The organism is Hydrogenophaga sp. T66 (genome assembly GCF_057219855.1).
The window spans coordinates 54,528-109,625 of record NZ_JBXVVX010000004.1 but is presented as its reverse complement, the minus strand read 5'-3'; the positions used below and the strand labels follow the sequence as shown (position 1 = coordinate 109,625).

Sequence of the window (55,098 nt, the reverse complement as noted above, 5' to 3'; positions counted from 1 at the left end):
CTGCCTGCATGCGACGCGACCTGCTGCCCTTGCTGGGTCCGGTGGACCCCGATGAGGCCGACCCCGACGCCGCGCTGGAGCCCCAGGGGCGCTGGCGTGTGCGCACGGTGTGGATCTCTGACCTGCACCTGGGCACACCCGGCTGCCAGGCTGCGGCCCTGCTCGATTTCCTGCGGCAGGTCGAATGCGAGACGCTCTACCTCGTGGGCGACATCATCGACGGCTGGCAGCTGCGCCGGCAGTGGTACTGGCCACAGGCGCACAACGACGTGGTGCAGAAGCTCCTGCGCAAGGCCCGCAAGGGCACGCGCGTGGTGTTCGTGCCGGGCAACCACGACGAGTTCGCCCGCAAGTACCTCGACCACAACTTCGGCGGCGTGGATGTGGTGGAGGACGCGGTGCACCGCACCGCCGATGGCCGTCTGCTCTGGGTCACGCACGGCGACCATTTCGACGGCGTGATCCAGTGTGCCAAGTGGCTCGCCCACGTCGGCGACTGGGCCTACGAACTCACGCTGCGCGTCAACCGCCACCTCAACTCCTGGCGCGCGCGGCTCGGCCTGCCGTACTGGAGCCTGTCGCGCTACCTCAAGCTCAAGGTCAAACGGGCCGTGAGCTACGTGAGCGACTTTGAGGAAGCGGTGGCGCGCGAAGCGCGCGAGCGGGGCCTGCACGGCGTGGTGTGCGGCCACATCCACCACGCCGAGATGCGCACGATCGGCGGCATCCTGTACTGCAACGACGGCGACTGGGTGGAGAGTCTCACCGCACTCGTCGAACACCCCGACGGTCGCCTGGAGATCCTGGACTGGTCGCAGCGCCGCGGCGGCGGGACAGCGGGCGCCGACACCGGGCTGAGCGCCACGGTTCCAGCGGCGTCTGCTGCCGTGTGACGTCGCTGGGGGTCGGTCAGGCGCCGGCCTTCGCCAGCACGCCGTGCGCCTGCTGGTCGGCGTGGTAGCTGCTGCGCACCATGGCGCCCACCGCGGCGTGGGTGAAGCCCATCTCGTAGGCCTTTGCCTCGAACATCTTGAAGGTGTCCGGGTGCACATAGCGGCGCACCGGCAGGTGATGCCCGCTGGGCGCGAGGTACTGCCCGATGGTCAGCATGTCGATGTCGTGCGCGCGCATGTCCTGCATCACCTGCAGGATCTCCTCGTCGGTCTCGCCCAGGCCGACCATCAGGCCACTCTTGGTGGGCACGTGCGGAAACAGCGCCTTGAATTTCTTCAGCAGGTTCAGGCTGAACGCGTAATCGGAGCCCGGGCGCGCTTCCTTGTACAGCCGCGGCACGGTTTCCAGGTTGTGGTTCATCACATCCGGCGGCGCGGCCTTGAGGATTTCCAGCGCCCGGTCGTCGCGCCCGCGGAAGTCCGGCACCAGCACCTCGATGGTCGTGTCCGGCGACAGCGCGCGCGTCTGGCGAATGCATTCGACGAAATGGCCCGCGCCGCCGTCACGCAGGTCGTCGCGGTCCACGCTGGTGATCACCACGTACTTGAGCTGGAGCTGCGCGATCGTCTTGGCCAGGTTCAGCGGTTCGTCCCCATCGAGCGGGTCGGGCCGGCCATGGCCCACGTCGCAGAACGGGCAGCGGCGCGTGCACTTGTCGCCCATGATCATGAAGGTGGCGGTGCCCTTGCCGAAGCACTCGCCGATGTTCGGACACGAGGCTTCCTCGCAGACCGTGACGAGCTTGTTCGTGCGCAGGATGTCCTTGATCTCGTAAAAGCGCGTCGTCGGGCTGCCGGCCTTCACCCGGATCCAGTCCGGCTTTTTCAGCACCTCGCCGGGCACCACCTTGATGGGGATGCGCGCGGTCTTGGCCTGGCTCTTCTGTTTGACGGTGGGGTCGTAGGCGGGGGCGCCGGGCGGAGGGGTGCTCATGGGCAGGTGGCGGCTCGTGGCCGCGGATCGCAGCGGGTGGGTGCCGGGTCAGGGTGACAGCGCGGCAGCGAGCTTCTGACTCAGCAGGCGCGCAGCGTCGTCCCACGCCACGGACACACCGATTGTAGAAAGGTCCACCGTGCGCAAGCCCTCGTAACCGCAAGGGTTGATGCGCCGGAAGGGCTCCAGGTCCATGGCCACGTTGAGCGCCACGCCGTGGTACGTGCAGTGCCGGCTCACCTTGAGGCCCAGCGCGGCGATCTTGCCCACGCCGGTGAAGTCCGGTGCCGGTGCCGGACTGCCCGGCTCCCGCCGCGCCGGCGCCTGCGGCAACCGCGCGTGGCCAAACGGATCGTCCACCCGCACATAAATCCCCGGCGCGCCGGCCACGCGGTGCCCGGTCACGCCCAGGGCTTCGAGCGTGCGGATCACCGCGCCTTCGATGCGGAACACGTATTCCTTCACGTAGTAGCCCGCGCGCTGAAGGTCCACCAGGGCGTACACCACCACCTGGCCCGGCCCGTGATACGTGACCTGCCCGCCGCGGTTGGTCGGCAACACGGGGATGTCGCCTGGCGCCAGCAGGTGGTCGGCCCGTCCGGCCTGCCCGAGGGTGAAGACCGGCGGGTGTTCGCAGACCCAGAGTTCGTCCGGCGTCGTTGCGTCGCGCGCCGCGGTGAAGGCCTGCATGGCTTCGATCGTGGGTGCGCAATCCACGCGCCCCAGCCAGCGGATGTTCATGGCGTGAAGCGCTTCAGAGCACCACCTTGACCATCGGATGGGTGGTCAGCGTGCGGTACACCTCGTCCAGCTGCTCCCGACTGGTCACGTAGACGTGGACAGTCAAGCCAAGGTAGTTGCCCGCCTTGCTCGGCCGCGACTCCACCGTCGCCGCGTCGAAGCTGGGGTCGAACGCGCGCACCACGTGCACGATGGCCTCGGTGAATCCGTCCGCGTTGACGCCCATCACCTTGATGGGAAAACGGCAGGGGTATTCGATCAGCGACTGGTCGGGCGCGGTGGAGGTCATGTCGAGATTATCCCGGCGGGTGCCATGCATCGGCTCGCGCGCGGTGGGGATACCCTTGACGGTGCCATCGGGTTTCTACGTATAATCAATGGCTTTGCGACTCGGACAACTTCGTAACCCGCTTGTAACCGGAGCCGTCGAACATGCAGACGCCGATGGAACCGCCGCTGCAATCGCCGCAGCGGTTGCCGCAGCGGTTGCCGCAGCGGTTGCCGCAGCGGTTGCCGGCGACACAACCGACGGTCCGCCCGAGCTGGGATGACGAGGGAGATGGGGCGCAAGAACCCGAATTCAAGCCGCTGACGCGCGAACAAGCGCATCAATGGCGCGCCAGCCAGCCGGTGTTATCGCCCTGGCGGCTGGTGGGAATGCAGTGTCTGGTGGGGCTGTTGGCATCTGGCGCGGCTTGGGCTTTGGGCTCGGTGTCGTTGGGTGTTTCGGTCCTGTACGGCGCGGCAGCCGCAGCGGTCCCGACGGCCTTGATGGCCTACGGACTGACCGGCAGCGCGCTGACCCGACTGCTGGCGGGTGCGGCTCAACCCGCATTCGCCGGATTTCTGTTCTGGGAAGGCGTCAAAGTCCTGCTGACGGTGGTCATGTTGGCCGCGGCGGTGTGGGTGGTGCCCAACCTCAATTGGCCCGGTCTGCTGATCGGGCTGGTGCTGGTTCTCAAGGTCTACTGGTTTGGGTGGTTCATCCAGGCCCGCAGGCCCAACGCAAACGATTGACCTCCGATCCATCGGAACCGAACATGGCTGCTGAAGGCACTTTGACCCCGGGCGAGTACATCCGCCACCACCTGGTCCACCTGACCAACAAGAAGCAGACCTCGATCGTTGATTTCTCGGTGATCAACATCGACTCGGTGATCGTCAGCAGCCTGTTGGGTCTGTTGACGGTGTTCGTGTTGTGGCTCGCCGCCCGCAAAGCGACCGCCGGCGTGCCGGGGCGCTTCCAGGCGGCGGTCGAGCTGTTGGTGGAGATGGTCGACAGCCAGGCCAAGTCGGTGATCCACAACGCCCAAAGCCGCAAGCTGGTGGCGCCGATGGCGCTGACCGTGTTTGTGTGGATCTTCATGATGAACTTCATGGACATGCTGCCGGTGGACCTTCTGCCGCACATCTGGCACACCGTGGGCCCGGCCCTGGGCTATCCCGACTATCTGCGCGTTGTCCCCACCGCCGACCTGTCCACGACGCTGGGCCTGTCCTTCTCGGTGCTGATGCTCTGCCTGTTCTACAACATCAAGATCAAAGGCCTGGGCGGCTGGGCGCACGAGCTTGTCACCGCGCCGTTCGGCACCAGCAAGAATCCCGTGTGGGCGCTGCTGCTGGGTGTGGTGAACTTCCTGATGCAGATGATCGAATTCGTGGCGAAAACGGTGTCCCACGGCATGCGGTTGTTTGGCAACATGTTCGCGGGTGAGCTGGTGTTCATGCTGATTGCGCTGCTGGGTGCGTACGCTGCCCTCTCGCTCGGCGGTGGACTCTTCTTCGTCGGACACCTGATCGCCGGCACGATCTGGACGCTGTTCCACATTCTGGTCATCGTCCTGCAGGCGTTCATCTTCATGATGCTGGCTCTGATTTACCTCGGGCAGGCGCATGACGCTCACTGACGCGGCCTGATTCGGACGCGCTCGGGTTCTTTCCTTTCCTTCTCAACAAACTTCCATCTCAATAGGAGTCATCATGGAAAACGTTCTGGGTCTTGTCGCACTGGCTTGCGGTCTCATCGTCGGTCTGGGCGCCATCGGCGCTTCCATCGGCATCGCGCTGATGGGCGGCAAATTCCTCGAATCGTCGGCCCGTCAGCCCGAGCTGATGAACGACCTGCAGACCAAGATGTTCATTCTGGCCGGTCTGATCGACGCCGCCTTCCTGATCGGCGTGGCCATTGCCCTGCTGTTCGCCTTCGCCAACCCCTTCACGCTGTAAGCGGGGTCGCTGCCCCGCGCGGGCCCGGCGGTGACGGCCGATGAATCCCGTCACCGCGGCGAGCGGCCGGCGCCGGCAGCCGGTGCGTCAACTCTTTTGTCAACACACAGAAAGGCGTTGCGATGAACATCAATGCAACCCTCTTTGCGCAGGCCATCGTCTTTGCGATCCTGGTGTGGTTCACGATGAAGTTCGTGTGGCCCCCGATCGCCAAGGCCCTGGATGAGCGGGCGCTGAAGATCTCCGAAGGCTTGGCTGCGGCCGACAAGGCCAAGACCGATCTCGCCGCCGCCAACCAGCGCGTCGAGGCCGAGCTGAACAAGTCGCGCAACGAAGCCGCTACCCGCCTGGCCGACGCCGAGCGGCGCGCCCAGACCGTCATCGAGGAGGCGAAAGCCCGCGCCACGGAGGAAGCCGCCAAGATCGTGGCCGCTGCTCGTCAGGAAGCCGACGCCCAGATCGTGAAGGCGCGTGAAGCGCTGCGCGACGAGGTGGCTGCGCTGGCCGTCAAGGGTGCCGAGCAGATCCTGCGTCGCGAAGTCAACGCCGGCGTGCACGCCGACCTGCTCAACCGCCTGAAGACCGAACTCTGATTCCGCGCCTCGCGGCGCCCAAAGGTATCCCATGGCCGAAATCGCCACCATTGCCCGCCCTTACGCGGAAGCGCTGTTCAAGGCCGCCGGCCACGGTGCCGCCGGTGCTGTCGCCTGGCTGGACGAGCTGGCTGCCGTGGCCGCCGACCCGCAGCTGCGTCAGTTCGCCGACAACCCCAAGGCCACGGCCGAGCAGGTGTTTGCGGTGATCACTGGCGTGCTGAAGTCGCCGCTGGACACCGCCGGGCAGAACTTCCTGCGCACCGTCATCGACAACGGTCGCCTCGCTGCGCTGCCCGAGATCGCGGCGCAGTTCCGCGCGCTGCGCAACGCGCAGCAAGGCGCGTTTGACGCCACGGTCTTCAGCGCGTACCCCATCGACGCTGCCGCGCTGGCGGACCTGTCGGTGGTGCTGGAGAAGCGCTTCGCCCGCAAGCTGAACCTGCAGGTCGAACTGCAGCCCGAGCTGATTGGCGGTATCCGCGTGGTGGTGGGTGACGAGGTGTTTGACACCTCTGTCAAGGCCCGCCTGGAACAGATGAAGGTCGCCCTGACGGCGTGAAGCCGTCCCGCGCGCCCGCCCGCCTACCCTTTAACGTTTGAAGGAAAGAGTCATGCAACTCAATCCCGCCGAAATTTCTGAACTGATCAAGTCCCGCATCGAAGGCCTCGCCGCTTCCAGCGACGTGCGCAACCAGGGCACCGTGGTGTCCGTGACCGACGGCATCGTCCGCGTGCACGGCCTGTCGGACGTGATGCAGGGCGAAATGCTCGAATTCCCGGCCAACAAGGACGGCGTGCCGTCGTTCGGCCTGGCGCTGAACCTCGAGCGCGACTCGGTGGGCGCGGTGATTCTGGGTGAATACGAGCACATCTCCGAGGGCGACACCGTGAAGTGCACGGGCCGCATTCTGGAAGTGCCGGTGGGCCCCGAGCTGATCGGCCGCGTGGTGAACGCCCTGGGTCAGCCCATTGACGGCAAGGGCCCGGTCAACGCCAAGCTGACCGACGTGATCGAAAAAGTGGCGCCGGGCGTGATTGCCCGCCAGTCGGTGGATCAGCCGGTGCAGACCGGCCTGAAGTCGATCGACTCGATGGTGCCCGTCGGCCGTGGTCAGCGCGAGCTGATCATCGGCGACCGCCAGACCGGCAAGACCGCGGTGGCGATCGACGCGATCATCAACCAGAAGGGTCAGAACATGACCTGCATCTACGTCGCCATCGGCCAGAAGGCGTCGTCGATCAAGAACGTGGTGCGCGCCCTGGAGCAGGCCGGCGCCATGGAATACACCATCGTCGTTGCCGCCTCGGCGTCCGAGTCCGCCGCGATGCAGTACCTGTCGGCCTACGCGGGCTGCACCATGGGCGAGTACTTCCGCGACCGTGGCCAGGACGCGCTGATCGTGTACGACGACCTGTCCAAGCAGGCCGTGGCCTACCGCCAGGTGTCGCTGCTGCTGCGCCGCCCGCCGGGCCGCGAAGCCTATCCCGGCGACGTGTTCTACCTGCACAGCCGCCTGCTGGAGCGTGCCGCGCGCGTGAACGCCGACTACGTGGAAGCCTTCACCAAGGGTGAAGTCAAGGGCAAGACCGGCTCGCTGACCGCACTGCCGATCATTGAGACCCAGGCCGGTGACGTGTCTGCCTTCGTGCCGACCAACGTGATCTCGATCACCGACGGCCAGATCTTCCTGGAAACCAGCCTGTTCAACGCCGGTATCCGCCCCGCCATCAACGCCGGTATCTCGGTGTCCCGCGTCGGTGGTGCCGCCCAGACGAAGCTGATCAAGTCGCTGTCCGGTGGTATCCGTACCGACCTCGCCCAGTACCGTGAACTGGCTGCGTTCGCGCAGTTTGCCTCGGACCTCGACGAAGCCACCCGCAAGCAGCTGGACCGCGGCGCCCGCGTGACCGAACTGCTCAAGCAAGCGCAGTACTCGCCGCTGTCGATCAGCCTGATGGCCGCCACCCTGTTTGCGGTGAACAAGGGCTTCCTCGACGATGTGGACGTGAAGAAAGTGCTCGCCTTCGAAGGTGGCCTGCACGCTTTCCTGAAGGACAAGCACGCCACGCTGCTCGCCAAGCTCGAGAAAGACAAGGCCATGGACAAGGACGCCGAAGCCCAGCTCAGCGCCGCCATCGCCGACTTCAAGAAGACCGGCACGTACTGAGCCGTCCATTGACGCGAACAAGGAGCAGCAATGGCAGCAGGCAAGGAAATCCGCGGCAAGATCAAATCGGTGGAAAACACCAAGAAGATCACCAAAGCCATGGAGATGGTGGCCGCTTCCAAGATGCGCAAGGCGCAGGACCGCATGCGCGCGGCCCGGCCGTATGCGGAGAAGGTGCGCGCGATCGCCGGCAACCTGAGCAAGGCGAACCCGGAGTATGTGCACCCCTTCATGAAGGCCAACGACGCCAAGACCGCGGGCTACGTGGTGGTGACGACGGACAAGGGCTTGTGCGGTGGTCTCAACACCAACGTGCTTCGTGCCGTGACCAACGCGCTGAAAGCGCGGCAGGCCGACGGTCAGGACGCGCAGGTGGTGGCCATCGGCAACAAGGGCCTGGGATTCATGAACCGCATTGGCGCCAAGGTTGTCTCGAGCGTCACGGGCCTGGGTGACACGCCGCACCTGGAGAAGCTGATTGGGCCGGTCAAGGTGCTGCTCGACGCCTACACCGAAGGCCGCATCAACAGCGTCTACGTGTGCTACACGCGCTTTATCAACACGATGAAGCAGGAAGCCGTCGTGGAGCAGCTGCTGCCGCTGTCGGCCGCCGATCTGCAAGAGAACACCGCCGGCCACGACTGGGACTACGTCTACGAACCCGACGCGATCTCCGTCATCGACGACCTGCTGTTGCGCTACATCGAGGCGCAGGTCTATCAGGCCGTGGCGGAAAACATGGCGTCCGAGCAATCGGCCCGCATGGTGGCCATGAAGGCCGCCACCGACAACGCCGGCAACGTCATCAGCGAGCTCAAGCTGGTCTACAACAAGACCCGCCAAGCCGGCATCACCAAAGAACTGTCGGAAATCGTCGCCGGCGCCGCCGCGGTCTGATTCCAGCGCCGTTCAACCGAATCCAGAGATCACAGAAGGTATCCATCATGTCTCAAGCACAAGGCAAGATCGTCCAATGCATCGGCGCCGTCGTGGACGTGGAATTCCCCCGCGACCAGATGCCGCGCGTTTATGACGCCCTGAAAATGGAGGGCACGGCCCTCACGCTGGAAGTCCAGCAGCAGCTCGGCGACGGCGTGGTGCGGACCATCGCCCTCGGTTCGTCGGACGGCCTGCGCCGTGGCATGACGGTGACCAACACCAACGCGCCCATCACCGTGCCGGTCGGCAAGGCCACGCTGGGCCGCATCATGGACGTGCTCGGCAGCCCGATCGACGAGCGCGGCCCGATCGATCAGAACCTGACCGCCTCCATCCACCAGAAAGCCCCGAAGTACGACGAGCTGTCCCCGTCGACCGAGCTGCTGGAGACCGGCATCAAGGTGATCGACCTCGTTTGCCCGTTCGCCAAGGGCGGCAAGGTGGGTCTGTTCGGTGGCGCCGGCGTGGGCAAGACCGTGAACATGATGGAGCTCATCAACAACATCGCCAAGGCGCACTCGGGTCTGTCCGTGTTCGCTGGCGTGGGTGAGCGCACCCGCGAGGGCAACGACTTCTATCACGAGATGGCCGATTCCGGCGTCGTGAAGCTGGACAACCTCGCCGAGTCGAAAGTGGCGATGGTGTACGGCCAGATGAACGAGCCGCCGGGCAACCGTCTGCGCGTGGCCCTGACCGGTCTGACCATCGCCGAGTCGTTCCGCGACGAAGGCCGTGACGTGCTGTTCTTCGTGGACAACATCTACCGCTACACGCTGGCCGGTACCGAAGTGTCCGCGCTGCTGGGCCGCATGCCCTCCGCCGTGGGCTACCAGCCGACGCTGGCCGAAGAAATGGGCCGCCTGCAGGAGCGGATCACCTCCACCAAGGTCGGCTCGATCACCTCGATCCAGGCCGTGTACGTGCCCGCCGACGACCTGACCGACCCGTCGCCCGCCACCACCTTCGCCCACCTGGACTCCACCGTGGTGCTGTCGCGTGACATCGCCGCGCTGGGTATCTACCCCGCGGTGGATCCGCTGGACTCCACCAGCCGCCAGCTGGACCCGCTCGTGGTGGGCCAGGAGCATTACGAAACCGCCCGCGCTGTGCAGGGCACGCTGCAGCGCTACAAGGAACTGCGCGACATCATCGCCATTCTGGGCATGGACGAACTCGCGCCCGAGGACAAGCTGGCCGTGGCCCGCGCCCGCAAGATGCAGCGTTTCCTGTCGCAGCCGTTCCACGTCGCCGAGGTGTTTACCGGCTCGCCGGGCAAGTACGTGCCGCTGGCCGAGACCATTCGCGGCTTCAAGATGATCGTCAACGGCGAATGCGACCACCTGCCTGAGCAGGCCTTCTACATGGTTGGCACGATCGACGAGGCGTTCGAGAAGGCCAAGAAGCTGGCTGGTTGATGCGCCTTGGGTTCGCGGCCACCCCGGTGGCCTGCGGACCTGAACGTGAAAACCGCCCCCAACGCACAACGGACGAAGACCCATGAGCACCATTCATGTCGACGTGGTCAGCGCCGAGCAATCCATCTTCTCGGGTGAGGCCAAATTTGTGGCCCTGCCGGGCGAAGCGGGTGAACTCGGCATCCTGCCCGGCCACATTCCGCTGATCACCCGCATCAAGCCGGGCGCCGTGCGCATCGAAAAGGCCGACGGCGGCGAGGAGTTCGTCTTCGTGGCCGGTGGCATTCTGGAAGTGCAGCCGCGCGCGATCACCGTGTTGTCCGACACCGCCATCCGCGGTCAGGACCTCGACGAAGCCAAGGCCTCTGAAGCCCGCAAGCAGGCGGAGGAAGCCGTGAAGAACGCCAAGAGCGACATCGATCTGGCCAAGGCCACGTCCGAGCTCGCCGTGATGGCCGCCCAGATCGCGGCGCTGCGCAAGTACCGCCAGAAGAAGTGATTCCCACGGAGCCGCGCGCTTGCCGCGTGGTTTCATGACAGAAAGCCGGCCTGAGCCGGCTTTTTTTTCCCCCGTGCCCGTGTGCGGCGCACCGTCGCCCGTTACCATCGTTGCTCGATTGCGTCGCCGTTCATGTCTTCCATTTTTGAAAGCCCCGATCTCGCGCCGGAAGAAGTCGCCGCCCGGCTGCTGGTGACGCCCTCGGCGCTGGCCGACCTAACGCTGGCCGATGCCCTGAAGATCGTGCGGTACATGAAGCCCAAGCTGATCAAGGCCGGGGCCGTGATCATCCAGGAAGGCGAGGTCCGGCAAAACGACTACATGCTGCTCGTCCTGGAGGGCGACATCGCCGTGGAGAACGAGCTGCCCGGTTTGCACGAGTCCATGGTCGTCACCATCATGGGGCCGGGCCACCTGATCGGGGAGATGGGCTTGATCGACGGTGCGCCGCGTTCGGCCACCTGCACCGCCAACACCGACATCGCCGCGGCGGTGCTCACGCGGACCGCCTTGATGCGCTTGCTCAAGGACGATCCCCGCCTCGGCTCGCGGTTGCTGCTGGCGATCACCAAGCGCATGGCCGACCGCCTGCGGGAAACCACCCGCAAGCTCAAAACCTTTGCCCAGATGAACAAGGCCCTGCAGCAGGAGCTGCAGGTCGTGATGAACAACCGCACCGGCCTGCCCAGCCGGGCCGCCGGGACCGACCCCCGCTGACCGGCCACGCGGCGGGTCAGCCGCGGCGGCTCAGACCCGAACGACGGTGTCTGGCAATTCGTTGGCGTCGTGCCGTTCGTCGTCTGGCGGACAGTGGGCCACCAACAGAGCCGACACCTCGCTCAAGGCCTCTGTCAGGCCATCTTCCAGCGCCGACGGTGCGTCTCCAGCCCCGTCGCTCGCGCGCAAGCGCTGGGCGAGGCGCTCGACGATGCCGTGCCACACCGCGCCGTCCACCCGAGAAGACAATCCCCGATCGGCCACCACCTCGATGCGCCGCTCGCTCAAGAGCAGATAAATCAGCACGCCCGTGTTGTTGGCGGTGTCCCAGACGCCGAGCCGGCTGAACCAGTCCAGCGCCCGGGCGCGGCAGATGGCCGTCCACGGCTGGTCCCGCCGCGGCCACCACCACGACAGTGGCATCGCCGCCTCCACGCACACCCGGATCTCCCCGCGATGCCGCGCCTCGCTGGCCGCCACCCGCTGCGCAAGGCGGGCCGCCACCGCATCGGGCACAGCCCGACGGGCGGCCGCGGGGTCGGTCCACAGCGATCGCCACCCGTGTCGCCCCAGCTCGGCCATGGACATCAAGTCACCACCCCCCGGAGGCGCCGCCGCCCCCAAACCCGCCGCCACCGCCGCTGCTGAAGCCGCCCCCGCGGGAACCTCCCCACCCCCCGGAACGCCCGCCGCCGCCCCACCCAACGCCGCCGCCCGGTGCCGGCCCGCGTCCGCCGCCGCCGGCCGGCAGGGCGCGCACCAGCAACGCCACCAGCCAGCCCGCCACGGCCGCCACCGGCACCGCCCACCACCAGCCACTGAGCGCCCACGCCGCCGCGCCACTGGCCACCCCGGTCAACACGACGCCGGCGCGGTGTCCGGCCACCTGGCGAAGAAAGCCCGCCATGATGGGAAGCGTGAAGGCCAGGAACAGCAGCGATTCCCACGCCGACGAGGCGTCGATCGACGCGGTGGCGCCGGGGGACGGCAGCGGCAGGTTCTCGCCGCGAATCGCGGCGAAGAGGGCGTCCAGGCCGGCTTCGATGCCCCCCGGCAGATCGCCCGCGCGCAGCCGCGGCGCGACGGCCTGATCCAGGATGCGTCGGGCCAGCACATCCGGCACCGCCCCTTCCAGCGCGCGCGCTGGCGCGATCCGCAGGCGCCGGTCGTCCAGCGCCACCACGAACAACAGGCCGTCGCCCACGTCACGCCGGCCGAGACGCCACGCGTCACCAAGCCGCTGCGTGTAGTCGACGATGTCCTCGGGCGCCGTGGTCCGCAGCACCACCACCACCAGTTGCGCGCCCCGCTCGGCCTCGAAGGCCGCGAGCTTGTCCTCCAGCCGCTGACGGTCTGCCGGCGCGAGTGCCTCGGCGAGGTCCATCACGCGGGCCTGCAGCGTGGGAACCGGCTGTGGTGTCTGCGCCCAGCCGCGGGGCGCCATCGCGCAGAAGAGCGCCAGCCCCAGCAGCGCGAGCCAGGCCGCCCGCCAACCGTGGCCGGTGGCGAGGCTCATGGCGTCGTCTTGAACTCGACCTTCGGCGGCGCGCTGATGGCCGCCTCGTTGGCGACGGTGAAGCCCGGCTTGGGCTGGTAGCCGAACACCATGGCGGTGAGGTTGGTCGGGAAACTGCGGGCGAGCACGTTGTAGGCCTGCACCGACTCGATGTATCTGTTGCGCGCGACCGCGATGCGGTTTTCGGTGCCTTCCAGCTGCACGCGCAGGTCGCTGAACCCCTGGTTGGCCTTGAGCGACGGGTACTGCTCCACGACCACCATCAGCCGGCTCAGCGCACTGCCCAGCTCGCCCTGCGCAGCCTGAAAGCGCTGCAGCGCCGCGGGGTCGTTGAGCAACTCGGGCGTGGCCTGGATCGCGGTGGCCTTGCTGCGGGCTTCAATCACGCGTGTGAGCGTGTCGCGCTCGAAATTGGCCTCGCCCTGCACCGTGGCCACGATGTTCGGGATCAAGTCGGCGCGCCGCTGGTACTGGTTGAGCACCTCCGCCCAGGCCGAGCGGCTCTGCTCGTCCAGGCGCTGGAAATCGTTGTAGCCGCAGCCGGTGAGGCCCGCGGCCAGCAGCAGGCCAGACACCGTGAGCAGCAAGCGGTGAAACACAGGGCGCATGGAAACCTCCCGATACAGATTGCGCAGCGCGCCATCACGACGCCCGCGGGGACCATCGCAACGACTATACCGCCGCCCCGGCGGCGCCCCGCCGTCGGTGGGCCCGGTCCACGCCGGGCGCCAGCGCGCCAGGGAAGTCCGACGCTTCCCCGGTTCCCCGCCGCTTCGGCACAATCGGCGCATGCGAAAACCGAAACAGCCCCCGGGCACGCCCGACGACACGGAGGCCGCTTTCTACGACGCGCTTCAGCACGCCGACATCGAGCGTCTGATGGCCTGCTGGGCCGATGAAGAGGACATCGTGTGTGTCCATCCCGGCGGGCCTCGGCTGGTGGGGCACCAGGCCATCCGCGGGGCCTTCGAGGTGATGTTCGCCAGCGGTGCGGTGATGGCGCAGCCGGAAAAGGTGCGGCGCGTGGACAGCGGAGCCTGCAGCGTGCACAGCGTGGTCGAGCGAGTAACCGTCCTCACCGACGACGGCTTGCAACAGGCCTGGGTCGTGGCGACCAACGTCTATGCGCGCACGCCCCAGGGCTGGCGGATGCTGGCCCACCACGCCAGTCCCGGCTCACGCACCGAGCCGCCGGAGGTCATCACCGTGGCGCCCGTGCTGCACTGATGGCACCGTCTGCCCGTCTGAGCGCCGTGCCAGGGCCGTCATCGGCCCCCTTCGCCGCCGGCTATCGTGCCCCGCACTGGCTGCCCGGTGGCCACGCCCAAACCATCTGGGCCGCGCTGGCCGCACGGCGCCACCGGGGGACGCCCCCGCGCTGGCGCCGCGAGCGGTGGACCACGCCCGATGGCGACTTCATCGACGTCGACCACGCCGAGCACCCCACCCCGCCCGACGCGCCCCAGCTCGTGCTGTTCCACGGGTTGGAGGGTTCGTCATCCAGCCAGTACGCCCAGGCCTTTGCCGACTGGGCCGCCGCCGCCGGCGTGTGCCTGTCCGTGCCCCACTTCCGCGGCTGTTCCGGCGAACTCAACCTCGCGCCCCGTGCGTACCACTCGGGCGACCACGCCGAAATCGACTGGATTCTGGCGCGCTTCGCCACCACGGCGCCGCACCGGCCGCTGCTGGCCGCCGGCGTGTCCCTCGGCGGCAACGCCTTGCTGCGCTGGGCCGGTGAACACGGCGAGGCGGCCGCCCGCCGCGTGCGCGCGGTGGCCGCGGTGTGTTCGCCGCTCGACCTCGCCGCGGGTGGCGTGGCGCTGGGGCGGGGCTTCTCGCGCGCGGTCTACACGCGCATGTTCCTCAACACGATGGTGCCCAAGGCCCTGCGCAAACTGCAGCAACACCCCGGCTTGTTCGACCGCGAGGCCTTGCTCGCCGCGCGCACGCTCCACGCTTTCGACAACGTCTTCACCGGCCCGCTGCACGGCTTTCGCGACGCCGATCATTACTGGGCCGAGGCCTCGGCCAAGCCCGTGTTGCGCGACGTCCGCGTGCCGGCGCTCGCGCTCAACGCGCGCAACGATCCGTTTGTACCGGCCGTCTCGCTCCCCGGTCCGCGCGACGTGAGCGCTCGTGTCACCTTGTGGCAACCCGCCCAGGGCGGTCACGTCGGCTTCCCGGTGTCACAGGCGCCGCTCGGCCTGCCCGGCCATGTGCGCGCGATGCCGCGGGCCGTGGGCGAGTGGCTGCTGCAACACCGCTGATCCCCAGCCTCGCGCACCACCATGGACGACATCGTCAAAGCCGCCCTCGCCAAGTGGCCCCACGTGCCCCACTGCTTCGGCTGGCTCGGGCTCGACGCACGCGGTGACTGGTACATGCGCGATGACCGCGTGCAGGCCGCGGGCCCCTTTCCCCAGAGCAAAGGCTCGCGGCTGCAGCACGACAAGCTCATCGCCTTCATCCACCGCAACTACCAGCCCGACGAGGCCGGGCGCTGGTACTTCCAGAACGGGCCGCAGCGCGTGTACGTCGATCTCGAAGACACACCGCTGGTGTGGCGCCTGCAGCCCGACGGCCGCGTGCTCGCTCACACCGGCCAGGCTCCTCAGCGGGAAGCTGCGTGCCTCGTGGATGAGGCCGGCCACCTGTACCTGGCCACCGAGCTGGGCCTGGGTCGGGTGCACAGCGCCGACATGGCGCTGGCCGCGGACTGGATCGAGGCGGGGCGCTGGTCGCCCGAGCCGGCCGACCACGCCGGCTTGCCCGCGCGCTGGGGATTCGAGCGGCATCCGCGCTGAACTCCCGCGCCAGCGGCGGGCATAAAAAAAGCCGGTCGGGGACCGGCTGGTTGTGGGAGGGACATCGACCGTGTCCCGACACCCCTCACTTCGCGGCGTTCACCATGTAGGCCACCGCGGCCTTGATCTCGGCGTCCGATGCCGCGCCGGCACCGCCTTTGGGCGGCATTGCACCCTTACCCTTGATCACGCTGGCGGTCAGCGCGTCCACGCCGAGCGCGATGCGCGGGGCCCAGGCGGCCTTGTCGCCAAACTTCGGCGCACCGGCCACACCCGCCACGTGGCAGGCCATGCACGCTTGCTTGTACAGCGCCTCGCCGTTCGCCGCCGCTGCCACCGGGGTGGCTGCGGGCGCCGGTGCCGCAGCGGCCGGGGCCGCCGCCACCACCGCCGCTGCCGGGGCCGGAGCGGGCGCCGCCGCGGGCGCAGCCGCTGCGGCCGGCGCTTCAGCGGCCGCCGGCGGGTTGGGCACCGGGAACTTGCCGCCCGACGCGTTGGTGAGGTGCACCACCGCGCGGCCGATCTCGATGTCGGAGAAGTTGCCGCCGCCCTGGGCGCCCATCGCGCCCTTGCCCTTCAGGGCGGACGTCAGCAGGGCCTCGTAGCCGGTCGCGATGCGTGCCGACCACGCGGCGGCATCGCCGATCTTCGGTGCACCGGCCAGGCCCGCGTCGTGGCAGGCCGCGCACTGCGCCTTGTAGACCGCGTCGCCCGCCTGCAGCGGGCGGTTGGCGTCACGCAGCTCGACGGTGCCGATGCGCTGGATGCGCTCGGCCACGTCGCGCTCGGTGTCGGTGGCCCCAGCGCCGGGCTTGTTGCCCGAGGTCACGAAATAGACCAGGCCGATGATGATGAACACGGGCGCGACAAACGCAAAAAACGAGGTCCACAGCAGTTGGCTGGGCGTCTTGATCGGGCCGGTGTGGGAATCGTGGGCGTGGTCGCTCATGGTGTCCTCAAAGGGCGTCGCGCGGGCGCGGCGGGGGCGGGGGAAAGCGTGCCGGATCGCTCGGCAAACAGCCCATGATTATAGCCAAGCCCCCTGCATCGGCCTGACACCCGAGCGCCCGCTGGTAGAATGCAGCCAACGCGGCTGTAGCTCAGTGGATAGAGTATTGGCCTCCGAAGCCAAGGGTCGTGGGTTCGATCCCCGCCAGCCGCGCCAGTCTCCACACGCCACGCCGGTTTCCGGCCGACACAGCCCTCCGAGCGAGGGCTTTTTTGCGCTTGGCGTGGTGTCTGTGCGGCGGATTCAGCCCTTGCGCGCGGCGGCGCTCTGGCGGTGCGGGCAGTCGGTCTTGGTGCAGGTCGCGTAGAGCGACAGCGCGTGTTCCTGCAGCTGGAAGCCGCGGGATTGCGCAATCATCTGCTGGCGCTTTTCGATCTCGGCGTCGAAGAACTCCTCGACGCGACCGCAGTCGAGGCAGACAAGGTGGTCGTGGTGCTGGCCTTCGTTGAGCTCGTAGACCGCTTTGCCCGACTCAAAGTTGCTGCGCGTGAGCAGTCCGGCCTGTTCGAACTGCATCAGCACGCGGTACACGGTGGCCAGCCCGATATCCGAGCGCTCGTCGAGCAGCACGCGAAACACGTCTTCGGCCGTCATATGCCGCTGCCGGCCTTTCTGGAAGACCTCGAGGATCTTCAGCCGCGGCAGGGTGGCTTTCAGGCCGGTGCTCTTGAGTTCGTCGATGTTGCTCATGGCGTCGGGCGGGAGCCCGCGGACCCCGGGGCTACAATGCCCGGATCATATCGCCAGCGCCTCGCTGGCGCCGGTCCGCCGACCCGGGCGGGCCTGTTCTGAGCAGGGTTTGTGACATGAGCTTCCCCTTGATCCGCTCGCGCCGGGCCGGCGCCGTGGCTGTCCGAACGGTGCTGTGGTTGCCGCTGGTGGGCGCCCTCTCAGCCTGCTCCAGCCTCGGCGAGCGCCTGCCCTCGATCACCAGCGTCGTCACGCCGTACAAGATCGATGTCGTTCAGGGCAACGTGGTGACCCGCGAACAGATGGCGGCCATCCGCACCGGCATGCCGCGCGAGGCGGTGCGCAACGTGTTGGGCTCGCCGCTGCTGACCAGCGTGTTCCACGCCGACCGGTGGGATTACGTGTTCACCTTCCGCCGCCAGGGGCAGCCCGAGCAGCAACGGCGCGTGGCGCTGTTTTTCAAGAACGACGTGCTCGAGCGTTTCGAGGCCGACGAGTTGCCCAGCGAGGTCGAGTTTGTCGCCTCGCTGGACGTGAAAAAGCGCAGCAGCGGCAAGCCGCCGGTGCTGCAGGCCACCGACGAGCAGCTCAAGGCCTTTGACGCGCGCCACAACAGCCGCGCCACGCCGGCCCCCGCCGCGCCGGCCGGCCCCACGCCGACGCCGGCCGCGAGTTACCCGCCGCTGGAAGGCGCGCCCGCCGGGGGGACGCGATGAGCGCGGCCACCCACCGCGTGGCGGTGGCCGGCGCCAGCGGGCGCATGGGCCGCATGCTGATCGATGCCGTGCGCCACAGCGGCGACTGTGTGCTCTCGGGCGCGCTGGACATCGCCGCCAGCCCGGCCATCGGCCAGGACGCTGGCGCCTTTGACGGGCAGCCGCTGGGCGTGGCGATCACGGCCGACCTTGATGCCGGTCTGGCCGGCAGCCATTGCCTGATCGATTTCACCCGCCCGGAAGGCACGCTGGCCCATCTGAAGGCCTGCGCGCGCCATGGCGTGAACCTGGTGATCGGCACGACCGGTTTCACCGACGCCCAGAAGGCCGAGATTGCCGCCGCCGCGCGCGACGTGGCGATCGTCATGGCCCCCAACATGAGCGTGGGCGTGAACGTGACCCTCAAGCTGCTGGAGATGGCCGCCAAAGCGCTGTCCACGGGCTACGACATCGAGGTCATCGAGGCGCACCACCGCCACAAGGTCGACGCGCCCAGCGGCACCGCGCTCAAGATGGGCGAGGTGATCGCCGGGGCGCTCGGTCGCGATCTCAAGGATTGCGCGGTGTACGCCCGCGAAGGCGTGACGGGCGAGCGCGACCCGTCGACGATTGGCTTCGCCACCATCCGGGGCGGTGACATCGTCGGGGACCACACCGTGCTGTTCGCCGGCACCGGCGAGCGCATCGAGATCACGCACAAGTCGAGCAGCCGCGTCACCTACGCGCAGGGCAGCCTGCGGGCGGTGCGCTATCTCGCGGGGCGCCGCGCGGGCTTGTTCGACATGTTCGACGTGTTGAACCTGCGCTGACGCCGCGCCGCACCGCCCATGTGGCAGACCCTTGCGCAGGCCGACGCCCTCGGGCGGGCCGTGGCCTTGCTGCTGCTGGCCATGTCGGTGGCGAGCTGGGTGGTCATCGTCTGGAAAGGCTGGCTGCTCCACCGCGCTGCGCGCAGCCTGCCGCTGGCCACCGCCGCGTTCTGGCAAGCCGCCGACCTGGAGGACGCCGCCCGGCGGCTGGTGACCTTTGACCCGGTGGGACTGATCGCGCCGCTCGTGCGGGCGGTGCAAGCGCTGCAGGGCGCGCCGGCCGGCACGCTGGCCACCGCCGGCGAACCCCGGCTTCACCTCACCCGCGCGCTGCGCGACGCCCTGCATGGCGTGCTGGCCCGGTTGCAGTTTGGCCAGACGCTGCTGGCCAGCGTCGGCGCCACGGCGCCCTTTGTGGGCCTGCTCGGTACGGTCTGGGGCGTTTACCACGCGCTGGCCGCGATCGGCCTGGATGAGCGGTTTCGGATTGAGCAGGTGGCCGCGCCGGTCGGCGAGGCCCTCGTGATGACGGCGGCTGGGCTGGCGGTCGCGATCCCCGCGGTGCTGGCGTACAACGTGCTGGGCCGTCGCATCGCGCAGATCGAGGCCGATCTGGAAGGCTTCGCCCGGGACCTGCGCGACCTGGGCGAAGGGCGGGGCGGGGCTGAACGACCGGCCGGGAGCGGTGCGTGAGTTTCGGTCGGCTGGAGCGCCCGCGCGCCGACACCCCTTTCGCCGACATCAACGTCACGCCGCTGGTCGACGTGATGCTGGTGTTGCTGGTGATCTTCATCGTGGCCGCGCCGCTGATGGCCACGCGCCTGGCGCTGGACCTGCCGCGGGCCCCGGCCGCGCGCGCGGCGGAGGCGCCTGCGACCGTGCTGACCCTCGCGCTGGACGCCCAGGGCCGCCGCGAGCTCGATGGCGCCGCGCTGGACGATGCGGCGCTCGATGCCGCGTTGGCCCGCGCGGCCCAGGCCGATCCGGCCACCGAACTGCAGCTGCGGGTCGACGCGCGCGTGCCGTACGGCCAGGTGGCTGGCCTGATCGGCCGAGCGCAGGCCGCCGGGCTGTCTCGCATCGGCTTCGTGGCCGAGCCCGCGGCGCCCGCGCGCTGAGCGGCCCGGCCTAAAATCCGCGATCCGCCGGGGCGCGCCGCGCCCGCCGATCCCCCCGCCCGCTTCATGCAAGACAAATACGCCCACCACGACGTCGAGCGCGCCGCGCACGCGCACTGGACCGCCATCGACGCCTACCGCGTGACCGAAGACACCAGCAAGGCGAAGTTTTACGCCTGCTCGATGCTGCCCTACCCCAGCGGCAAGCTGCACATGGGCCATGTGCGCAACTACACCATCAACGACATGCTCACGCGCCACCTGCGCATGAAGGGCATGAACGTGCTGATGCCCATGGGCTGGGACGCCTTCGGCCTGCCCGCCGAAAACGCGGCGCTGAAGAACGGCGTGCCGCCGGCGAAGTGGACCTACGACAACATCGCCTACATGAAGCGACAGATGCAGGCCATGGGCCTGGCCATCGACTGGTCGCGCGAAGTCGCCACCTGCTCGCCCGACTACTACCGGTGGAACCAGTGGCTGTTCCTGAAGATGCTGGAAAAGGGCATCGCCTACCGCAAGACCCAGATCGTCAACTGGGACCCGGTGGACCAGACGGTGCTGGCCAACGAGCAGGTGATCGACGGCCGCGGCTGGCGCACCGGCGCGCTGGTGGAAAAGCGCGAGATCCCGGGCTACTACCTGAACATCACGGCCTATGCCGACGAGCTGCTCAACCACGTGCAGATCGGCAACGACAAGGCCACGCTCAATGGCTGGCCCGACAAGGTCCGCCTGATGCAGGAGAACTGGATCGGCAAGAGCGAGGGCGTGCGCTTCGCCTTCACGCACGACATCAAGTCCGCCGACGGAAGCCTGATCGGCGACGGTCGCATGTACGTGTTCACCACGCGCGCCGACACCATCATGGGCGTGACCTTCTGCGCCGTGGCGCCCGAGCACCCGCTGGCCCTGCACGCGGCGGCGAGCAACGGCAAGCTGGCGGCTTTCATCGAAGACTGCAAGAAGGGCGGCACGACCGAAGCCGAACTGGCCACGCAGGAAAAGCTGGGCATGGCCACCGGCCTGTTCGTCACCCACCCGCTCACCGGCGCGCAGGTCGAGGTCTGGGTCGGCAACTATGTGCTGATGAGCTACGGCGACGGCGCCGTGATGGGCGTGCCGGCGCACGACGAGCGCGACTTCGCGTTTGCGCTCAAGTACCAGCTCCCGATCAAGCAGGTGGTGGCGGTCGAAGGCGAGACCTTCTCCACCGACGCCTGGGCCGAGTGGTACGGCGACAAGCAAAAGTGTGTGTGCGTCAACTCGGGCGTGCTCGATGGCCTGAACCAGAAGGCCGCGGTGGACAAGGTCGCATCGCTGCTGGCCGCCAAGGGCCTGGGCGAGAAGAAGACCACCTTCCGCCTGCGCGACTGGGGCATCAGCCGCCAGCGCTACTGGGGCACGCCGATCCCCATCATCCACTGTGAATCCTGCGGCCCGGTGCCGGTGCCCGAGAAGGACCTGCCGGTGCGCCTGCCCGAGGACCTGGTACCGGACGGCAGCGGCAACCCGCTGAACAAGTGCGAGGCCTTCCTGAAGGTCGACTGCCCCTGCTGCGGCCAACCCGCGCGGCGCGAGACCGACACCATGGACACCTTCGTGGATTCGTCCTGGTACTTCATGCGCTATTGCGATCCGAAGAACGGCGAACAGATGGTGGCCGGTGGCGCTGACTACTGGATGCCGATGGACCAGTACATCGGTGGCATCGAGCACGCCATCCTGCACCTGCTGTACGCGCGCTTCTGGACCAAGGTCATGCGCGACCTGGGCCTGGTGAAGGTGGATGAGCCCTTCACCAAGCTGCTGACGCAGGGCATGGTGCTCAACCACATCTACTCGCGCCGCACCGACAAGGGTGGCAAGGAGTACTTCTGGCCGCACGACGTGGAGCATGTGCTCGACGAGGGCGGCAAGATTGTCGGCGCCCAGCTGAAAAACGCGGTCGGCGACCTGCCCGTGGGCACGTCCATCGACTACGAGGGCGTGGGCACCATGTCCAAGTCCAAGAACAACGGCGTCGATCCGCAGGACCTGATCGAAAAGTACGGCGCCGACACCGCGCGCCTGTACACCATGTTCACCGCGCCGCCGGAAGCCACGCTGGAGTGGAACGACGCGGCGGTGGAGGGCAGCTACCGCTTCCTGCGGCGTGTGTGGGCCTTTGGTCACCGCCACGCCGAAGCCCTGCGCGCCGCCACGGCGCAGGACCTCAGCGGCACCGCCCTGCGCCCCGAGGCGCGCAAGCTGCGCCGCGAGATGCACCTTGTGCTCAAGCAGGTGAGCTACGACTACGAGCGCATGCAATACAACACCGTGGTGTCCGGCTGCATGAAGCTGCTCAACGCGCTGGAAGACTTCGCCCACGACGACAGCCCGGGCGACGCGGCCGTGCGCTGCGAAGGCATGTCGCTGCTGGTGCGCATGCTCTACCCGGCCTGCCCGCACATCACCCACGCGCTGTGGAGCGAGCTGGGTTACGCCCGCGCCGTGGGCGACCTGCTGGACGCGCCCTGGCCCGCGGTGGACGAGGCGGCGCTGGTGCAGGACGAGATCGAGCTGGTGCTGCAGGTCAACGGCAAGCTGCGTGGCAGCGTGACCGTGCCGGCCGGGGCCGACAAGGCCGCCATCGAGGCTGCGGCGCTGGCCAGCGAAGCGTTCCAGAAGGCGGCCGCCGGCGCCGCGCCCAAGAAGGTGATCGTGGTGCCCGGGCGCCTGGTCAACGTGGTGGTCTGATGCACACCGCCGTCACACGCCGTCGTGCCGGCCTGGGGCTGCTGGTGGCCGCCGGCACGGCCGCGCTGGCGGGTTGCGGCTTTCAGCTGCGCCAGGCCCCGCGGTTCGCCTTCGACACGCTGCGCCTGGCCGGCAGCGAAGCCACGCCGGTGGCGCTGGAGCTGCGCCGGCAGCTGCGTCTCAACGGCCTCACCGTGATCGGCAGCGACAGCCCGACCAATGCCGCCGGCGATGCCGCGCCGCAGGTGGTGCTCACGGTCCTGCAGGACCAACGCGAACGCCGCGCCGTCGGCCAGACCGCCGCCGGCCAGGTGCGCGAGCTGCAGCTGCGCACGCGCTTTCGCTTCCGCCTGCGCACGCTCGCCGGCCGCGACCTGATCGATGAGACCGAGCTGCTGCTTGAGCGCGACCTGAGCTTCAGCGAGACGGCGGTGCTGTCCAAGGCCAGCGAAGAAGAGCGCCTGTACCTCGACATGGCCGACGACATCGTGCAGCAGGTCATCCGCCGGCTGGCCGCGGTCGGCCCGCGCTGAAGGCGCCGCGATGCAGATCGCCGCGGCGCAGCTCGCCTCCCAGTTGCAGCGCGGCCTGCGCCCGCTCTACACCGTGCACGGCGACGACCCGCTGCTGGTGCAGGAAGCCTGCGACGCCATCCGCGCCGCGGCCCGCGCCGCGGGCCACACCGAGCGCACTGTCCACACCCTCACCGGCGCCCATGCCGACTGGAGCGCCGTGCTCGCCAGCGGCGCCTCGCTGAGCCTGTTTGCCGACAAGCAGCTCGTGGAGGTGCGCGTGCCGTCGGGCAAGCCGGGCAAGGACGGGTCGGTCGCCTTGCAGCGGCTGGCCGAGTCGGCCGCGGGCAACGACGCGGTGCTCAACCTCGTGGTCTTGCCGCGCCTGGACATGGCCACCCAGAAAAGCGCCTGGTTCGCGGCGCTGGAGGCGCACGGCGTGGCGGTCAAGGTGGAGCCGGTGGAGCGCGGCGCGCTGCCGGCCTGGATCGCGCAGCGCCTGCAGGCCCAGGGTCAGCGCGTGGCCGCGGGCGAGGCCGGCCAGCGCACGCTGCAGTTCTTCGCCGACCGCGTGGAGGGCAACCTGCTGGCGGCGCACCAGGAGATCCAGAAGCTCGCGCTGCTGCACCCGGCCGGCGAGCTGTCGTTCGAGCAGGTCGAGGCCGCGGTGCTCAACGTGGCGCGCTACGACGTGTTCAAGCTCGCCGAGGCGGTGCTGGCCGGGCAGGTGCTGCGCGTGCAGCGCATGCTCGACGGCCTGCAGGCCGAAGGCGAGGCCGCCGTGCTGGTGCATTTCGCGCTCAGCGAGGACATTCGCGCGCTGCACCGCGTGCGCCTGGCGCTCGACGCCGGCCGGCCGCTGCCCGTGGCCCTGCGCGAGAACCGCGTGTGGGGCATGAAGGAGCGCCTGATGGAGCGCGCGCTGCCGGGGCTCACCACCGGCCAGGTCGCGCGCTGGCTGGACGACGCCCACACCGTGGATGGCATCGTCAAGGGCCTGAAGGTGCCGGACTGGCCCGCCGACCCCTGGCTGGCCCTGCACCAGCTGGCCATCAAGGTCGCGCGCGCCTGCGCGCCCCGCTGATGCGCCGCGCACTGGCCGCGGTGGCTTTGGTCTGCGCCGGCCTGTCCGCGGCTTTTGCGGTACTGGCCTGGCAGCGCGCCCAACTGCTCCTCACCGACACCGACGCCCACTTCGCCGACGGTGTCGTCGTCCACGGGCAGGCCGCGCTCGTCTGGGCGCTGGCCGCTGGGGTGCTGGCGGTGGTCGCCGCGCTGGCCTGGGTGTGGCGACGCCGGATCGGGCGCGGCGGCCAGCGCGGCGGTTCATGAGACGGCCGAGCCGTCGCGAGATGCGCTGAACCCGCCGGCCGTTGAGCCGCCGCGCCTGCCGCCCGATTGCGGCTCCGCCCACCGGCCCTGACCGGAGCCACCCCAGCGCCCATGGGGGGTATCGCGGCATTCCATGCACTAAGAAGCACCCTTTAACGCAGTCAACCCGCGCGCCGCTTTGCCCGAGTTTCAGACATCGGTTTGTCAGGGGGGCCATTGATGCCAGGAATCGTCTTCAGCGCCCAGAACGGGGCGCGTTCGCAGTGCCCAGCCCTCGCAGCGGTTGCCGACCTCGATGGCCAGACCAGTCAGCAAACCGCGCCCGAGCGTTGTGTGGCCGCCGGCGAAGACCCGCTGGCGGCCGATTTCAGATTCCTTCATCGGGGTGACCAAACGCCTTTGAATCGAAATCCGAGTCTCTCGGCTCCTGCGACCAGCCGAACTCAGCATCTTCGTAAGGCGAACGGCCGCCATGAGGAGATCGCCGCATGAACCCCCGCGTCTCGCTCTCCAAACCCTTCCCCTGGCTGCCCCTGCTCTTGGCCTTGGCCGTCATCGGGGCGATAGCCGCCGTCGCGTGGCACTTCTATCAAAAACGCTACCCCAGCTGGTACGAAGAAGTCCGCCTCTCCGACGGCCGAATCATCACCATCCACCAAAAGCGCCAGTACTTCGACAACTACGGCACCAACCAAAGCTGGGTCACACTGGATTTGCCGGAATTGGGTGGGAAACGGGTGTGGCATTCGTATTTGATGCCAATGCGGGTGGATGTGGTCGATGGGAAGGTGTATGTTTTTGGTGCGCCAAGAGGCGATCGTCAGTATTTGATATATCGGTTCCCAAAGAATTATTTGGTGGGATTTGTCTGGGCGGGAGATGAATTCAAACGGATTCCGTTTCTTTCTTTGCCCGAGCACATTAGGCGACAAGAAAATGTGTTCCCGTGCATTCCACAATCTAGTATTGCAAGCTTGAAATTAGATTTGAAGGAACAAAGATGGTGCGATCCCTTTGGGGATAGAGGGCAGTTTGGTAAGGACATTTCTCTGGTTGACTATCAAGACCTTGCTATCAAGTATTCGCGTAGAAGCGGTGGCTCACCCATAACTGATTAATCAATAACTGTACGGAGGTAGGTAAATGTCAACGAATCTTGAACTTGCTGCGATGGCAGCTTATGTGTACAACGATCAGCGAGGCGGGGGACCACTTGGAGATGAAAACAAGCTTGATTTGCCCCCTGGCTGGGAAACCCTTGAGCGGCTCGGCTTCACCGCCGGCGACAACCTCAACGCCCTCAACCCTTTCAGCTTCACCGGGGGTGCCTACCTCAACGCGGCCACCGGCGAGATCGTCATCGCCTACAAAGGCACCGACTTCCTGCTCGAATTTGCCGGGCGGGCGTGGAACACGGCGGGCGATCTCGCGGCCGACCTCGGCTTGGCCTTCGACCGCTTGTTGCCGCTGGGCATCGGCCAGCAGCTCAGCGCCTCCGCCTACTACCTCGCCGTCAAAGACTGGGCCGTGCAACACGGCCACGACCCCGCCCGCATCAGCTTCACCGGCCACAGCCTGGGCGGCGGTCTCGCCGCCACCATGGCCGTCTGGTACGACCGCCCCGCCACCACCTTCGCCGCCGCCCCCTTCGAGCGCTCCGCCACCAGCGCCGTTGCCATCGGCGCCGCCATCACCGCCGCCACCGTCCAGTCCGCCGGCAGCGCCAGCATCGCCGTCCTGGAAGAGGTCAACCGCCTGCGCGAACTGCTCGTCGGCGAACTTCTGGCGCAGGGCGAAGTCGAGCGGCGCGAGGCCGCCATCACCAACCTCTACAACGAAGGCGAATTCCTCCAGTACGCCCGCGTCTTCCTGCCCACCCTCGTCGGCACCGACACCGGCATCGACCTCGGCGACAGCGCCCAGCCCCTGGAGTACGCCCTCGGCCTGCACGGCATGAACCTGCACGCCGCCTTCCTCTTTGACGACCGCCTGCGCCAGCGCGTCAAAGACATCCCCGAATTCCTGCCCGCCCTGCTCGATACGCGCCTCTACGCCACCGACCCCAACTCCGCCACCCCAGACTTCATCACCCGCCTCGTCAACGACCACATCCGCCAAGGCCTGAGCCAAGGCCCGGGCCAGCCCAGCGCACTGACCCGCTTCACCGACGACCTCACCCTGCTGCGCGGCACCGAAGGTCTGACGGCCCGCCCCGATGTGCGCCAAGCCCTCATCGCCCTGGCGATGGACTTCCACCACCACGCCCCCGCCGACAACACCAGCGGTCTCTTCCGCCTCGAATCGGGCGCGCTGCACGTCAACCTCGACGACATCAACAGCCCCACCCTCAAAGGCCTGCCCCTGCTGCGCGACGCCCTGTCCACCACCGCCATGGGCAGCGACCCCTTTGAAGTGGGTGGCTTCCAAGACGCCAGCCACTGGCACATCCAGACCGGCGGCGGCGCCATGAACTGGCAAGCCAGCATCCTCGCCAACGACGCCGCCATCGGCGGCAGCGGCGCCGACGTGCTGCGCGCCGGCGGCGGCTGGGACGTCCTGGTTGGCGGCGCCGGCGACGACCTGCTCGACGGCGGCAGCGACGCCGACACCCTGCTCGGTGGCGCCGGCGTCGACGACTACCACTTTGATGCTGGGGCGGGCCAGGACATCGTCATCGACGCCGACGGGCTCGGGCGGTTGTGGTTTGGCGGGGCGCAGGCCGGCCAAACCGTGTGGACCGACGAAGCCAGCGGGCTGGTGTACAGCCTCGTGGCGCGCGGCGCATCGCAAGACCTCGTGATCACCTGGTACGAGCCCGGCAGCCCCACGCAGGCCGCCGCGCGAGTGACCGTGCACAGCTTGGGAGGCTATCTGGCCAGTGCTTTCAGCCGCCTATCCCCGGCCAGCACCGCCAGCGCAGTGACGATCAATGCAGCCGGCTACAGCGTATTGGGTCAGACGTTGGGCAACGTCGATCGGGCGAAGACAGCGTGTTCAAGAAGGATGGCCCGCAGGAATGGGGAGCAAACATGCTCGGTTTGATCTATTTGTTGGCGGGGCTAATTTATTTGGCAATCATGTTCTTGGTCATTAGGGGGGCGTGGCGAATTGGACGCGACGGCAATAGATCAGTTTGGCGAGGTATTGGCTTTGCGGTTGGTGGCTTTCTTCTAGTCTATTTGCCAGTGTTCTGGAGCCAAATTCCTACGGCTCTGAGTTTCAGGCAGGCCTGTGAGCGAGACGCTGGCTATGAAGAGTTTATCAGCCCGACGGAGTGGAGGGCGCGCCATCCGGGCATTCACGATCGACTGAAAGGCATTGATCTGACAAAGAGTACTAAGGTGCCGCAGACTATCGAGGGGTTTTCCCGGCGCATTGACTTTGGGGGGCGTAGGGCGTGGGATCAAAAGATCAGCACAACAGAATCTTGGGGGATTGAGATCACCCGTACGGAGACCCGTATAGTCGACTTGATTGATGGTGCGGTCCTAGCTAGGAGTACAGATTACGCGAAGGGAAACCAAGGCGATGCATTGTTTTGGCGAGTGCGTGAGAGCTGCTTTTCTCAATCTGAATCGCCATTGGTAAGGCTTGTTCAATACTCATATGAAATGAAGGGGGTGAAAAAATGATCAACGTGGCAAGCATTTCAGGGCTCGCAGACCTCGCGGAGGCAAGCTACCGAAATTTTGGTGAGATTCCTCAAGGCAGCACCTTGGAAGGTGCTGCGCTGGCGGCGGTCCTTGAGGCGGATTCACCGACTCCTTGGGCGGAAGCTCGGGCGGACGAATTTATCAACCACTGGCGCGTCGTCGCGCACCGCTCCAACACCCCCAGCGGCTTCAGCGCGACCCTGTTCGAGCGCCTCGAACCAGCTCCCGGTGAGCCGCGCTACGTCGTTGCCGTTCGGGGTACCGAGGCCAACGTTCTCTCCCAGGTCTATGCCGATCTGGCCGCCGCCGACCTCGCTGACCTCGTCGTCAACGGCCTGGCTTGGGAGCAAATCCTAGACCTGTACAACTGGTGGCAATCGATTTCCACCCCGACGACTTCGGTCTACGCCGTGGCATCTTCCATCCCGATCCCCGATTTGGTCGCTCAAAGCCGAATCGCCGCCGGGCACCAAGACGTTGTGATCGAATTCGGACAAGCCTATCAAATCGTCATAGGCTCATCCATTCAGCCCGGTCTGGGATTGATCGGCCCCGGTCAGGCCGTGGATGTGACCGGGCACAGCTTGGGCGGCCATCTGGCCAGTGCCTTCAGCCGCCTATTCCCGGCCAGCACCGCCAGCGCAGTGACGATCAATGCAGCCGGCTACAGCGTATTGGGTCAGACGTTGGGCAACGTCGATCGGGTATTTGCAGCCCTGGGTGGCGCCCCCCGATTTGATGCCGACAAAACTCTCAATCTGTACGGCGACCGAGGCATCAACTTGGTCACCCAAAACACCCAACTTGGCCTGTCCCAACCCGGTGATCATTTGCCGGTATTCATCGAAAACAACTCGCTTGCCAACACCGTCGGCCACGGGGCGGGCCAAATGTCCCATTCGCTCGCAGCTTATGAGATGTTTCGGCGATTGGAAGGCCAGGGCGCGCCCTCGCTGCCAGGTGACATGCTGGCCCGATATCGCCCCCTGCTGGACGCCAGCAGCCACGTGGGCAATCTGACCTTTGAACGCACGGTTGATCAACTCCACCGCGTCATCACCGGACGGGAGGACGCACCCCTCCCCGAAGCCAACCTCCAAGCGTTCTACGACAAGCTTCAGCAAATCTCCAACTCAGCGGCGTTTGAGGCGTTGGCGGGTTCAGTCCGCGTGAGCGTCGTGGCCGGTTCGATCAGCACCGAAGCCCGCCTGGACTTCGGCAGCTACCTCGCGCTGCAGACCCTCAGCCCCTTCGTACTCAAAGCCAAAGACCCCGCAGCCCAGAGCGCGCTCAACACCACCTGGCAGCAACTCCACGGCCCGAGCTACCTCGCCTGGGCGGCCGACCGCAATGCCAGCCTCAGCGGCGACGGCGCCCACGCGCACCACATCACCGACGAATGGATCGCCGACCGAGCCGCCATGCTCAGCGAAGTGCTAAGGCGCAACCGGGAAGACATCGCCGGCATCCTGCCCGGCTCCCAGAACCTGCACTACCGCGATGAGGCCAGCGACACCGACATCCTTATCGGCGCTGGCAGCAGCCAGCGCGTGCACGTCCTCTTCGGCGGCGACGCCTCAGACAACCTCAGCGGGCAAGGCTTCGCCGACCGCCTCTACGGCGGTGCCGGCCACGACAGCCTAAGCGGCCTGGGCGGCGCCGACTGGCTCGAAGGCAACGCCGGCAACGACAGCCTGGACGGCGGTGCAGGCCACGACACCCTGCTCGGTGGCGCCGGCGTCGACGACTACCACTTTGCTGCTGGGGCGGGCCAGGACATCGTCATCGACGCCGACGGGCTCGGGCGGCTGTGGTTTGGCGGGGCGCAGGCCGGCCAAACCGTGTGGACCGACGAAGCCAGCGGGCTGGTGTACAGCCTCGTGGCGCGCGGCGCATCGCAAGACCTTGTGATCACCTGGTACGAGCCCGGCAGCCCCACGCAGGCCGCCGCGCGCGTGACCATGCGCGGCTGGAGCGAAGGCCAGCTCGGCATCCAGCTCGGCGCCGGCGCGGGCCACACCCCGCCCGAAGCCCTGCTGGCCGGCGGCTTCATCAAGGCGCTGCAGCCCGATGGCCAGACCTACCAGCAAACCGCGCCCGGGCGTTATGTGGCCGCTGGCGAAGACCCGCTGGCGGCCGACCTGCTGCTCGGCGCCGGCGGGGCCGAGCAACTGCAAGGGGGCGGCGGCAACGACGGGCTGGCCGGCAACGGCGGCGACGACTGGCTCAGTGGCGGCGAGGGCGACGACGTGCTGCTCGGCGGCGCGGGGGCCGACTGGCTGCAGGGCGGCAGCGGCAACGACTTCATCGCCGGCAGCGGCACCCACACCGGCTTCGTGGCGCCCACGCGCACCGATCAGGTCAACCCCGCGGCCCCTGGCGAGGTGATCGCCCGCGGGTTCGGTTGGGTGGCGTCGTGGCTGCCGGCCCAGGCCGATGGCGAACTGCGGCCTTACACCATCAACCTGCTGACCGGGCAGGCGGCCGCCGATGCAGGCAACCTCATCGACGGTGGGGTGGGCAACGACATCATCAGCGCGGGCACCGGCGCGGACATCGTGTGGGGCGGCGACGGCAACGACGTGGTCAGCGGCATGCACGGCGCTGACGTGGTGTGGGGCGATGCGGGCGACGATCAGCTGTGGGGCGACGGCACACTGGACAGCCGCTACCTGGACCACACGCCGGCCGAGCAGCACGGCGCGGATCTGTTGCTGGGCGGCGATGGCCACGACCAGCTGGTGGGCCAGGGCGGCGACGACCAGTTGGAGGGGGGCGCCGGCAACGACCGCCTGAGCGGCGATGCGCCCCAGGAATGGCTGTCGGGTGCATGGCACGGCGCGGACTGGCTGGACGGAGGCGATGGCGACGACCAGGTGGATGGCGACGGCGGCGACGACCGCCTGTGGGGTGGGGCTGGTAACGATGTGTTGTGGGGGGATGCCAAACAGGCCGATCTCGACGGCGTGTTTCACGGCAGCGACTGGCTCGATGGCGGTGCGGGCGATGACCTGCTCAGCGGCTTCGGGGGCGACGACTGGCTCCTGGGCGGAGAGGGCAACGACACCTTGTGGGGCGACGCGATCGCCAGCCAGCTCGACGCCGGTTTCCACGGCAACGACCACCTGGACGGCGGCGCCGGTGACGATGCATTGGAGGGCGGCGGCGGCGCCGATGTGATGCTGGGCGGGGCGGGTGCGGATCAGCTGGTCGGCGGCGACGGCGACGACACGCTCGACGGTGGTCAGGGCATCGACGATTACAGCGGCGGGGCCGGTCATGACACCTACCGCTTCGTGGCTGGAGAGTTCGGCGCGACGACGCTGGGTGCCATGGAAACGCTCACGGACGCTGGCGGCGTCGACGCGGTGCGCTTTGCGGGCCACCGCGTCGACGACCTGTCGGAGGTGGTGGTGGCCGGCGCCGGGTTGATGTTGCGCTTTGCCAATGGCGACCAGCTCTGGGTGGACGACGGCCACCGCGGGTCGGTGGAATCCTTCGTGTTCCAGGCGGAGCAGGCCGCAGGCGATGCGTGGGACGCACCGGGCCTGATCGGCCGCTGGGCCGACACCGCCGTGACCGGGGCCTTGCCCGATGGCACCGCCTTCGCCACGGGTGGCCGGCAGGCCGACACGCTCACCACCACCGCCCACGGCGCGCAGATCGCCGGCGGGCGGGGCGACGACCTGCTGCAAGGTCAGGGCAGTGGCAACACCTACCGGTACCACCGCGGCGACGGACGCGACCGCATCATCGACGGCTCGCTGACCGGCGGCGTGGTCGGGCCCGGCGGGCGCAGCACCATCGCATTTGGACCCGGCATTGGGCCGGACGACCTGTCGCTGGTGGTGGTGGGCGGCCTGTTGGAGCTGCGCGTGCGTGGCGTGGACGGCCTCACCACCGGCAGCGATGCGATCCAGATCGCCGGCTTCAACCCCGCCAACGCCGGCGCCGTGCTGGCGGTGGACACCCTGCGTTTTGCCGACGGGACGGCGTTGTCCCTGGGCAACCTGCTGACGGCGGGTTTCCTGCTCGTGGGCAGCCCGCTGGGCGAAACCCAAAACGGCACCAACCTGAATGACCGTTTTGCCGCCAGCGCGGGCGACGACGTGCTGTCGGGAGGGCTCGGGTCGGACACCTACCTGTGGACTGCCACCGCGGGCCAGGACGTCATCGTTGATGCCGACGCGGGCACCACCGCCCAGGACACGCTGGATGTGTCGGCCAGCTTCCGCCAGGCCGATCTGCAGTGGCTGCGCATGGGCAACGACCTGGTGCTGACCAGCGCCGACGGGTCGGCCGTGGTGGCGGTGCAGGGCCACTTTGCGGGCACCGGCGCGGGGGTGGAGTGGATCCGCTTTGCCGACGCCACGGTGTCGGCCCGCGTGGACCTGAGCCCGCTGCCGCCGCCGGCGCCGACCGCCGGCGATGACGTGCTGACCGGCTCGCTCGTGGCCGACAACATCGCTGCCGGGGCTGGTCATGACCGGGTGCGCGGGTTGGGGGGCAACGACTCGCTGTATGGCAACGCGGGCGCTGACCTGCTCGACGGCGGCAGCGGCGCTGACGCGCTCTACGGCGGCGACGGCGACGATCGCCTGATCGGTGGCGATGGCGACGATGTTCTGTACGGTGAGGCCGGCCACGACACGCTGGAAGGCGGCGCTGGCCGGGACACGCTGCACGGCGGCGATGGCAACAACACGTTGATGGGAGGCGCGGGCAATGATTTCCTGCGCAGCTTCAGCGCGTGGGACGGTCTGGACACGCTGCGCGGGGAGGAGGGCAATGACGAGTACGAGCTGCGCTATGGCAGTGGCCATTACGCGAACGCGATCGCCATCGACAGTGCGACAGACTCCAGCGACACGTACCGCGTGGTGCAGGGCGGGGCGGTGAGCACCTGGGGGCAGCGCAGCTTCGTCGTCCGCGACGCGGGGGGCTCGGCCGATCTGCTCCGCTTCGAGGGGAGCGAAAGCACCTGGGCAAACGCCCGGGTGCGCTCCCTGGGCGACGGGCTGCAGATCAGCCTGTGGAACATCGATGTCCGCCTGGAGGGCATGTTCGACGCTCAGGGCGTCGCGGGTGCCGGGGCCATCGAGACGGTGAGCTTCGCCGGCGGGCAGTCGCGGACGCTGGCGCAGCTGATGGCCGCGGCCCTGCAGTCCACCGAAGGTGACGACACCATCCGGGGGTTTGGTGGCGCCGACACCGTGAGTGGCGGCGGCGGTCACGACATCCTCGAAGGCCTCGGGGGCGACGACGTGCTGCTGGGCGGCAGCGGCAACGACCGCTTGTCCGGCGGCGCCGGAAACGACCGGCTGGAGGCCGGCGCCGACGGCGCGCAGCTTCTGGGTGGTGCCGGGGATGACGTGTATGTGGTCGGTGCGGGGGATGGCGTGGTCCAGATCGGGGACCGGACCCGTGACTCGGCCGAAGACCAGGGCTACGACACCCTGCGCCTTTCCGCCCTGCCGGGCGGCGTGTCGATGACCATCCAGTCAGTGGCGGGCAGCCCTGACGACGACACGCTGTCCATCCGTTGGCTGGACGGCTCCACGACGGTCTCCTTTCTGCTGGACGACCAGGACGCCTCGTCGGCGCCAGTGGAGCGCATCGAATGGGCCGATGGCAGCGTCTTTGATCTGGGCGCCTGGCTCGCTGCCGGCCGTCCCGTCGGCACCAGCGACGCCGATGACGTGGCCCTCAGCGGCCTGGCCGACGTTTTTCTGGCGGGTGATGGTGACGACCGCGTGCGTGGCCGGGCCGGCCACGACACGCTCATCGGGGGCGCCGGCAATGACTGGCTCGACGGGGGCGGGGGCGACGACGTGCTGCAGGGCGGAGCCGGTGACGACACCATCGCCAGCGGCTCTGGCCGCGACCGGGTGTTGTTCGGGGTGGGCGATGGGCAGGACCGCATCCTTGCCCAGATCGGCGCGCAGACCACCCTGCAGTTTGAGCCGGGCATCGCGGCCGAGGGTCTGAGCGTCCGCTGGGGCAGCGGCTTTGAGTTTTTGAGCGCCAGCGTGATTCCCTCGCAGAACATGGCGGGACAGCCCACGCGCTGGGAAGGCCGTCTTGAGGTTGCGCTGCCCGGTTCGGCGGATGGGCTGTTGATTGACTTCGATAGCTATCTGTTTAATGGAGCTTGGGTATCCGTTCCCAATGGGGCGCATGGTGTAAGTGGCGTGGAGTTCGCCGACGGAACCCAGTGGTCCTGGGCCGATTTGGTGAATCGGGCCAACACGGTGACCGCCGGCGATGATGTGCTGGTAGATGCCCTTGGGGTGGATACGCTCGTCGGTGAGGCTGGCCATGATCGCCTGTTCGGACTGGGTGGCAACAACACCTTGATCGGCGGGGAGGGAGATGACATCTTGCAAGGTGGCGATCAACAGGATGTCCTTTACGGAGGCGACGGCAACGATCAGTTGATGGGCGGCTTGGGCAGCGATGAGCTGTTCGGTGGCGCGGGCAACGACACGATCTTGGCTCTCTCGGGCATCTACTTACCGGCATCGGCAGCGGCTGACTTTGACCGGGTGAATGGCGGTGCCGGCAACGACGCCATTTCTGTTGGGGATGGTGCCGTCGAGTACCTCTTCGGCCTGGGTGACGGTCACGACACCATCCGTGGGTCGGGGTTTCGTGGCAACACATCGGCGGTGCTGGTTCTCGGGGATGGCATCCGACCGCAGGACGTGGTGGTGTCGCGTTCAGCGATGGACAGCGGCCTGGTCATCTCCTTCCGCGGAACCAATGACCTCATTGATGTGGATCGCCTTTTTGTTCAGCAGGGCTCCATCCGCTACGAAACCTCGCTGGATGATCAGCGACCGTTGACCCGGATTGCCTTCGCCGATGGCACCACATGGACCGAAGCCGACATCGTCTCAAGGCTGGAGAACCGAACGACCGAGACGGGCGACTGGCTGCGGGGGAGCGCCAGCGCCGACACGTTGCTGGGGGCTGGAGGCGTGGACGAGATCTGGGGCGAGGACGGCGACGATGTGATCGTGGGCGGCGCCGAACTCGATCGGCTTGATGGCGGTGCGGGCAATGATCGGTTTTTGTATGGCCTCGGCGATGGATCAGACACCGTCAACGGCTGGATGGGCGACGCTGACGAGCTCGTGTTTGGTGTGGGCATCGATCCCGCATTGATGACGGTCACGGCAAGCACCAGTCCTTGGCCCGATGAGCGGCTGTATTGGCTCGCCATCGGTGGCACCGAAGATGTGATGACGCTTCAGGGCATCGAGTTCGTCCAGTTTGCCAACGGCGTGCGCTGGTCCCGCGCGGACCTTGACCTTGAGGCGCGTACGCAGCGCGGTGGCGCGGGGGCGGACCTGCTGGTCGGCACGGCCGAGGCGGACCGGCTGTACGGCTTTGCCGGCAACGACACCCTGCGGGGCGCCGGGGGCGACGACTGGCTCGACGGCGGGTTGGGCGCCGACCGTCTCGAGGGCGGTGCCGGCAACGACACCTTGGTGGTCGATGACGCGGCCGATGTGGTGGTGGAAGCCAGTGGCGGTGGGGTGGATCGCGTGCTGGCTTCGGTCTCTCACGTGCTGGCGGGTCAGGTCGAAGACCTCGAGTTGACGGGTACTGCCCACCTCAATGGCACCGGCAACTCGTTGGCCAACCGCCTGACCGGCAACGCCGGCAACAATTGGCTGGATGGCGGTGCTGGCAACGACACCTTGATCGGGGGTGCAGGTGACGACACCTATGTGGTGGCTCAGAGCGGCGACATCGTGCAGGAGAGCGCCGGCAATGGAACTGACACGGTGCGCGCTTCGATTGCATGGACGTTGGGCGCCCACACGGAAAAACTGGTCTTGACGGGCACCTCCGCCATCAACGGCAGCGGCAACGCGCTGGACAACGAGCTGACAGGCAACAGCGCGAACAACACCCTGAGGGGATTTGAGGGCAACGACACGCTCGACGGCGGCGCCGGGACCGACACCCTGATCGGCGGTGTGGGTGATGATGTTTACGTCGTGGAGCGAACGACCGACATCGTCACCGAAGTGGCCGGCGAGGGCACCGACACGGTGCGGTCCTCGGTGGCCTGGACCCTGGGTGCCCACCTCGAGCGTCTCACGCTCACCGGGTCGTCTGCCATCAATGGCACCGGGAACACGCTTGACAACGTTCTCACCGGCAACACGGCCGCCAACACCCTGAGCGGCGGGGCCGGTCACGACCTGCTCCGTGGCATGGGAGGCAACGACACGCTGGCGGGGGGCACCGGCCATGACACCTACCTCTTTGGCCGGGGGGAGGGTGCTGACACGATCCAGGAGAACGACAGCACCGCGGGCAACACCGACGTGTTGCGCTTCTTGGAAGGCATTGCGGCCGAGCAGCTCTGGTTCCGACGCCAGTCCAACCACCTGGAGATCAGCGTCATCGGCACGGCCGACAAGGTCACTGTCTCGGGTTGGTACAACGGCAGCGCCAATCGGGTTGAGCGGTTTGAAATCAGCAACGGCGAGGCCCTGGTCATGGCCCAGGTCGATCAGCTGGTGAGCGCGATGGCGGCCTTCAGTCCACCCCCCATGGGGCAGACCGAGCTCTCGTCCGCGCAGCTGGCCGCGCTGACGCCGGTCATCGCCGCGAGCTGGAACTGATCGCCCCGGCCTGGTTGACGTTCGGGAAAACCCGCAGCGCCATGCGCGATTGATCAAGCAGCTAGTGCGCGCGCAGCGCTGCGCGGCGCGCTGCGCATGCCTACGATGCCGCAGGCCGTCAGAGCCTGAACCGTGGCCGCGCGCCGCGCTTTTTCACCCACCGGAGACAAACCCATGGTGCACCCGAACCGCCGAGTCGTGATCCAGAAAACCGCCGCCGCCGTGGGCGCGCTGGCCGTGGCGCCGCAGCTGCTGGCGCAGGCCGCGCCGGTGCGTGTGGGCTATTCCATGTCGCGCACCGGCCCCTGGACCGGCGGCGCGCAGACGAGCCAGGAGCCGAACTACCTGTTGTGGGCCGAGCAGCAGAACGCCGCGGGCGGTCTGGACGTGAAGGGCGTGCGCCGGCGCATCGAGCTGGTCAGCAGCGACGACCGCAGCGACGTGGAGACCGTGGTCCGCACCTACGAAAAGCTGATGGGCAGCGACAAAGTGGACCTCGTGCTGCCGCCCTGGGGCTCGAACGCCAACTTCGCCACGGCACCGCTGGCCAACCGCTTCGGTTACCCCTTCCTGGCGCCGACCGCGCTGTCGCGCCGTCTGATCGAGATGAAGCTGCCCTTCTTCTTTTCGATGCTGCAGCAGCCCAAGCCGATGTGCGACGCGGTGGTGGACATGCTGAAGGCGCAGGGCGTGAAGACGATTGCCTGTGTGTACGTGGATGACCTGTTTGGCCTGGAGAACTACGCCGCGCTGAAGGTGGCGCTGCAGGGCACCGGCATCAGCCTGGTGCAGGAGACCAGCTACCCCAGCGGTGTGAAGGACCTCTCGCCCACGCTGCGCGCGATCAAGGACAAGAATCCCGACGCCTTTGTGGGCTTCACCTACCCGCCCGACACCATCCTGGCGAGCCGCCAGAGCAAGGAAATCGGCTTCAACCCGAAGTTCTTCTACGCCTCGGTGGGCACGGCTTTCCCGCTGTACAAGAACGTGATGACCCCCGCGGGCGCCGAGGGCGTGCTGGGCATGGGTTCGTGGAACAGCAAGACCAGCGCCGGCGCCAAGGCCTACTTCGATGCCCACGTGGCGGCCCACAAGAAAGAGCCGGACCGCTGGGCCAGCGGCGCCTGCTGGGCGGGGCTGGAGATCCTGACCGCCGCCGTGAAGGCGCAGGGCCTGGACCGCAAGGCCATCCGCGATTACGTGGCCAACACCACGCACAAGACCATCCTGGGCGACATCCGCTTCCAGGGCAGCGAGAACGTGGGCACGCCCGGTTCGGTGGGGCAGTGGCAGAACGGGGAGTTTGAGGTGGTGTGGCCGGCCAAGATCGCCACCGCCAAGCTGAACCCGGTCAAGCCGGCCTGGAAGTAAAGCCACCCCCGCGCCGCGCCGGCGGCGCGTCACCCCCTCAGGGGGGCGATGCCAGCGGACCGGCGGAGCCGGATCCGCGGCGTCCTCGATCACTTCCCTGCGCCTGTTGCATGTCCTTCTCCTCCTGGATTGAGCTGATCGCGTCCGGTCTCATCACCGGCGGCATCTACGCGCTCGTGGCGCTGGGCCTGAACCTGCAGTACGGGCTGATGCGCATCCTGAACATCGCCCACGGCGAGTTCCTGATGGTCGGGGCGTTTCTGACCTGGATGGTCGCCAGCGTGGCGGGTCTGTCGCCGCTGTGGATGATTCCGGTGTCGTTTGCGGTGCTGATGGCGCTGGGCATCGCGGTGCACTGGCTGTGCTTCCGCCGGCTCACCGCCACCTCGCCCAACCTCGATGTGTTTGAGGCGCGCGGCCTGATGGTGGCCTTCGGGCTGATGTTCCTGGTGCAGAACGCGATCAGCTGGATCTGGGGCGGCGACCTGCGCGGGTACGACTTCCTCACCCAGCCCTTCGCCATTCCGCTGCCCGGCGGACAGGCGCAGTTCGCGGTCAACAAGCTGCTCGTGTTCGGGCTGGCGCTGCTGTTTGCCGGCGCCCTCATCGTGCTGCTGCGCACGACCCTGCTCGGCAAGGGCGTGCGCGCGTTGATGCAGTCACCCACCGGCGCCCAGCTGGTCGGCATCGACACCCGGCGCCTGCACCCGCTGATGTTTGGCATCGGCCTGGGGCTGTCCGGCGTGGCCGGTTGCCTGCTGTCGATGGCCTACACGATCAGCCCGTCGATGGGCGAGCCCTACACGGTGACCGCGCTGATCGTCATCACGCTCGGCGGCTTCGGCAGCATGGGTGGCGCGCTGGCCGGCGGTCTGCTGCTGGGTGTGATCGAAGCCATCGGCATGCATTTCACCAACCCCTCCCTCAAGGCGCTGCTGAGCTACATCGTGTTCATCGGTGTGCTGTTGCTGCGCCCGGAGGGCCTGTTCACCCGCAAGACGCGCAAGGCCTGACGCCATGATCTGCCCGCTGTCCGTTGTCTGTTCCGGCGCGAGGTTGCCCGCATGAACGCCCGCCAGATCCTCGTGCGCGACCTGCTCGTGCTGTTCGGCCTGACAGGCTGGGCGATGGCGCTGCCCTCGTTCGCCAGCGAGTTCGCCCTGTCCATGGCGCTGACCTGCCTGATGTACGTCGCGCTGTCGTCGAGCTGGTCGCTGTTTTGCGGCACCACGCGCTACCTCTCGCTCGCCACATCGGCTTTCTTTGGCATCGGCGCCTACACCAGCGCGCTGTCGCTGGAGCACATGCCCTGGGTGCAGGCGATAGCCCTCGGTGCGCTGATTGCCGCGGCGGTGGCGGTGGTGATGGGCGCGGCCGTGCTGCACCTGCGGGGCACCTACTTTGCGGTGCTCACCTTCGGCATGACCGAACTCATCCGCCACGCCATCAGCTACTTCGAGAAGAGCGTGACCGGCACGGTCGGTCGCGTGCTGGTGGTGGTGCCGGAGTCGATCACGGTCTATCACACGGTGCTGGCGCTGGCGGTGCTGGCCGTGGGGCTGTCGATCGTGCTGCGGCGCACGCGTTTCGGCCTGGCGCTGCGCGGCATCGGCGCGGACGAGCAGCGCGCGCAGACGCTGGGGGTGAACACGCGCGTGGTCAAGGTGCTGGGCTTCGCCCTCACCGCGGCGGTCGCGGGCGCGGTTGGCGCGGCGATGAGCGTGCGCTGGACCTACATCGATCCACACACCGTCTTCAATCCCTTCATCGGCTTCCAGACCGTGCTGATCGCCCTCATCGGCGGCGCCATGACCCTGTGGGGGCCGCTGATCGCCGCCATTGTGTTCAGCGTGCTGGCGGAAACGCTGCGCCTGCAGGTGCCACAGATCTACATGATGTCGCTGGGCCTGTTGCTGATCCTGTCGGTGCTGTACCTGCCCGGCGGACTGGCGTCGGTGCGGACCGACACCTTCCGCGGCTGGTGGCGCGACGCACGCGTCTGGTGGGCCGAGCGGCGCGACGACCTCAGCGGTGAGACCGAGCGTCGCAAACAGCGCGAGAAACGGCAGCGGGAGGCGCGCCATGTGTACTGAGCGTCCGACCACCGCACACCGGAGGAGCCGCTGACATGGCCAGCCCCGCCCTGCTCGAAGCCAAGGACATCACCGTGCGGTTCGGTGGTCTGGTGGCGGTCGATCGCGTGAGCGCCACGCTGATGCCCGGTGAACTCGTTGGCATCATCGGCCCCAACGGCGCCGGCAAGACCACCTTCTTCAACGCCATTTCCGGCGTCACCCGGCCCACCAGCGGCGAGCTGCGGGTGCGCGGGCAGCGCCTGGACGGCCGCGCGCCGCACCGCTTCGCCGCCCACGGCCTGGCCCGCACCTTCCAGACCCCGCGCACCTTCGCCGACATGAGCGTGCGCGAGAACATCGCGTTCGGCCTGAAGTTTGCCGGCCGCCGACCCCGGAAATGGATCTGGTGGGGCGAAGAGCAGGGCGTGCCCTGGGCGCTGCGCACACCCGACAGCATCCTCACCCTCATTGGCCTGGCCGCGCAGGCGGACTTGCCCGCCGCCGCGATCACACCGTCGCAGCAGCGCCTGCTGGAAATCGGCATGGCCCTGGCCACCCGGCCACGCCTGCTGCTGCTCGACGAGGTGGCCGCCGGCCTCACGGAGAGCGAGATCGAGAACATGGCGCGCCTGATCCGCCGGCTGCGCGACGAGCTGGACCTGACCGTCGTGTGGATCGAGCACGCGGTGACCACGCTGCTGCGCCACGTCGAGCGCGTCATCGTGCTGCACCAGGGCCGCAAGATCGCCGACGACACGCCCCGCGCGGTGGTGCGGCATCCCGAGGTGATCGAGGCCTACCTGGGCGATGAAATGGGCACGGAGGCCGCGCGATGATGTGGCACCGACCCACGCCGTTCCAGCTCGGCGGCAGCGCGGGCGCGCACCTGAAGGTGGAGGGCCTGAGCGCGGGCTATGGCGCCTTTCTGGTGTTGCGCGACCTGTCCCTGGAGGCCCGGCCGGGCCTGACCGTGGTGCTCGGCCCGAACGGGGCCGGCAAGACCACGCTGCTCAAGGCCCTGAACGGTCTCATCCGTCGCCAGGGCGCGGTGCTGCTCAACGGCGAAGACCTGCCGGAGAAGACGCACGAGATCGTGCAGGCCGGCGTCGCGCTGGTCGCCGAAGGGCGCCAGCTCTTTCCCCAGATGACGGTGACCGAAAACCTGGAGCTGGGTGGCTGGCTGGTGCCCAAGGCCGAGCGCGCGCGCCGCCTGGAGCAGGCGTTCAACGATTTCCCGAAGCTGCGCGAGCGTGCGCAGCAACTCGCCGGCACCATGAGCGGCGGCGAGCAGCAGATGGTGGCCGTCGCCCGCGCCATGATGAGCGCGCCGCGGCTGCTGATGCTCGACGAACCCTCGCTGGGCCTGGCGCCGCGCATGGTCGATGAGCTGCTGACCATCGCCCGCCGCATCGCCGACGCCGGCACCACGGTGTTGATGGTCGAGCAAAACGTGAAGAAAGCGCTCGCGGTGGCCGACCGCGGCTACGTGATCGAGCGCGGCGCCATCGTCGCCAGCGGGCCCGCGGCGCTGCTGGCGCGCTCGCGCGTGGTGCGTGAGGCCTATCTCGGCGCGACGGCCCCCTGAAGGCGCGCGTCCCATCCTTTGTCTGGAGAACCCCATGTCCGATCTGTCGATGCTCATCAACGGCCTGAAGGTGACGGCCGAACACGGCGCCACGTTCGAGCGGCGCAATCCGCTGGACGGCAGTCTCGCCACGCGCGCGCCCGCCGCGAGCCCGGCCGATGCGGTGATGGCCGTGGAGGCCGCGGCCGAGGCGTTCAAGACCTGGAGCCAGACCGGCCCCGGCGAGCGCCGCGCGCTCTTGCTCAAGGCCGCCGATGCGCTGGAGGCCAAGACGCCGCGCTTCATCGAGGCGATGGCCGCCGAGACCGGCGCGGCCGCGCTGTGGGCCGGCTTCAACTGCATGCTGGCCGCCGGCATGATCCGCGAGGCGGCCGGCCTGACCACGCAGATCGGCGGCGAGCTGATCCCCTCGGACGTGCCCGGTTCGCTGGCCATGGGCGTGCGTCAGCCGGCCGGTGTGGTGCTGGGCATCGCCCCGTGGAACGCGCCGGTGATTCTGGGCGTGCGCGCCATCTGCGTGCCGCTGGCCTGCGGCAACACGGTGATCCTCAAGGGCAGCGAAAACTGCCCGCGCACCCACCAGCTGATCATCGAGTCGTTTGAAGACGCCGGCTTCCCGCCCGGCGTGGTGAACTACCTCACCAACGCCCCGGCCGACGCCCCCGCGGTGGTGGAGGCGATGGTGGCGCACCCGGCGGTGCGGCGCATCAATTTCACCGGCTCCACCAAGGTCGGGCGCCTGCTGGCCATGACCTGCGCCAAGTACCTCAAGCCGGTGGTGCTGGAGCTCGGCGGCAAGGCGCCGCTGGTCGTGCTCGACGACGCCGACCTCGACGACGCGGTCAACGCGGCGGCTTTCGGCAGCTTCGCCAACAGCGGCCAAATCTGCATGAGCACCGAGCGGATCATCGTTGACCAGAAGATCGCCGACGACTTCGTGAAGAAGTTCGGCGACAAGGCGCGCCACCTGCCGGTGGGCGACCCGCGCAAGCCGGAGCCGGTGGTGCTGGGTTCGGTGATCGGCATGAACACTGTGCACTTCTGCAACGAACTGATCGACGACGCGCTGGCCAAGGGCGCGCGCCTGGTCTGCGGCGGCAAGAGCGAGAACACGCTGATGCCCGCCACCGTGCTCGACCATGTGACGCCGGCCATGCGCATCTACCGCGAGGAAAGCTTTGCGCCGGTGAAGTGCATCGTGCGCGTGAAAGACACCGCCGAGGCGGTGGCCTGCGCCAACGACAACGAGTACGGCCTGTCGGCCGCCGTCTTCGGCAAGGACATCGCCCGCGCCTTCCACGTCGCCCGCCAGATCGACAGCGGCATCTGCCACGTCAACGGCCCGACCGTGCACGACGAGGCGCAGATGCCGTTTGGCGGCGTCAAGGGCAGCGGCTACGGCCGCTTCGGCGGCAAAGCCGGCATCCAGGAATTCACCGAACTGCGCTGGATCACCATCCAGACCACGCCTCGGCACTACCCGTTCTGAGGCGCCGGTTCAGCCGCCGGGGGTCAGCGTCCACACGTCCCAGGCCACCGCCAGCCAGTGGAGGATGGTCAGAGCCTGCGGGGCGATCATGGCGGCGGGAATGATGAAGCGCCAGCGGGCGTGACCCGGCGGCAGCGGCACGGCGCCGAGTCGCGCGGCCGCCGCCTGGAAATACGCCAGCAGGCCGGCCAGGCGCCATTCCGCCAGGGCGAACAGCAGCGACGCCACCACACCCGCGATCGCCAGCGCATGGACGAAGGCCGGCTCGGCCCGCAACAGGCGCTGGCCGCCGTCGGTGAAGGGGAAGGCCAGCAAGGCGCCGCTGATCGTGGCGAACACCGTGAACATGGAAAAGCGCAGGGCGCCGTAGTGCCGCGCGGTCTGCGCGACCTCGGTGGCGTCGGCTTCGGGCGGTGCGATGCGCGACCGGTGGGGAATCCGGCGAAGCGTGGGGGGCATGGACGGCTCCAGGAAGGCGTGGCGGTGTTGCCGCGCAGACCCGACCTTCGCCGCCATCGGGGGGTCAAACGGGTGGGGGTAATCGGTGGGGTCGCGGGTCGGGCGTGCAGGCGGCCGCACGGACGGGAGCGTCGGTGCGAAAATCCCGCCATGAACGCGACGAGCACCTCCGAACTGATGAACACGCTGGGCCTGCAGGCCAAGGCCGCGTCGGCGGCCATGGCCAAGGCCTCGGCGGCGACCAAGCGGCGGGCGCTGCGCGCCCTGGCGTCGCTGCTGCGGGAGAGCGTGCAGGCGCTGGCCGTGGCCAACGCCCAGGACCTGGAGCGCGCCCGCGCGGCGGGCCTGGCCGAGCCGATGGTGGACCGCCTCAAGCTCACCCCCAAGGTCATCGAGACCTGCGCCGAGGGCTGCGAGCAGCTCGCCGCGATGCCGGACATCATTGGCGAGACGACCGGCCTGCGGCAGATGCCCAGCGGCATCCGCGTGGGGCAGATGCGCGTGCCGATCGGCGTGTTCGGCATGATTTACGAAAGCCGCCCGAACGTGACCATCGAGGCGGCCAGCCTGTCGATCAAGAGCGGCAACGCCTGCATCCTGCGTGGGGGCTCCGAAGCGATCGAGTCGAACCGGGCGCTGGCGGCGCTGGTACAGCGCGCGCTCCTTGAGGCCGGTCTGCCGGCCGATGCGGTGCAGCTGGTGCCGACGACCGACCGCGCCGCGGTGGGGCAGCTGATCGCCATGCCGCAGTACGTGGACGTGATCATCCCGCGCGGTGGCAAGGGCCTGATCGAGCGCATCAGTGCCGAGGCCAAGGTGCCGGTGATCAAGCACCTGGACGGCAACTGCCACACCTACGTCGACGACCCCTGCGACCTCGACCTCGCGGTCAAGGTCACCGACAACGCCAAGACGCAGAAGTACAGCCCCTGCAACGCCACCGAGAGCCTTCTGGTGGCCCGCGGCGTGGCGGCTGCCTTCTTGCCGCGCATCGGCGCGGTGTTCGCGGCCAAGGGCGTGGAGATGCGGGTGTGCGCCGAGAGCCGCGCGGCGCTGGCCGGCGTGGCCGGCGCGACCCTCGTGGACGCGACCGAGCGGGACTGGGCCGAGGAATACCTCGCGCCGATCATCAGCATCAAGGTGGTTGATGGTCTGGACGAGGCGATCGATCACATCAACCGCCACGGCAGCCACCACACCGACGCGATCCTCACCACCGACCACGTGCACGCCCAGCGTTTCCTGCGTGAGGTCGATTCCGCCAGTGTGATGGTGAATGCGAGCACCCGCTTCGCCGACGGTTTCGAGTACGGGCTGGGCGCCGAAATCGGCATCAGCACCGACAAGTTCCACGCCCGCGGCCCGGTGGGCGTGGAGGGCCTCACCTCGCTGAAGTACGTTGTGTTGGGTGAGGGAGAGGTGCGCGGCTGAATCCGCGCTTGCAACCGTCAGTGCCGGCCCCATATCCTCACAGCGTCCACCGATCTCAACACCACCACCGTCAGCTTCCACGCAGCGCCAGACGCGTCGAGGTCAGCACGGAACCGGCTCTGCCGGGCCGTCGCTGACGCCCCCCAGTGGGGGGTGACGCCGCAGGCGGCGCGGGGGGCATCCAATCCAGCATGGTCCCCCACCTCGTCACCGCCCTGCAGGGCCCCATCAACGAACTCGAGCAGCGCATCCTCGAGTCCACGCCGGTCATCGAGCGCTGGTTCCGGCTGGAGTGGATGGAGCACACCCCGCCGTTCTACAGCTCGGTCGACGTGCGCAACGCCGGCTTCAAGCTCGCGCCGGTCGATACCAACCTGTTCCCGGGCGGCTGGAACCACCTGACCCCGGAAATGATGCCGCTGGCCGTGCAGGCGGCGATGGCGGCGATCGAGAAGATCTGCCCCGAGGCCAAGGCGCTGCTGCTCATCCCCGAAAACGCGCGCGACACCTTCTATCTCAGCAACCTCGCCACGCTGCAGAAGATCTTCTACATGGCCGGCTTGTCGGTGCGGCTGGGTTCGCTGTCGAACGACGTGACCGAACCCACCGAGATCGAACTGCCCGGCGGGGACACCGTCACGCTGGAGCCCTTGCACCGCAGCAAGCGCCGCCTCGGGCTGAAGAACTTCGACCCCTGCACCATCCTGCTCAACAACGACCTCTCCGCCGGCGTGCCGGGCATCCTCGAGGACCTGCACGAACAGTACCTGCTGCCGCCGCTGCACGCGGGCTGGAGCACCCGCCGCAAAAGCACGCACTTCAAGGCCTACGAGGAAGTTGCCAAGCGCTTCGGCAAGCTGCTCGGCATGGACCCGTGGCTCATCCACCCGATGTTCACCCAGTGCGGGTCGGTCGATTTCGCGGCCAGCGCCGGGCTGGAGTGCCTGCGAAGCAACACCGATGCCCTGCTCACCAAGATCCGGCGCAAGTACAAGGAATACGGCATCAACGAGAAGCCGTTCGTGGTGGTCAAGGCCGACAACGGCACCGGCGGCATGGGCATCATGACGGTGCGCGACGTCAAGGACATCGACGCTCTGACACCGGCGGCCAAGGCCCGCATGGCGACCGCCCAGGGCGGTCGCGCCGTCACCGAGGTCATCATCCAGGAAGGCGTGCTGACCAACGAGCGCATCAACAGCGCCGTCGCCGAGCCGGTGGTCTACATGATGGACCGTTACGTCGTGGGCGGCTTCTACCGCATCCACGCCGACCGCGGTGTCGATGAGAACCTCAACGCGCCCGGCTCCAGCTTCGTGCCGCTGGCCTTTGAGCAGAGCGCACAGCTGCCCCAGCCCGGCGCAAAACCGGGCGCCAGCGTGCCCAACCGCTTCTACATGTACGGCGTGATCGGTCGCCTGGCCATGCTGGCGGCCAGCTACGAGCTCGAAGCCACCGACCCGGAAGCCGAAAACTTCGACTGAGCGCTGCTGCCCCGGCAAGCTGACCGGGCGGCAGTTGCTGCGCTGCAACATGGAGCCACCGCCGGGCCGGTTTAGGCCGGTGGCTCCATTGGCGCCCGGGGTATCGCGGGCGGAGAATGGCGTTCTCTCGACAACCGACCCCGCGCCCACCGCGGGGAGTCTTGTGTCCCGTTCCCAATCGTCTCTGGCCGCGCTCACCCTGGGCGCCGTGGGGGTGGTGTACGGCGACATCGGCACCAGCGTGCTGTATGCCGTCAAGGAAGTGTTTGGCTCCGGCCACGTTCCGTTCACCCACGACAACGTCTACGGCATCCTGTCCATCCTGTTCTGGACGCTCACCACCATCGTCTCACTGAAATACGTGACGCTGGTGCTGCGGGCCGACAACGGCGGTGAAGGCGGCCTGATCGCCATGCTGGCCCTGGCGTCCACCGCCGTGAAAGACCAGCCCCGCCTGCGCAGCACGCTGGTGGTCATCGGCATCTTCGGCACCGCCATCTTCTATGGCGACGGCGTGATCACTCCGGCGATTTCGGTGCTGTCGGCGGTGGAGGGCCTGGAGGTCGTCTCGCCGCACTTCAAACGCTACGTGGTGCCGATCACGCTGATCGTGCTGTTTGCGCTCTTTGCCGTGCAGAAGCGCGGCACCGGGGGCATCGGGCGCTTCTTCGGACCGATCACCGTTGTCTGGTTCCTCACCATCGCTGCGCTCGGCGTGAGTCACATCGCGCACCACCCCGAAATCCTGCTGGCGATCAGCCCGCACCACGCGCTGCGCTTCATGCTGGAGCAGCCGGGCACCACCTTCATCATCCTGGGCGCGGTCGTGCTGGTCGTCACCGGCGGTGAGGCGCTGTACGCCGACATGGGCCACTTCGGCAAACGGCCGATCCGCATCGCGTGGTTCAGCCTGGTCATGCCCGCGCTGACACTGAACTACTTCGGCCAGGGCGCGCTGCTGCTGGACGATCCGACGGCGGTGAAGAACCCCTTCTACAACATGGCGCCCGACTGGCTGCTGCTGCCGCTGGTGGTTCTGGCCACGATGGCCACCGTGATCGCCTCGCAGGCACTCATCTCCGGGGCCTTCAGCGTGACCAAACAGGCGGTCCAGCTCGGTTTCCTGCCGCGCCTGGCCCTGCGCCACACCAGCGTGCGGGACACCGGCCAGATCTACATTCCCTTCGTCAACTGGGCGCTGTTCGCGGCCATCGTGCTGGCGGTGGTGATGTTCAAGTCCTCCAGCAATCTGGCCGCCGCCTACGGCATTGCGGTCACGCTGGACATGCTGATCACCACCGTGCTCACCTTCTTCGTGATCCGGTACGGCTGGAAATACCCGCTGTGGCTGTGCATCGCCGCCACCGGCGCCTTCTTCGTCATCGACCTCGCCTTCTTCGCCTCCAACCTGCTCAAACTGTTCGACGGCGGCTGGTTCCCGCTGCTCATTGGCGGGGTGGTGTTCATCCTCATGATGACCTGGAAGCAGGGGCGCAGCCTGATGAAGCAGGCCCAGGCGGCCGACGCGCTGGACCTGCCGTCGTTTCTCGACGCGGTGTTCGTGAGCCCGCCCACGCGCGTGGCCGGCACGGCGGTGTTCCTGTCGGCCGAGCCCGGCATCGTGCCCAACGCGCTGCTGCACAACCTCAAGCACAACAAGGTCCTGCATGAACAAAACCTGTTCGTCACCGTGCGCCACCACGAGGTCCCGTGGATCGGCCTGGACGAGCGGGTGGCGGTCGAGCCCCTGGGCCACGACTGCTGGGCGGTCACGCTGAACTACGGCTTCAAGAACGACCCCGATGTGCCCAAGGCGCTGCAGCAGTTGCGCGGCCGGGGCTGCGAGCTCGACAATATGACCACCAGCTACTTTCTGTCCCGCGACGTGGTCACGCCCACCCTGCACAGCGGCATGGCGCCCTGGCGCGAAAAGCTGTTCGCCCAGATGCACCACAACGCCTCCGGCGCGGCCAGCTTCCTCAATTTGCCCACCAATGCGGTGATCGAACTGGGCTCGAAGGTGGAGATCTGACAGACCTGGTCCGGGGCCCCGTGCGGCCCGCGGCCCACCCACGCGACGGATCCGGCAAAGCCGGCCACCGAAACCGCCCAAGGAAGCTGGCCACCGAAGCCCGCACAATCGCGCGATGCGATTTTTCAAGGACCTCAGCCTTTCTGCGGCGATCGCTGGCTTCGTGGCGGTGCTGGTCGGCTTCACCAGCTCGGTGGCCATCGTGTTCCAGGCCGCTCAGGCCTTTGGCGCCACGCCGGCCCAGATCACCTCCTGGATGTGGGCCTTGGGCCTGGGCATGGGGCTGTGCTCGGCGCTTCCCTCGCTGTGGCTGCGCCAGCCGGTGATGGTGGCGTGGAGCACGCCGGGCGCGGCCGTGCTGGCCAGCGCCGGCATTTCCGGTGGTTTCAGCATGGCCGAGGCGGTGGGTGCCTTCCTCATGAGCGGCCTGCTCATCACGCTGGCCGGGGCCACCGGCTGGTTTGAGCGGGTGATGAACCGCATACCGATGGCCATTGCCGCCGCCCTGCTGGCGGGCGTGCTGGCGCGCTTCGGCCTGCAGGCGTTCGGTGCGGCGCAGACGGCCCTGGGACTGGTGGTGCTGATGCTGCTGACCTATCTCGTCGCGCGCCGTGTCGCGCCGCGCTATGCGGTGGTGCTCACGCTCGCCGCCGGTGTCATGCAGGTGCTGGCGTCCGGACGCTTCAACGCGGGGGCGGTGGCGCTGGAGTGGGCGGTGCCGGTGTTCACCGCGCCGGCCTTTTCGCTCGCGGCGTTCACCAGCCTGGCCTTGCCACTGTTCATCGTCACCATGGCCTCGCAGAACCTGCCGGGCGTGGCCGCGATCCGTGCGGCCGGCTACGACATGCCCGTCTCGCGGCTGATCACCCTGACTGGCGTGGCGACCCTGGTCCTGGCGCCTTTCGGCGCGTTTGCGCTCAACCTGTCTGCCATCACCGCCGCCATTTGCATGGGCCCCGAGGCCCACCCGGACCGCGACAAACGCTACACCGCGGCGGTGGTCTGCGGCCTGCTGTACGCCGCGATCGGGCTGGTTGGCGCGCTCGTCACCGGCCTCCTGCTGGCTTTCCCGCGCGAGCTGGTCATGGCCATCGCCGGCATCGCGCTGCTGGGCAGCATTGGCGGTGGGCTGCACACCGCGCTGAAGGACGACACCCACCGCGAGGCCGCGCTGATCACCTTCCTCGTCACCCTCAGCGGCGTGGTGATCGCCGGCATCGGCTCGGCCTTCTGGGGCGTGGTCGCCGGCGCGATCGCGCTGTTTGTGCAACAGTACGGCCGATCCCACCGCCGCGCCCCATGAACATCCTCTTCGTCGCCGATCCCCTCGCCAGCTTCAAGACCTACAAGGACAGCACCTTCGCGATGATGCGCGAGTTGCAGCGCCGCGGTCATGCCGTGGCCGCCTGCGAGCCCGCGCACCTGCAGTGGCAGGGCGGCCAGCCCGTGACGGCGCTGGTGCGGCGCATCCAGCTGACCGGCCACGCCGACGACTGGTACCGCGTGACGCACCAGGCCCGCGAAGCGCTCAAGGATTTCGACGCGGTGGTCATGCGCAAGGACCCGCCTTTTGACAGCGAGTACTTCTACGCCACCCACCTGCTGGAGCAGGCCGAGCGCGAGGGCGCGCGCGTCTTCAACAAGCCCGCCGCGCTGCGCGATCACCCGGAAAAGCTTGCGCTCATGGAATTCGCGCAGTACGCACCGCCCACGCTGGTGACCCGCTCGCCCGAAGCCATCCGCCACTTCCACGCCGAGCACCGCGACATCATCCTCAAGCCGCTCGATGGCATGGGGGGCATGGGCATCTTCCGCGTCGGCCCCGACGGCATGAACCTCGGCTCCATCATCGAAACCCTCAACGGCGGCGGCCACACCAGCGTGATGGTGCAGCGCTACCTGCCCGAGATCGTGGACGGTGACAAGCGCCTGCTGCTGATCGGAGGTCGCGTCGCGCCGTATGTGCTGGCCCGCATTCCGCAGGGCGGTGAGGTGCGCGGCAACCTCGCCGCCGGCGGCAAGGGCGTGGCCCAGCCGCTGAGCGACGACAACCGCGCCGTGGCCGAAGCCATGGCGCCCGTGCTGGCCGCGCGGGGCCTCCTGCTGGTGGGGCTCGACATGATCGGCAACCGCGTGACCGAGATCAACGTCACCAGCCCGACCTGTTTCCAGGAAATCCACGACCAGACCGGCTTCGACGTGCCGGCGATGTTCGTCGATGCGCTGGAGGCGGCGCTGGCCTGACGCCGCGCGGGCGCGCTCAGTGCCCGCTGCTGGCCGAAAACAGGTTGAGCACCAGCACGCCGGCGACGATCAGGCCCATGCCGATGAGGCCGGCGGTGTCGATGCGCTGACCGTAGAACCACCACGCGGCCAGCGTGATGAGCACGATGCCCAGGCCCGACCACACCGCGTAGGCCACACCGACCGGGATGCTGCGCAGCACCAGCGACAGGCAGTAAAAGGCCACGCCATAGCCGGCGACCACCAGCGCCACCGGACCGGGGCGGGTGAAACCCTCGCTGGCCTTGAGGGCGGTGGTGCCCACCACCTCGGCCGCAATCGCGATACCCAGCAGGAGCCAGGCGTTCATGTCAGACGCCCTCCTGCGGCTGGCCATCGATGAAGACCTTGAGCTCGCCGGCGGCGAACGCGGTCCAGGCTTCGTTGGTGGTGAGCGGCGTGGTGACGACGATGGCGGCGCGGTCGCCGGGCTGGTTGACCTCGGCGAAGTCGACCGTCCAGTCGCAGTCCTTGAGCGTGGCTTGCGTGAAGGGGTGCTGGCGCACCAGCCAGTGCAGGTTCGTGCTGCAGTGGGCCCAGAGGGCTTCACCGTTGGAGAGCAGGAAGTTGAAGGTGCCGAAGTGGGCGACCCGCGGGATCAGTTCGCGCAGCGTGTGGGTCAGTTCGGTCACACTGGGCAAGGCGGCATGGGACTTGTGCAGTTCCTGCAGCAGCCAGCAGAAGGCGCGTTCGCTGTCGGTGCTGCCGACCGGGCGGAAGTGGCTGTGCAGCTTGGGCTGGTAGTCCTTGAGGTCGCCGTTGTGGGCGAACACCCATTGCCGCCCCCACAGTTCGCGCACGAAGGGGTGGGCGTTTTCCAGCGCGACTTCACCGATCGTGGCCTTGCGCACGTGGGCGATGATGTTGCGGCTCTTGAGCGGATAGGCCTGCAGGAACGCGGCCATCGGCGACTGCGCGGCGCTCTCGTGGTCGATGAACAGGCGCAGGCCCTTGCCCTCGAAAAAGGCGATGCCCCAGCCGTCGGCGTGGTGGTCGGTGTGGCCGCCGCGTTCGCGGAACCCGGTGAAGCTGAAGGTCGCGTCGGTGGGGGTGGCGCAGTTCAGGCCGAGCAGCTGGCACATGGGGTGTCCGGGGGCGGGCGGTTGGGTGGCCGAGGGGGAGTCTATTGTCCTGCAGGGTGGGCGCTGTGGGCACCGGGCGGCGCATCGCGCAGCCGCCACGCGGCCCACAGCGCGGCGGCGCAGATCAGGGCGAGCATCACGAAGGTTTCGTCGAAGGCCGCCAGCCGCGCGGCGCTGGGGGGTCCGCTGTCGAGCCGCACGCCGTGGGCCGCGACGCGCCATTCCAGCACGATGCCGCACAGGCTGACGCCGGCCGCGCCGCCGAGCATGCGCAGGAAGTTGATCACGCTCGACCCCTGCGGGATCAGCGCGCGCGACAGCCCGCGCATGGCGCCGATGTTGAGCGAGGGCAGGATAAAGCCCAGGCCGATGCGTCCCAGCACCGCCCACACCATCAGCAGCGGAATGATGGCCGCGGGCCGGTCGAGTCGGACGGTGAGCATCAGCGCGAACGACGCGGCCAGCAGCAGCAGGCCCAGGCTGACCAGCCGGTGGGTGGGTTGCCGGTCCGCCAGCCGGCCCACCAGCGCGATGCACACCGCCAGCACCAGCCCGGCCGGCAGCAGCACCGCGCCGACCGCCGAGGCCGACAGGCCGAGCCCGAGCTGCATGTAGACCGGCAGCAGGTAGGTGGAGCCGAACAGCGCCACGCCGTAGATGAACGCGACGACGCTGCCCATCGCGAAGCGCCGGTCGGCGAATAGGGCGAGGTTCATCAGCGGTTCGGCGGCGCCGCGGCGCCGCGGGCGCCGCTGCCAGGCGATGAAGGCCAGCAGCAGGCCGGCCGCGCTGCCCAGCAGCCCCAGGGCGCCCAGCGGCGGCCCGCCCTGCAGCTGCACCAGCCCGTTGAGCAGGCACAGCGTGCCGGCGGCGGCCAGCAGCAGGCCGACGGTGTCGAGGGCGTTGCCCTGCGGGTTGGCGGCGCCGCCGCCGGGCGAGGTGGTGGGCACGAAGCGCCGCGCCAGCCACAGCGAGGCCAGGCAGAACGGCACCACCATGAAAAAGATGGAGCGCCAGCCGAAGGCGTCGACCAAGAGACCGCCGATGCTCGGCCCCAGCGCCGGCGCCAGCACCACGCCCATGCCGAACACGCCGCTGGCGCGGCCCTGCTCGTGGGCATCGAAGGCGCGCAGGATGATGATGGCCGGGATCGGCTGGACCACGCCCGCCGCCAGCCCCTCGGCCACCCGCGCGGCCAGCACCAGCGGGTAGTCGTTGGCAAACCCGCCCACCACGCCCCCGGCCAGCAGCAGCCCCATGCAGCCGCTGTAGGTGCGCCGGTAGCCGTAGCGCGCCAGCAGCCATGGTGTGGTCAGCATCGACACGGTCATCGCCGCCATGAAGCCCGAGGTCGCCCACTGCGCGCGCTCCTGGCCGAGCGTGAAGTGGTGGCTCATGTCGGGGATGGCCACGTTGATGATGGTCGAGGACATGATCGACGCCATCGTGCCCACCATCACCGCGAACAGCAGCAACCAGCGGTAGCGCGCGCCGTAGCGCGCGCGCAGGGCATCGAGGCTGCCCGGATCGGCGGCGGCGCTCATGGCAGGCGTTGCGCGGCCGCGCGCACGCAGGCCGCGCACACGCACGCCACGCCCTGCGCGTCGGGCGGGAGCGTGTCGAGCAGCCCGGGCGGGAACGCGGTGTCCACGCACCAGCAAGGCGGCTGGGGCTGGCCGGTGGCGCGCTCGATCTCCAGGGCGCAGCGGTTGTCGCCGCCGCACAGCGGGCAGCGGGTGGGATCGGCACCGGCGGGCGCGGGGAGACTGGGGTGGGCTGCGGGGCGGGATGTGGAGTCCAAGGGGGTATGGTAATTTCCCGGCGTCTGTCTTGTCTTCGGGCACCTGCCGCCCGGCCTCCGACCCCATCCCATGCCCCTGCTTCTGGCCGTCCTGCGGACCGCCCTGCTGCTGTCCTTGTCGTCGGCGCTGGGGGCGGTCCATGCCGCTCCACCGCCCGGACCTCCCCGCGCCGCGCCCCACACCGTGCCCGACACGCTGGCCCAGCGCATGCTGGTCTGCACCGCCTGCCACGGCGCCGAAGGCCGGGCCACGCCCGACGGGTATTTCCCGCGCATCGCCGGCAAACCGGCCGGTTACCTGCACAACCAGCTGCGCCACTTCCGCGACGGCCGCCGCCAGGCCGTGGGCATGACCGCGCTGCTCGATCCGCTGACCGACGATTACCTGCGCGAGATCGCCGAACACTTCGCCTCGCTCGACCTGCCCTACCCGCCGCCGCCGCCCACGCCCGCCGACGCGGCCACGCTGGCGCGCGGCGAGCGCCTGGTGCGCCAGGGCGACCCGGCGCGCCAGCTGCCGTCCTGCAACAGCTGCCACGGCGAGCGCATGACCGGCGTGCAGCCCGGCATCCCTGGCCTGCTCGGCCTGCCGCGCGACTACCTGATCGGTCAGCTCGGCGCCTGGCAGACCGGCATGCGCCGCGCCACCGCGCCCGACTGCATGGCCGACATCGCCCGCCGCCTCAGCGGGGCGGACGTGGGCGCCGTGGCGGCCTGGCTGGCGGCGCAACCCGTGCCGGCCGACGCCAAGCCGGCCGCCGGCCTGCCCGGGCCGCTGCCGCTGCGCTGCGGGCCGGATGCGGGGGTGTTCCGGTGAGCGCCACGCCCAACCGTCGCGCCGCCCGGGCCGGGTGGACGATCGTGGCGGGTGCCATCGTGGCCGCGCTCGCGCTGACGACCGCGGTCGTGCTGGAGCGCCGCGGCGTGCCGGCCCCCGTGGGCCCGGCGCCCGAGGCCACGGCCGAGCGCCTGGCGCGGGGTGCGTTGCTGGCGCGTGCCGGCAACTGCCTGGCCTGCCACACCGCGCGCGGCGGTGAGCCCGGCGCCGGTGGCCACGCCATCACCACCCCCTTCGGCCTGATCGTCAGCAGCAACCTCACGCCCGACCCCGACACCGGCCTGGGCCGCTGGACCGCCGGCGAGTTCTGGCGCGCGCTGCACCACGGGCAGTCGCGCGACGGCCGCCTGCTCTACCCGGCCTTCCCCTACACCCACACCACCCGCCTGAGCCGCGACGACGTGGACGCACTCTACCTGCACCTGCGCACGCTGCCGCCG

At 68.4% G+C, this 55,098-nt stretch carries 54 protein-coding genes and 1 tRNA gene (1 of these 55 cut by a window edge); 40 read left to right on the top strand and 15 right to left on the bottom strand.

Features of this window, described 5'->3' with window-relative positions:
- Positions 1 to 8 precede the first annotated feature (8 nt).
- Positions 9 to 893, top strand: a complete 885-nt coding sequence (locus AC2D80_RS14255; RefSeq protein ID WP_484633697.1) for a UDP-2,3-diacylglucosamine diphosphatase — start codon at positions 9 to 11, stop codon at positions 891 to 893.
- A gap of 16 nt (positions 894 to 909) precedes the next feature.
- On the opposite strand, the gene lipA is transcribed toward AC2D80_RS14255, so the two are convergent.
- The 3 genes from lipA to AC2D80_RS14240 are packed head-to-tail and all read right to left on the bottom strand — an operon-like array spanning position 910 to position 2,917.
- On the bottom strand, positions 910 to 1,887 hold the full coding sequence (lipA, locus tag AC2D80_RS14250) for a lipoyl synthase (protein WP_484633696.1): 978 nt from the start codon (positions 1,885 to 1,887) through the stop codon (positions 910 to 912).
- Between the two features lie 48 nt (positions 1,888 to 1,935).
- Entirely contained in the window at positions 1,936 to 2,628 is a 693-nt protein-coding gene (gene lipB / locus AC2D80_RS14245; RefSeq protein ID WP_484633695.1) for a lipoyl(octanoyl) transferase LipB, read from the bottom strand.
- Positions 2,629 to 2,641: 13 nt separating this feature from the next.
- On the bottom strand, positions 2,642 to 2,917 hold the full coding sequence (locus AC2D80_RS14240; RefSeq protein WP_484633694.1) for an HP0495 family protein: 276 nt from the start codon (positions 2,915 to 2,917) through the stop codon (positions 2,642 to 2,644).
- A gap of 143 nt (positions 2,918 to 3,060) precedes the next feature.
- Between AC2D80_RS14240 and AC2D80_RS14235 the strand changes: the two genes are divergently transcribed.
- The 10 genes from AC2D80_RS14235 (at position 3,061) to AC2D80_RS14190 (ending at position 11,188) form a co-directional block, all read left to right on the top strand.
- Positions 3,061 to 3,645 (top strand): ATP synthase subunit I, encoded by a 585-nt coding sequence (locus tag AC2D80_RS14235; protein ID WP_484633693.1) that lies wholly within the window; start codon positions 3,061 to 3,063, stop codon positions 3,643 to 3,645.
- Positions 3,646 to 3,668: 23 nt separating this feature from the next.
- Positions 3,669 to 4,535 (top strand): F0F1 ATP synthase subunit A, encoded by an 867-nt coding sequence (atpB, locus tag AC2D80_RS14230; RefSeq protein ID WP_484633692.1) that lies wholly within the window; start codon positions 3,669 to 3,671, stop codon positions 4,533 to 4,535.
- Positions 4,536 to 4,608: 73 nt separating this feature from the next.
- Complete coding sequence (atpE, locus tag AC2D80_RS14225; RefSeq protein ID WP_009519254.1) at positions 4,609 to 4,854, top strand: F0F1 ATP synthase subunit C; 246 nt, start codon at positions 4,609 to 4,611, stop codon at positions 4,852 to 4,854.
- A 122-nt stretch (positions 4,855 to 4,976) separates the two neighbouring features.
- On the top strand, positions 4,977 to 5,447 hold the full coding sequence (locus AC2D80_RS14220; protein WP_484633691.1) for a F0F1 ATP synthase subunit B: 471 nt from the start codon (positions 4,977 to 4,979) through the stop codon (positions 5,445 to 5,447).
- A 31-nt stretch (positions 5,448 to 5,478) separates the two neighbouring features.
- Positions 5,479 to 6,009 (top strand): F0F1 ATP synthase subunit delta, encoded by a 531-nt coding sequence (locus tag AC2D80_RS14215; RefSeq protein WP_484633690.1) that lies wholly within the window; start codon positions 5,479 to 5,481, stop codon positions 6,007 to 6,009.
- A gap of 52 nt (positions 6,010 to 6,061) precedes the next feature.
- Positions 6,062 to 7,618: a F0F1 ATP synthase subunit alpha gene (atpA, locus tag AC2D80_RS14210; protein WP_484633689.1), complete on the top strand. Its 1,557-nt coding sequence runs from the start codon at positions 6,062 to 6,064 to the stop codon at positions 7,616 to 7,618.
- Between the two features lie 30 nt (positions 7,619 to 7,648).
- Complete coding sequence (gene atpG / locus AC2D80_RS14205) at positions 7,649 to 8,515, top strand: F0F1 ATP synthase subunit gamma (protein WP_484633688.1); 867 nt, start codon at positions 7,649 to 7,651, stop codon at positions 8,513 to 8,515.
- Positions 8,516 to 8,562: 47 nt separating this feature from the next.
- Positions 8,563 to 9,972, top strand: a complete 1,410-nt coding sequence (atpD, locus tag AC2D80_RS14200; RefSeq protein ID WP_484633687.1) for a F0F1 ATP synthase subunit beta — start codon at positions 8,563 to 8,565, stop codon at positions 9,970 to 9,972.
- An 82-nt stretch (positions 9,973 to 10,054) separates the two neighbouring features.
- Entirely contained in the window at positions 10,055 to 10,471 is a 417-nt protein-coding gene (locus AC2D80_RS14195) for a F0F1 ATP synthase subunit epsilon (RefSeq protein ID WP_484633686.1), read from the top strand.
- A 132-nt stretch (positions 10,472 to 10,603) separates the two neighbouring features.
- On the top strand, positions 10,604 to 11,188 hold the full coding sequence (locus AC2D80_RS14190; RefSeq protein WP_484633685.1) for a cyclic nucleotide-binding domain-containing protein: 585 nt from the start codon (positions 10,604 to 10,606) through the stop codon (positions 11,186 to 11,188).
- 30 nt (positions 11,189 to 11,218) lie between these two features.
- Here the strand turns inward: AC2D80_RS14190 and AC2D80_RS14185 are convergent, their stop codons facing one another.
- The 3 genes from AC2D80_RS14185 to AC2D80_RS14175 are packed head-to-tail and all read right to left on the bottom strand — an operon-like array spanning position 11,219 to position 13,312.
- On the bottom strand, positions 11,219 to 11,776 hold the full coding sequence (locus AC2D80_RS14185) for a TPM domain-containing protein (protein ID WP_484633684.1): 558 nt from the start codon (positions 11,774 to 11,776) through the stop codon (positions 11,219 to 11,221).
- Between the two features lie 4 nt (positions 11,777 to 11,780).
- Positions 11,781 to 12,704 (bottom strand): TPM domain-containing protein, encoded by a 924-nt coding sequence (locus tag AC2D80_RS14180; protein ID WP_484633683.1) that lies wholly within the window; start codon positions 12,702 to 12,704, stop codon positions 11,781 to 11,783.
- Positions 12,701 to 13,312 carry a LemA family protein gene (locus tag AC2D80_RS14175; protein WP_484633682.1) on the bottom strand — a complete coding sequence of 204 codons (612 nt, stop codon included), beginning with the start codon at positions 13,310 to 13,312 and terminating at the stop codon, positions 12,701 to 12,703. Before AC2D80_RS14175 ends, AC2D80_RS14180 begins: the two co-directional genes overlap by 4 nt.
- Positions 13,313 to 13,493: 181 nt before the next feature.
- On the opposite strand from AC2D80_RS14175, the gene AC2D80_RS14170 reads away from it, so the two are divergent.
- Genes AC2D80_RS14170 through AC2D80_RS14160 form a run of 3 tightly spaced genes read left to right on the top strand, consistent with a single transcriptional unit; the run spans position 13,494 to position 15,508 of the window.
- Complete coding sequence (locus AC2D80_RS14170; RefSeq protein WP_484633681.1) at positions 13,494 to 13,931, top strand: YybH family protein; 438 nt, start codon at positions 13,494 to 13,496, stop codon at positions 13,929 to 13,931.
- Complete coding sequence (locus AC2D80_RS14165; RefSeq protein ID WP_484633680.1) at positions 13,931 to 14,971, top strand: YheT family hydrolase; 1,041 nt, start codon at positions 13,931 to 13,933, stop codon at positions 14,969 to 14,971. Before AC2D80_RS14170 ends, AC2D80_RS14165 begins: the two co-directional genes overlap by 1 nt.
- A 21-nt stretch (positions 14,972 to 14,992) precedes the next feature.
- On the top strand, positions 14,993 to 15,508 hold the full coding sequence (locus tag AC2D80_RS14160; protein WP_484633679.1) for a DUF2946 family protein: 516 nt from the start codon (positions 14,993 to 14,995) through the stop codon (positions 15,506 to 15,508).
- 85 nt (positions 15,509 to 15,593) lie between these two features.
- On the opposite strand, the gene AC2D80_RS14155 is transcribed toward AC2D80_RS14160, so the two are convergent.
- The gene (locus AC2D80_RS14155) at positions 15,594 to 16,457 is read right to left on the bottom strand and encodes a c-type cytochrome (protein WP_484633678.1); all 864 of its coding nucleotides are present in this window, start codon (positions 16,455 to 16,457) and stop codon (positions 15,594 to 15,596) included.
- A gap of 140 nt (positions 16,458 to 16,597) precedes the next feature.
- Here AC2D80_RS14155 and AC2D80_RS14150 point away from each other — a divergent pair.
- A tRNA-Arg gene (locus AC2D80_RS14150) sits at positions 16,598 to 16,673 on the top strand.
- An 87-nt stretch (positions 16,674 to 16,760) separates the two neighbouring features.
- On the opposite strand, the gene fur is transcribed toward AC2D80_RS14150, so the two are convergent.
- Entirely contained in the window at positions 16,761 to 17,207 is a 447-nt protein-coding gene (gene fur, locus AC2D80_RS14145) for a ferric iron uptake transcriptional regulator (protein ID WP_484633677.1), read from the bottom strand.
- Between the two features lie 116 nt (positions 17,208 to 17,323).
- Between fur and AC2D80_RS14140 the strand changes: the two genes are divergently transcribed.
- From AC2D80_RS14140 to AC2D80_RS14105, 8 genes are all read left to right on the top strand, one after another.
- On the top strand, positions 17,324 to 17,923 hold the full coding sequence (locus AC2D80_RS14140; protein ID WP_484633676.1) for an outer membrane protein assembly factor BamE: 600 nt from the start codon (positions 17,324 to 17,326) through the stop codon (positions 17,921 to 17,923).
- A complete protein-coding gene (gene dapB / locus AC2D80_RS14135; RefSeq protein ID WP_484633675.1) occupies positions 17,920 to 18,732 on the top strand; it encodes a 4-hydroxy-tetrahydrodipicolinate reductase in 813 nt (270 codons plus the stop codon). Before AC2D80_RS14140 ends, dapB begins: the two co-directional genes overlap by 4 nt.
- An 18-nt stretch (positions 18,733 to 18,750) precedes the next feature.
- Positions 18,751 to 19,425, top strand: a complete 675-nt coding sequence (locus AC2D80_RS14130; RefSeq protein ID WP_484633674.1) for a MotA/TolQ/ExbB proton channel family protein — start codon at positions 18,751 to 18,753, stop codon at positions 19,423 to 19,425.
- On the top strand, positions 19,422 to 19,850 hold the full coding sequence (locus tag AC2D80_RS14125; RefSeq protein WP_484633673.1) for an ExbD/TolR family protein: 429 nt from the start codon (positions 19,422 to 19,424) through the stop codon (positions 19,848 to 19,850). Before AC2D80_RS14130 ends, AC2D80_RS14125 begins: the two co-directional genes overlap by 4 nt.
- Positions 19,851 to 19,916: 66 nt before the next feature.
- Positions 19,917 to 22,589, top strand: a complete 2,673-nt coding sequence (leuS, locus tag AC2D80_RS14120) for a leucine--tRNA ligase (RefSeq protein WP_484633672.1) — start codon at positions 19,917 to 19,919, stop codon at positions 22,587 to 22,589.
- Positions 22,589 to 23,122, top strand: a complete 534-nt coding sequence (locus AC2D80_RS14115) for an LPS-assembly lipoprotein LptE (RefSeq protein ID WP_484633671.1) — start codon at positions 22,589 to 22,591, stop codon at positions 23,120 to 23,122. The genes leuS and AC2D80_RS14115 overlap by 1 nt, the downstream gene beginning before the upstream one ends.
- Before the next feature lie 10 nt (positions 23,123 to 23,132).
- Complete coding sequence (gene holA / locus AC2D80_RS14110; RefSeq protein WP_484633670.1) at positions 23,133 to 24,185, top strand: DNA polymerase III subunit delta; 1,053 nt, start codon at positions 23,133 to 23,135, stop codon at positions 24,183 to 24,185.
- On the top strand, positions 24,185 to 24,433 hold the full coding sequence (locus tag AC2D80_RS14105; RefSeq protein ID WP_484633669.1) for a hypothetical protein: 249 nt from the start codon (positions 24,185 to 24,187) through the stop codon (positions 24,431 to 24,433). Before holA ends, AC2D80_RS14105 begins: the two co-directional genes overlap by 1 nt.
- Before the next feature lie 204 nt (positions 24,434 to 24,637).
- On the opposite strand, the gene AC2D80_RS14100 is transcribed toward AC2D80_RS14105, so the two are convergent.
- Entirely contained in the window at positions 24,638 to 24,814 is a 177-nt protein-coding gene (locus AC2D80_RS14100; RefSeq protein ID WP_484633668.1) for a hypothetical protein, read from the bottom strand.
- A 107-nt stretch (positions 24,815 to 24,921) separates the two neighbouring features.
- Between AC2D80_RS14100 and AC2D80_RS14095 the strand changes: the two genes are divergently transcribed.
- From AC2D80_RS14095 to AC2D80_RS14085, 3 genes are read left to right on the top strand one after another with little or no spacing between them, the layout of a single operon-like run.
- Entirely contained in the window at positions 24,922 to 25,551 is a 630-nt protein-coding gene (locus AC2D80_RS14095) for a hypothetical protein (RefSeq protein ID WP_484633667.1), read from the top strand.
- A gap of 25 nt (positions 25,552 to 25,576) precedes the next feature.
- On the top strand, positions 25,577 to 27,475 hold the full coding sequence (locus AC2D80_RS14090; protein ID WP_484633666.1) for a Tle-like phospholipase domain-containing protein: 1,899 nt from the start codon (positions 25,577 to 25,579) through the stop codon (positions 27,473 to 27,475).
- On the top strand, positions 27,424 to 28,065 hold the full coding sequence (locus AC2D80_RS14085) for a hypothetical protein (protein ID WP_484633665.1): 642 nt from the start codon (positions 27,424 to 27,426) through the stop codon (positions 28,063 to 28,065). Before AC2D80_RS14090 ends, AC2D80_RS14085 begins: the two co-directional genes overlap by 52 nt.
- Before the next feature lie 638 nt (positions 28,066 to 28,703).
- Here AC2D80_RS14085 and AC2D80_RS14080 read toward each other — a convergent pair.
- A complete protein-coding gene (locus AC2D80_RS14080) occupies positions 28,704 to 28,964 on the bottom strand; it encodes a hypothetical protein (protein WP_484633664.1) in 261 nt (86 codons plus the stop codon).
- An 87-nt stretch (positions 28,965 to 29,051) separates the two neighbouring features.
- On the opposite strand from AC2D80_RS14080, the gene AC2D80_RS14075 reads away from it, so the two are divergent.
- From AC2D80_RS14075 to AC2D80_RS14045, 7 genes are all read left to right on the top strand, one after another.
- Positions 29,052 to 36,728, top strand: coding sequence for a calcium-binding protein (locus tag AC2D80_RS14075; protein WP_484633663.1), 7,677 nt, complete (start codon positions 29,052 to 29,054; stop codon positions 36,726 to 36,728).
- Positions 36,729 to 36,902: 174 nt separating this feature from the next.
- The gene (locus tag AC2D80_RS14070) at positions 36,903 to 38,099 is read left to right on the top strand and encodes an amino acid ABC transporter substrate-binding protein (protein ID WP_484633662.1); all 1,197 of its coding nucleotides are present in this window, start codon (positions 36,903 to 36,905) and stop codon (positions 38,097 to 38,099) included.
- Positions 38,100 to 38,209: 110 nt separating this feature from the next.
- Entirely contained in the window at positions 38,210 to 39,112 is a 903-nt protein-coding gene (locus AC2D80_RS14065) for a branched-chain amino acid ABC transporter permease (RefSeq protein ID WP_484633661.1), read from the top strand.
- A 51-nt stretch (positions 39,113 to 39,163) separates the two neighbouring features.
- Positions 39,164 to 40,192: a branched-chain amino acid ABC transporter permease gene (locus AC2D80_RS14060; protein ID WP_484633660.1), complete on the top strand. Its 1,029-nt coding sequence runs from the start codon at positions 39,164 to 39,166 to the stop codon at positions 40,190 to 40,192.
- Positions 40,193 to 40,227: 35 nt separating this feature from the next.
- Complete coding sequence (locus AC2D80_RS14055; protein ID WP_484633659.1) at positions 40,228 to 41,010, top strand: ABC transporter ATP-binding protein; 783 nt, start codon at positions 40,228 to 40,230, stop codon at positions 41,008 to 41,010.
- Positions 41,007 to 41,759 carry an ABC transporter ATP-binding protein gene (locus AC2D80_RS14050; protein WP_484633658.1) on the top strand — a complete coding sequence of 251 codons (753 nt, stop codon included), beginning with the start codon at positions 41,007 to 41,009 and terminating at the stop codon, positions 41,757 to 41,759. Before AC2D80_RS14055 ends, AC2D80_RS14050 begins: the two co-directional genes overlap by 4 nt.
- 34 nt (positions 41,760 to 41,793) lie before the next feature.
- Entirely contained in the window at positions 41,794 to 43,248 is a 1,455-nt protein-coding gene (locus AC2D80_RS14045; RefSeq protein WP_484633657.1) for an aldehyde dehydrogenase, read from the top strand.
- A gap of 9 nt (positions 43,249 to 43,257) precedes the next feature.
- On the opposite strand, the gene AC2D80_RS14040 is transcribed toward AC2D80_RS14045, so the two are convergent.
- The gene (locus AC2D80_RS14040; protein WP_484633656.1) at positions 43,258 to 43,707 is read right to left on the bottom strand and encodes a hypothetical protein; all 450 of its coding nucleotides are present in this window, start codon (positions 43,705 to 43,707) and stop codon (positions 43,258 to 43,260) included.
- Positions 43,708 to 43,857: 150 nt separating this feature from the next.
- Between AC2D80_RS14040 and AC2D80_RS14035 the strand changes: the two genes are divergently transcribed.
- The 5 genes from AC2D80_RS14035 to gshB all read left to right on the top strand — a co-directional run bounded on the left by AC2D80_RS14035 (position 43,858) and on the right by gshB (position 50,898).
- Complete coding sequence (locus tag AC2D80_RS14035; protein ID WP_484633655.1) at positions 43,858 to 45,138, top strand: glutamate-5-semialdehyde dehydrogenase; 1,281 nt, start codon at positions 43,858 to 43,860, stop codon at positions 45,136 to 45,138.
- Between the two features lie 191 nt (positions 45,139 to 45,329).
- Positions 45,330 to 46,622 carry a glutamate--cysteine ligase gene (gshA, locus tag AC2D80_RS14030; protein WP_484633654.1) on the top strand — a complete coding sequence of 431 codons (1,293 nt, stop codon included), beginning with the start codon at positions 45,330 to 45,332 and terminating at the stop codon, positions 46,620 to 46,622.
- 163 nt (positions 46,623 to 46,785) lie between these two features.
- Positions 46,786 to 48,654: a potassium transporter Kup gene (locus AC2D80_RS14025; RefSeq protein WP_484633653.1), complete on the top strand. Its 1,869-nt coding sequence runs from the start codon at positions 46,786 to 46,788 to the stop codon at positions 48,652 to 48,654.
- 115 nt (positions 48,655 to 48,769) lie between these two features.
- Entirely contained in the window at positions 48,770 to 49,957 is a 1,188-nt protein-coding gene (locus tag AC2D80_RS14020; protein ID WP_484633652.1) for a benzoate/H(+) symporter BenE family transporter, read from the top strand.
- Positions 49,954 to 50,898, top strand: coding sequence for a glutathione synthase (gene gshB / locus AC2D80_RS14015; protein ID WP_484633651.1), 945 nt, complete (start codon positions 49,954 to 49,956; stop codon positions 50,896 to 50,898). Before AC2D80_RS14020 ends, gshB begins: the two co-directional genes overlap by 4 nt.
- 16 nt (positions 50,899 to 50,914) lie before the next feature.
- Here gshB and AC2D80_RS14010 read toward each other — a convergent pair whose 3' ends face one another.
- The 4 genes from AC2D80_RS14010 to AC2D80_RS13995 are packed head-to-tail and all read right to left on the bottom strand — an operon-like array spanning position 50,915 to position 53,820.
- Positions 50,915 to 51,247 carry a DMT family transporter gene (locus AC2D80_RS14010; protein ID WP_484633650.1) on the bottom strand — a complete coding sequence of 111 codons (333 nt, stop codon included), beginning with the start codon at positions 51,245 to 51,247 and terminating at the stop codon, positions 50,915 to 50,917.
- A gap of 1 nt (position 51,248) precedes the next feature.
- A complete protein-coding gene (locus AC2D80_RS14005; RefSeq protein WP_484633649.1) occupies positions 51,249 to 52,019 on the bottom strand; it encodes a class II glutamine amidotransferase in 771 nt (256 codons plus the stop codon).
- Positions 52,020 to 52,060: 41 nt separating this feature from the next.
- A complete protein-coding gene (locus AC2D80_RS14000) occupies positions 52,061 to 53,563 on the bottom strand; it encodes an MFS transporter (RefSeq protein ID WP_484633648.1) in 1,503 nt (500 codons plus the stop codon).
- Positions 53,560 to 53,820: a cysteine-rich CWC family protein gene (locus AC2D80_RS13995; RefSeq protein ID WP_484633647.1), complete on the bottom strand. Its 261-nt coding sequence runs from the start codon at positions 53,818 to 53,820 to the stop codon at positions 53,560 to 53,562. Before AC2D80_RS13995 ends, AC2D80_RS14000 begins: the two co-directional genes overlap by 4 nt.
- A 70-nt stretch (positions 53,821 to 53,890) precedes the next feature.
- Between AC2D80_RS13995 and AC2D80_RS13990 the strand changes: the two genes are divergently transcribed.
- Together AC2D80_RS13990 and AC2D80_RS13985 are read left to right on the top strand one after the other, a co-directional pair.
- A complete protein-coding gene (locus AC2D80_RS13990) occupies positions 53,891 to 54,637 on the top strand; it encodes a c-type cytochrome (RefSeq protein ID WP_484633646.1) in 747 nt (248 codons plus the stop codon).
- A protein-coding gene (locus tag AC2D80_RS13985; RefSeq protein WP_484633645.1) for a c-type cytochrome crosses the window boundary here: on the top strand, positions 54,634 to 55,098 show its 5' portion. It continues 816 nt past the right edge of the window; only the first 465 of its 1,281 coding nucleotides appear in the window; it begins with the start codon at positions 54,634 to 54,636; its stop codon lies off the right edge, out of view. Before AC2D80_RS13990 ends, AC2D80_RS13985 begins: the two co-directional genes overlap by 4 nt.

What these genes read in the sequence shown, in the direction of transcription:
- AC2D80_RS14255 (WP_484633697.1), top strand. Translation starts at nt 9, where the DNA reads ATGCGACGCGACCTGCTGCCCTTGCTGGGTCCGGTGGACCCCGATGAG.
- lipA (WP_484633696.1), bottom strand. Translation starts at nt 1,887, where the DNA reads ATGAGCACCCCTCCGCCCGGCGCCCCCGCCTACGACCCCACCGTCAAA.
- lipB (WP_484633695.1), bottom strand. Translation starts at nt 2,628, where the DNA reads ATGAACATCCGCTGGCTGGGGCGCGTGGATTGCGCACCCACGATCGAA.
- AC2D80_RS14240 (WP_484633694.1), bottom strand. Translation starts at nt 2,917, where the DNA reads ATGACCTCCACCGCGCCCGACCAGTCGCTGATCGAATACCCCTGCCGT.
- AC2D80_RS14235 (WP_484633693.1), top strand. Translation starts at nt 3,061, where the DNA reads ATGCAGACGCCGATGGAACCGCCGCTGCAATCGCCGCAGCGGTTGCCG.
- atpB (WP_484633692.1), top strand. Translation starts at nt 3,669, where the DNA reads ATGGCTGCTGAAGGCACTTTGACCCCGGGCGAGTACATCCGCCACCAC.
- atpE (WP_009519254.1), top strand. Translation starts at nt 4,609, where the DNA reads ATGGAAAACGTTCTGGGTCTTGTCGCACTGGCTTGCGGTCTCATCGTC.
- AC2D80_RS14220 (WP_484633691.1), top strand. Translation starts at nt 4,977, where the DNA reads ATGAACATCAATGCAACCCTCTTTGCGCAGGCCATCGTCTTTGCGATC.
- AC2D80_RS14215 (WP_484633690.1), top strand. Translation starts at nt 5,479, where the DNA reads ATGGCCGAAATCGCCACCATTGCCCGCCCTTACGCGGAAGCGCTGTTC.
- atpA (WP_484633689.1), top strand. Translation starts at nt 6,062, where the DNA reads ATGCAACTCAATCCCGCCGAAATTTCTGAACTGATCAAGTCCCGCATC.
- atpG (WP_484633688.1), top strand. Translation starts at nt 7,649, where the DNA reads ATGGCAGCAGGCAAGGAAATCCGCGGCAAGATCAAATCGGTGGAAAAC.
- atpD (WP_484633687.1), top strand. Translation starts at nt 8,563, where the DNA reads ATGTCTCAAGCACAAGGCAAGATCGTCCAATGCATCGGCGCCGTCGTG.
- AC2D80_RS14195 (WP_484633686.1), top strand. Translation starts at nt 10,055, where the DNA reads ATGAGCACCATTCATGTCGACGTGGTCAGCGCCGAGCAATCCATCTTC.
- AC2D80_RS14190 (WP_484633685.1), top strand. Translation starts at nt 10,604, where the DNA reads ATGTCTTCCATTTTTGAAAGCCCCGATCTCGCGCCGGAAGAAGTCGCC.
- AC2D80_RS14185 (WP_484633684.1), bottom strand. Translation starts at nt 11,776, where the DNA reads ATGTCCATGGCCGAGCTGGGGCGACACGGGTGGCGATCGCTGTGGACC.
- AC2D80_RS14180 (WP_484633683.1), bottom strand. Translation starts at nt 12,704, where the DNA reads ATGAGCCTCGCCACCGGCCACGGTTGGCGGGCGGCCTGGCTCGCGCTG.
- AC2D80_RS14175 (WP_484633682.1), bottom strand. Translation starts at nt 13,312, where the DNA reads ATGCGCCCTGTGTTTCACCGCTTGCTGCTCACGGTGTCTGGCCTGCTG.
- AC2D80_RS14170 (WP_484633681.1), top strand. Translation starts at nt 13,494, where the DNA reads ATGCGAAAACCGAAACAGCCCCCGGGCACGCCCGACGACACGGAGGCC.
- AC2D80_RS14165 (WP_484633680.1), top strand. Translation starts at nt 13,931, where the DNA reads ATGGCACCGTCTGCCCGTCTGAGCGCCGTGCCAGGGCCGTCATCGGCC.
- AC2D80_RS14160 (WP_484633679.1), top strand. Translation starts at nt 14,993, where the DNA reads ATGGACGACATCGTCAAAGCCGCCCTCGCCAAGTGGCCCCACGTGCCC.
- AC2D80_RS14155 (WP_484633678.1), bottom strand. Translation starts at nt 16,457, where the DNA reads ATGAGCGACCACGCCCACGATTCCCACACCGGCCCGATCAAGACGCCC.
- fur (WP_484633677.1), bottom strand. Translation starts at nt 17,207, where the DNA reads ATGAGCAACATCGACGAACTCAAGAGCACCGGCCTGAAAGCCACCCTG.
- AC2D80_RS14140 (WP_484633676.1), top strand. Translation starts at nt 17,324, where the DNA reads ATGAGCTTCCCCTTGATCCGCTCGCGCCGGGCCGGCGCCGTGGCTGTC.
- dapB (WP_484633675.1), top strand. Translation starts at nt 17,920, where the DNA reads ATGAGCGCGGCCACCCACCGCGTGGCGGTGGCCGGCGCCAGCGGGCGC.
- AC2D80_RS14130 (WP_484633674.1), top strand. Translation starts at nt 18,751, where the DNA reads ATGTGGCAGACCCTTGCGCAGGCCGACGCCCTCGGGCGGGCCGTGGCC.
- leuS (WP_484633672.1), top strand. Translation starts at nt 19,917, where the DNA reads ATGCAAGACAAATACGCCCACCACGACGTCGAGCGCGCCGCGCACGCG.
- AC2D80_RS14115 (WP_484633671.1), top strand. Translation starts at nt 22,589, where the DNA reads ATGCACACCGCCGTCACACGCCGTCGTGCCGGCCTGGGGCTGCTGGTG.
- holA (WP_484633670.1), top strand. Translation starts at nt 23,133, where the DNA reads ATGCAGATCGCCGCGGCGCAGCTCGCCTCCCAGTTGCAGCGCGGCCTG.
- AC2D80_RS14105 (WP_484633669.1), top strand. Translation starts at nt 24,185, where the DNA reads ATGCGCCGCGCACTGGCCGCGGTGGCTTTGGTCTGCGCCGGCCTGTCC.
- AC2D80_RS14100 (WP_484633668.1), bottom strand. Translation starts at nt 24,814, where the DNA reads ATGAAGGAATCTGAAATCGGCCGCCAGCGGGTCTTCGCCGGCGGCCAC.
- AC2D80_RS14095 (WP_484633667.1), top strand. Translation starts at nt 24,922, where the DNA reads ATGAACCCCCGCGTCTCGCTCTCCAAACCCTTCCCCTGGCTGCCCCTG.
- AC2D80_RS14090 (WP_484633666.1), top strand. Translation starts at nt 25,577, where the DNA reads ATGTCAACGAATCTTGAACTTGCTGCGATGGCAGCTTATGTGTACAAC.
- AC2D80_RS14075 (WP_484633663.1), top strand. Translation starts at nt 29,052, where the DNA reads ATGCTGGCCCGATATCGCCCCCTGCTGGACGCCAGCAGCCACGTGGGC.
- AC2D80_RS14070 (WP_484633662.1), top strand. Translation starts at nt 36,903, where the DNA reads ATGGTGCACCCGAACCGCCGAGTCGTGATCCAGAAAACCGCCGCCGCC.
- AC2D80_RS14065 (WP_484633661.1), top strand. Translation starts at nt 38,210, where the DNA reads ATGTCCTTCTCCTCCTGGATTGAGCTGATCGCGTCCGGTCTCATCACC.
- AC2D80_RS14060 (WP_484633660.1), top strand. Translation starts at nt 39,164, where the DNA reads ATGAACGCCCGCCAGATCCTCGTGCGCGACCTGCTCGTGCTGTTCGGC.
- AC2D80_RS14055 (WP_484633659.1), top strand. Translation starts at nt 40,228, where the DNA reads ATGGCCAGCCCCGCCCTGCTCGAAGCCAAGGACATCACCGTGCGGTTC.
- AC2D80_RS14050 (WP_484633658.1), top strand. Translation starts at nt 41,007, where the DNA reads ATGATGTGGCACCGACCCACGCCGTTCCAGCTCGGCGGCAGCGCGGGC.
- AC2D80_RS14045 (WP_484633657.1), top strand. Translation starts at nt 41,794, where the DNA reads ATGTCCGATCTGTCGATGCTCATCAACGGCCTGAAGGTGACGGCCGAA.
- AC2D80_RS14040 (WP_484633656.1), bottom strand. Translation starts at nt 43,707, where the DNA reads ATGCCCCCCACGCTTCGCCGGATTCCCCACCGGTCGCGCATCGCACCG.
- AC2D80_RS14035 (WP_484633655.1), top strand. Translation starts at nt 43,858, where the DNA reads ATGAACGCGACGAGCACCTCCGAACTGATGAACACGCTGGGCCTGCAG.
- gshA (WP_484633654.1), top strand. Translation starts at nt 45,330, where the DNA reads ATGGTCCCCCACCTCGTCACCGCCCTGCAGGGCCCCATCAACGAACTC.
- AC2D80_RS14020 (WP_484633652.1), top strand. Translation starts at nt 48,770, where the DNA reads ATGCGATTTTTCAAGGACCTCAGCCTTTCTGCGGCGATCGCTGGCTTC.
- gshB (WP_484633651.1), top strand. Translation starts at nt 49,954, where the DNA reads ATGAACATCCTCTTCGTCGCCGATCCCCTCGCCAGCTTCAAGACCTAC.
- AC2D80_RS14010 (WP_484633650.1), bottom strand. Translation starts at nt 51,247, where the DNA reads ATGAACGCCTGGCTCCTGCTGGGTATCGCGATTGCGGCCGAGGTGGTG.
- AC2D80_RS14005 (WP_484633649.1), bottom strand. Translation starts at nt 52,019, where the DNA reads ATGTGCCAGCTGCTCGGCCTGAACTGCGCCACCCCCACCGACGCGACC.
- AC2D80_RS14000 (WP_484633648.1), bottom strand. Translation starts at nt 53,563, where the DNA reads ATGAGCGCCGCCGCCGATCCGGGCAGCCTCGATGCCCTGCGCGCGCGC.
- AC2D80_RS13990 (WP_484633646.1), top strand. Translation starts at nt 53,891, where the DNA reads ATGCCCCTGCTTCTGGCCGTCCTGCGGACCGCCCTGCTGCTGTCCTTG.